This is a genomic window from Streptomyces sp. NPDC058335 (assembly GCF_042723915.1).
Lineage (GTDB): Bacteria > Actinomycetota > Actinomycetes > Streptomycetales > Streptomycetaceae > Streptomyces.
Genome location: NZ_JBHXHX010000033.1, coordinates 1 through 54,330 on the forward strand (window position 1 = coordinate 1; position 54,330 = coordinate 54,330).

Consider the following 54,330-nt stretch of genomic DNA (forward strand, 5'->3'; position numbering starts at 1 on the left):
AGCGCGGTGTGCAGCACGGCCCGGTCCTCGGTGACGTTGATCCGCTCACCGCGGAACATCGCGTCACGCAGCTCGAACACGCCGGTGGCGGCGGCCAGCTCCCGCAGCAGCCGCAGCGTCTCGTCGGTGACGAGTTGCTTGGAGTAGTCGATGTGCAGGTCACCGACCCGCAGTGTGTACCCGCTGCCACGCCCGGGGTCGTCGGCGAACAGCTCGCGCAGCTGCACCTCGCCGAGTTCTTCACGGTGCTTGGCCAGAGCGGTCCACTCGGGCGTCTGGTTGAGCCTCGTACGGCCGTCTGCGTTCATGTCGGACCCAGCCCTCTTTTCTCACCTGTCCGTGCCGCGCATCTAGTCCCGCTGCGGTCCCAACCTAATTGATCAGCGCGTGACACGAGCTGTCGTAGGACCGCCCTGCGGTGCAACAACAGGTACGTCCTCGCGGCCCAGGGGTATCAGCGCGAGGACGAGAGGGTGAAGAAGGCGGGGCGGAAAGCAGCGCGGAGCGCCGCAGGGCAGCACGGACGACCCACCCGGCGGCGGCCCGCCGCCCGTGCGCGGTACAGGTGTGGCCAAGTACCTGTGGGCACCTGGCCGATGCTCAACTCCTAGATTTCGCCCCGCAGTTTGGCGAGGGCTTCGGCGAGGATCGCCTCGCCGTCCGCGTCGCTGCGCCGCTCCCGCACATAGGCGAGGTGCGTCTTGTAGGGCTCGGTGCGCGGCGGGGCCGGGGGGTTGTCCCGGTCCTGGCCGGCCGGGAAGCCGCAGCGCGGGCAGTCCCAGGTATCGGGCACCTGCGCGTCGCTGGCGAAGCTGGGCTGCGTCTCGTGCCCGTTGGAGCACCAGAAGGAGATGCGCAGACGCGGCGCGGACTCGCCGCGCTCGGCCTCGCCCATCGGCCCCGCCCCGACCCGGCTTCCTCGGATCGCGTTGCCACTTGCCACGGTCGTAACTCCCTGCGTGATGGTGCCGCGAAGCGAGTCGGCGTTTCGCTTCGCTGCGAGCGCCTCAGTCTACGTAAGGCCCAACGCGCGTCCAGTGATTGGAGCTACATCCCCCCACACGTAGACGCAAGCCCCATGATAGGCCGCGCTCAGCTGCGCGTACCGAACATGGGGCCTTACGTACGGAATGTGTGCCTGCGAGAGGCTGATCAGCTGTTCGTCTTCATCAGGAGGCCGAGAACGATGATGCTCGCGAACCAGAGCAGACCGACCACCACGGTGATGCGGTCGAGGTTGCGCTCGGCGACCGAGGAGCCGCCGACGGAGGACTGCATGCCGCCACCGAACATGTCGGAGAGACCGCCGCCCTTTCCCTTGTGCATCAGCACCAGCAGCATCAGCAGCAGGCTGAAGACGATCAGGGCGATCGAGAACCCCAAAACCACGGCTGGACCAACTTCCTCGGATTCGGATAACGACGGGGGCACAGCTTCTGCGCTGTGCCCCCGCAAGGGTACGACGGATCGCCGCTACCGCATACTCACAGCCCGGTCACTGATCGCGGAAGCGCACGATCTTGACGAACTCCTCGTGGTCCAGCGAGGCGCCGCCGACCAGCGCGCCGTCGATGTCGGCCTGCGCCATGATCTCGGCGACGTTGCCCGACTTCACGGAGCCGCCGTACTGGATGCGGATCTTGTCGGCCACGTCCTGGGAGTACAGCTCGGCGAGCTTCCCGCGGATGGCGGCGCAGACCTCCTGGGCGTCGTCGGCGCCGCAGACCTTGCCGGTTCCGATGGCCCACACCGGCTCGTAGGCGACCACGATGGTCTCGGCCTGCTCGGCCGGGACGTCCTTCAGACCACCCTCGACCTGGGCGAGGGTGTGCGAGACGTGGTTGCCCGCCTCGCGGACGTCCAGCTCCTCGCCGACACAGAGGATCGGGGTGAGGCCGTGCTTGTAGGCGGCCTTGACCTTGGCGTTCACCTGCTCGTCGGTCTCGCCGTGGTACTGGCGGCGCTCGGAGTGGCCGATCGCGACGTAGGTGCACCGCAGCTTGGCGAGCATCGCGCCGGAGATCTCGCCGGTGTAGGCGCCGCCGTCGTGCGCGGAGATGTCCTGGGCGCCGTACTTGATCTTGAGCTTGTCGTGCTCGACCAGCGTCTGCACGGAGCGCAGGTCGGTGAAGGGCGGCAGGACGGCGACCTCGACGGCCTCGTAGTCCTTGTCGGCCAGGGCGAAGGCGAGCTTCTGGGTGTGGGCGATGGCCTCGAGATGGTTGAGGTTCATCTTCCAGTTGCCCGCCATCAGTGGCGTACGGGTGCTCATGCGGGGTCAGTCCTCCAGTGCGGCGAGGCCGGGGAGCGTCTTGCCCTCGAGGTACTCGAGGGAGGCGCCGCCGCCGGTCGAGATGTGGCCGAATGCGTTCTCGTCGAAGCCCAGCAGGCGGACGGCCGCGGCGGAGTCGCCACCGCCGACGACCGTGAAGGCCGGGGAGTCGAGGAGGGCCTGGGCGACCGCCTTGGTGCCCTCGGCGTAGTCGGGGTGCTCGAAGACGCCCATCGGGCCGTTCCAGAAGACGGTGGCGGCGTCGGCGAGCTTCGAGGCGTACAGCTTGCGGGTCTCGGGGCCGATGTCCAGGCCCAGCTGGTCGGCGGGGATGGCGTCCGCGGCGACGGTGTTGGGGTGCCCCGGCGCCTTGGTCTTCAGGTCCGGGAACGCGGTGGAGGTCACCACGTCGACGGGGAGGACCAGCTCGACGCCGTTCTTCTGCGCCCGCTCGATGTACTCCTGGACGACCGGGATCTGGTCCTCCTGGAGCAGGGATGCGCCGACCTCGTACCCCTTGGCCTTGAGGAAGGTGAACACCATGCCACCGCCGATGAGGAGGCGGTCCGCCTTGCCGAGCAGCTGGTCGATCACGGCGAGCTTGTCGGAGACCTTGGAGCCGCCGAGGGCCACGACGTAGGGCCGCTTGACGTCCTCGGTCAGCTTCTTCAGGACGCCGACCTCGGTGGCGATGAGGTGGCCGGCGGCGTGCGGCAGCCGGGCCGGGAGGTCGAAGACCGACGCGTGCTTGCGGTGCACGGCGCCGAAGCCGTCGCCCACGTACACGTCGGCGAGTTCGGCCAGCCGGTCGGCGAAGGCGCCGCGCTCGGCGTCGTCCTTGGCCGTCTCGCCCGCGTTGAAGCGCAGGTTCTCGATGACGGCGACCTGGCCGTCGGCGAGGCCCGCGACGGTGGAGCGGGCGGAGTCGCCGACCGTGTCGGTCGCGAACGCCACGTCGGCGCCGAGCAGTTCACCCATGCGGGCGGCGGCCGGGGCGAGCGAGAAGGCGGGGTCCGGGGCGCCCTTGGGGCGGCCCAGGTGCGAGGCGACGACCACCCTGGCGCCCGCGTCCGCGAGGGCCTTGACGGTCGGGAGCACGGCTCGGATACGGCCGTCGTCGGTGATGGTGCCGCCGTCCAGCGGCACGTTGAGGTCGGCGCGGACGAAGACCCGCTTGCCGGCCACGCCTTCGGTGAGGAGTTCGTCGATCGTCTTCATGTAAGGGGCTCCCGGGAGGGCTGGTGTTGCTCCGTGATCGTAGACAGGGCCGATCTGCACGTGAGTCAGGGCCCGTGCGGCGCGTCCCTGCGCCGTCCGGGCCCTGCCTTCACATCGAGGTGCCTGCTCCGTCGATCAGAGCTGGTTGCCGACGAAGACCGTCAGGTCGACGAGGCGGTTGGAGTAACCCCACTCGTTGTCGTACCAGCCGAGGATCTTCACCGAGTTGCCCTCCTGGACCATGGTCAGGGAGGAGTCGAAGGTGCAGGAGGCCGGGTCGCCGACGATGTCCGAGGAGACGATCGGGTCCTCGGTGTAGGAAAGGTAGCCCTTGAGGTCGCCGTCGTCGGCGGCCTTCTTGAACGCGGCGTTGACCTCGTCCTTGGTGACCTCGCGCTGGAGGGTCACGACCAGGTCGGTGGCGGAGCCGGTCGGGACCGGGACGCGCATCGCGATGCCGTCGAGCTTGCCCTTGAGCTGGGGCAGGACCAGGGCGGTGGCCTTGGCGGCACCCGTCGTGGTCGGGATGATGTTCTCGGCGGCGGCGCGGGCGCGGCGCAGGTCCGAGTGCGGGAAGTCCAGGATGCGCTGGTCGTTGGTGTACGCGTGGACCGTCGTCATCAGACCCTTGACGATGCCGAAGTTCTCGTCGAGGACCTTGGCCATCGGCGCCACACAGTTGGTGGTGCAGGAGGCGTTGGAGATGACGTGGTGGTTGGCCGCGTCGTACTTGTCCTGGTTGACGCCCATCACGATGGTGATGTCCTCGTCCTTGGCCGGAGCCGAGATGAGGACCTTCTTGGCGCCGCCGGCGATGTGCTTCTCGGCGTCGGCCTTCTTCGTGAAGATGCCCGTCGACTCGATCACGATGTCGACGCCGAGGTCGCCCCACGGGATGTCGGCGGGGTTGCGCTCGGACAGGACCTTGATGGTGTGGCCGTCGACGGTGATCGTGTCGGCGGTGTGCGACACCTCGGCCTTCAGGCGGCCCAGGATGGTGTCGTACTTGAGCAGGTGAGCGGTTGTCGCGGTGTCACCCAGGTCGTTGACAGCCACGATCTCGATGCCAGCACCCTGCTCCAGCAGCGCGCGGAAGTAGTTACGACCGATGCGGCCAAAGCCGTTGATGCCTACGCGGATCGTCACGAACCGATCTCCTCGTTGGTACGCCGGCCACGAGGTGCCGGCGAGCTGTATTTGGGATGTCCCCGACCACCCACGACCCTACCTCTCCGAGACCGCCGGGGTGACATCGAGTTGGCCCATACACGGCAGTGCGGCCCGTACCCACCAGTAGGGGTACGGACCGCCCCGCCACGAAGGGCCCGATCAGGGCCGTTCACCCGATTCGGTCACGCCGTGTCACAGCGGTTTGACCTCAGCGTGTCGCTCGGCGCCCGGTCGGTGTCAGTCGTCAAGTGAGTCGAGGGCCTTTCCGATGAGCGCGGCGCGGTCGGCCGCGGCGGTGACGTGCTCCAGGCCGAAGCCCAGCAGCACGGTGTCGTCGGTGGTGACCGCACCGTAGGTCTGGAACAGCGTGCCGGTGCGTGCCCAGTCCTTCAGGACGGCCGGGCTGCCCGGGGGCGGTCCGGCGACCTGCCAGGCGCCGAGAGAGGTCTCGAAGCCCTCGGTCTGGGTGGCGGTGCCGCCGACGACGAGCGAGGCGTCGTCGGCGAGGACGCCGTGACCGCCGCTGCCCGGGTCGGTGACATAGCTGAGCGAGACCTCGACGGACTTGCCGGCGTAGGCGCTCAGGTCGAAGTTGACCTGCTGCCAGCCGCTGGAGGCGCCGGTGAGGGCGTTCCACGAGCCGGTGGTGCCGGTCGCGGTGCACTCGTTCGAGGTCAGGGTCAGGTAGTGGCGGAGCTGGGGGTGCTCCCCGATGTAGTAGCCGGCTCCGCATTCGGCGGGTACGGCGGTGTCGGTGGCGCCGCCGGTCTCGGGCAGCGTCGTCCAGTCGTCGGCCCCGACCGTGTGGATCTCGACCAGCGCGTTGTCGTAGCCGGGTTCGGTGTCCCACAGGAGCTGGGTACGCAGGGCGGGCCGGTCGGCGGCGGTGACGCCGGTGAGGTCGATGGTGCGGGTGAGGCGCTTGTAGGCGTCGTCGGTGTGCACGGCGGCCGCCATGGACGTGCCCGCGTAGGGCCCGTACGGGTTGACGGTCCCGGCGAACTGTCCCGCGCCCTCGCTCGCGAACTGCGGATGCGTGGAGGCGGGCAGCTCGTCGGAGGTGACGCCGTAGGTGCCGGCCCGGTCCAGCGGGTTGCCGGGGGCGCCGGCGAGCAGGCCGGAGTACCCGTCGAGCGCTCCGGAGCCGGTGAATCCGGTGGCGCCGGGGGTGGACGTACGGGAGTAGGCGCCCAGGTAGTACTGGCTGAAGTCGTTGGACGGGGTGCCGTCGCCGAGGTCGACGTTGCCGCCGGCCAGTTCACCGGCCTCGATGAGCTTGCCGCCCTCGTTGAGGAAGGCGCGCAGTTCGAGCTGGGTCGGGTTGCCGGGGACGCCGGCGCCCGTGTAGTGGACGACCGTGCCGAAGTGGCTCAGCACGCCGAGCGCGTCGGGCGGGCCCTGCGCGGCGACGTCCCAGACGATCGCCTTCCGGCCGTTGGCCTTCAGCGCGTCGACGTAGGTCTGCGCCTGTGCGGCGGTCGCGCCCTCCTCGGCGACGACGAGGGTGTCGGCCCGCGGCCGCTCGGCGATCGTGTAGGTGAAGTGCGAGCTGGAGACCTTCTTGCCGCCGCTCGTCTCGCCGGTGAACCACACCTCGACCTCGTCGCCGGGTTCGCCGTCCTGGACCTTCGCCCGGTACTCGTCGTAGAAGAGGTTGTCCTCACCGCCGAAGGTCTCGCCGCCCTGCCAGGGCCTGAGCGCCTGGTCGTGGGTGCGGCCGCCGTTCACGCGGTACCTGAGTTCCTTGTCGCGGACCGCCTTCCGTACGACGACGGAGACCTCCTGGTCGGCGCCGCGCGAGTACGACGTGGTGAAGCCGGCCGGGGTGAAGTCCGCGGCGCTCAGGCCGACCGAGGACTTCGGCCGGTCGGGACGGGCAGCGCTCTCCGCGACGGACAGCGCGAACGGGACGTTCTTCGCGAACTCCTGCTGGATCAGCTTCTCGTCGTCCGGGAAGTTGAACACCGACTGGCAGTCGGCGGCGTTCCACTGGTCGTCCGGAGACAGGTTCGACACCGTCTGGCAGGTCGACATCTCGGGGGTGAACATCGCCGTGCCGTTGACGTTGGAGGCGTGCCCGTCGGCCTCGCCGTTGGTGGTGTACAGCTCCGAGGAGACCTGCGGGAGGTAGCCGGGGACGGCGGAGTTCTCCGGGGTTCCGGCGAGCGCCTCGTAGACGATGTCGTCGGGGGTGTCCGTGGCGACCTGCCAGCCGACGCCGTAGAGGAGGAGTTCGGCCGCGGAGTGGTAGTTGATGCCGTAGGCGAAGCCGATGCGCTTCTCGAAGGCGTCCAGCGCCTTGGTCTCGGGCTCGGAGTTCGGGCCCGCGCCGCGGTAGGTCTGGCTGGTGGGGTTGGGGGACGAACCCTCGTCGTCGTAGCCCCACTTGTAGGCGAAGTTGCGGTTGAGGTCGACGCCGTCGCCGGTGCGGATCTCACCGTCGGCGTTGACGTCCCGCAGGTTCTTGCGCCACAGGCGGTTCGCGGAGTCCTGGAAGGTGTAGTCGTAACCGTCGGGGTTGGCCGACAGGACGAACCACAGCTCGGTCGAGTCGACGAGCTTCTTGACGCGCTGGTCGGTCTTGTAGCTGTCGAGGTAATGGTGCATCAGCCGCCGCGTCATCTCCGGGGTGATCCACTCGCGCGCGTGCTGGTTGGACAGGTACAGCACCGACGGCTTGGAGCCGTCCTTTGACTTCTTCGCGTTCTTGGTGAGCTTGAGCGCGAGGATGTCCTGGCCGCGGACCGTCTTGCCGATGGAGACGACCTTCGTGAGGCCGGGGTTCTCCTGGGCGGTGCGGAGGATCTCCTCCTTGAGGCCGCCACTGCCGCTGTACGGCCGGAACACACCGTCGGCGGCGGCCTCCACACGGTTCTCGGCCTTGGCCGAGAGGGAGTGCTCGGTGAGCGGGACGCCCTGCTTCTCCAGCTTCTTCGCCTGGTCGTCGGTGAGGTACACCTCGACGGTGGCGGTGCCCTGTTCGGGCGCCCGCTCACTGAGTTCGTGGCCGTCCTGACCGGCCGCCAGCAGCAGGGGTACCTGCTGCTTGGTGACCTCGGCGCGGAAGACCTTGACCTCGTCCGCGTCGGACTTGTCCGATGAACTTCCGGACTGTGCCTGGGCGATGGGTGCGATGCTCGCTCCGCCGATCAGGAGCGCGCCGACAGCGAGGATCGATCTCGCTCTACGTCTCATGAACCCCCCTTGCGTGAGTCCGCCACAGCAGCGAACACAGTCAGGCTCATGACTCTTCATGATCGAGTCAAGGGTGCGTCAAGAAGGTGTCGCGGTAGGGAAGTTGCTCTCGGCACGGGGGTTTCAGGAGTGACAGCGCCGGTGCCGACGACCCTCGAGGGGTGTCGGCACCGGCGTGTCGGCGAACCGTCGGGCGCCGGTGGGCTGCTCAGCCCACCAGGTTGTCGGCGAGGTCCTCGCTGAGGTTGGCGTCCGTGCCGGGGATGCCGAGGTCCGAGGCCCGCTTGTCGGCCATCGCGAGCAGCCGGCGGATCCGGCCGGCGACCGCGTCCTTGGTGAGCGGCGGGTCGGCGAGCGCGCCCAGCTCCTCCAGGGAGGCCTGCTTGTGGTCCATGCGCAGCCGGCCTGCCGCCGCGAGGTGCTCGGGCACCTCTTCGCCGAGGATCTCCAGGGCCCGCTGGACGCGGGCACCGGCGGCGACGGCGGCTCGGGCGGAGCGGCGCAGGTTGGCGTCGTCGAAGTTGGCGAGCCGGTTCGCCGTGGCGCGCACCTCGCGGCGCATCCGGCGCTCCTCCCAGGCCAGCACCGACTCATGGGCACCGAGGCGGGTGAGCAGCGCGCCGATCGCGTCGCCGTCGCGGACCACGACCCGGTCGACCCCGCGGACCTCGCGGGCCTTCGCGGCGATCGACAGCCGGCGGGCGGCCCCGACCAGCGCGAGCGCGGCCTCCGGACCCGGGCAGGTGACCTCCAGGGAGGAGGACCGGCCGGGCTCGGTGAGCGAGCCGTGCGCCAGGAAGGCCCCGCGCCAGGCCGCCTCCGCGTCACAGGTGGCGCCGGACACCACCTGCGGGGGCAGTCCGCGGATGGGGCGCCCGCGGCCGTCCACCAGGCCGGTCTGGCGGGCCAGCTGGTCACCGCCCGCGACCACCCGGACGACGTAACGCGAGCCGCGGCGCAGACCGCCGGGCGCCATCACGATCAGCTCCGAGCTGTGGCCGAAGATCTCCAGGATGTCCCGCTTGAGCCGGCGGGCCGCCATCGCCGTGTCCAGCTCCGCCTCGATCACAATGCGCCCGCTCACCAGGTGGAGGCCGCCGGCGAACCGCAGGATGGCGGAGACCTCCGCCTTTCTGCAGCAGGTCCGGGTGACGGGGAGCCGGGAGATCTCGTCCTTCACCGCTGCCGTCATCGCCATGGGCCGATCCTTCCATGCATCCGAAAAATACGGTCGTACGCGGCGGCCAACAGCTCCGGGTCGTGCCTCGGGGTCCCATCGGGCCGGGCCACCGGCGCCAGCTCGACCGCGGCCCCGAACCGTTTGGCGGCATCGGTCAGGGAGTCCCGGTCGGGCACGGCGGCCTCGTCGGCCAGCACCACGTCCAGGGCGAGTTTAGGGGCGTGTCGTCCCAAAACCTCCAAATGACGCTGCGGGGAGAAGCCCTCGGTTTCTCCCGGTTGCGGCGCGAGGTTGAGGGAGAGTACCCGGCGGGCCTTCGTCTCGGTGAGCGCGTCCAGCAGTTCGGGCACCAGCAGGTGCGGGATGACCGAGGAGAACCAGGAGCCGGGGCCGAGCACCACCCAGTCCGCGTCGAGGACGGCCGCCACCGCCTCCGGGACGGCCGGCGGGTCGGGCGGCACCAGGTGCACGGACTGCACCTCGCCGGTGGTGAGCGCGACGGTCGCCTGCCCGCGCACGGTGTCGACGTCCTCGGGGCGGGCCGGATCGTGCCCCTTGACCAGCGCCTGGAGTTCCAGCGGTACGGCGGACATGGGCAGCACGCGTCCGTGCGCGCCGAGCAGCTTGCCGACCAGGTCCAGGGCCTGGACATGGTCGCCGAGCTGCTCCCAGAGGGCGACGATCAGCAGATTGCCGACCGCGTGGCCGTTGATCTCGCCCTGCGACTGGAAGCGGTGCTGGATGACCCGGGCCCAGGTCTGGCCCCAGTCGTCGTCGCCGCACAGGGCGGCCAGGGCCTTGCGCAGGTCGCCGGGCGGCAGTACGCCCAGCTCGTCGCGCAGGCGCCCGCTGGAACCGCCGTCGTCGGCCACCGTGACGACACCGGTGAGGTCGCCGGTGATCCGGCGCAGTGCGGTGAGCGAGGCGGACAGACCCATGCCGCCACCGAGGGCGACGACCTTGGGCTGGGTGCCGCGACGGCGCGGTTTGCCGCCGCGGGCCTCGACCGGCCGGCTCGTGCGCCCTTCGAGCGCCGTTCTGCGCAGCCGGCCCAGCCGCGGAGCACGTCCTGTCATTCCCGTCCCATGTCCCGGTGCACGACCACCGTCTCCACGCCCTCGGCCACGAGGCGCGCGGCGAGCTTCTCCGACATCGCGACCGAGCGGTGCTTGCCGCCCGTACAGCCGACCGCGATGGTCACGTAGCGCTTGCCCTCCCGGCGGTAGCCCGCGGCGACCAGCTGGAGGAGTTCGGCGTACCGGTCGAGGAACTCCTTCGCGCCGGGCTGGTTCAGGACGTACGCGGAGACCTCCTCGTTCAGCCCGGTGAAGGGGCGCAGCTCCGGGACCCAGTGCGGGTTGGGCAGGAAGCGCATGTCCACGACCAGGTCGGCGTCCACGGGGAGGCCGTACTTGAAGCCGAAGGACATCACGGTGGCCCGCAGTTCGGGCTCCGAGTCGCCGGCGAACTGGGCGTCCATCTTGGCACGCAGCTCGTGCACGTTGAGGCTGGAGGTGTCGATCACCAGGTCGGCGTCGCCGCGCAGCTCGCGCAGCAGCTCGCGCTCGGCGGCGATGCCGTCGACGATGCGGCCGTCGCCCTGGAGGGGGTGCGGGCGGCGCACCGACTCGAAGCGGCGCACCAGGGCGTCGTCGGAGGACTCCAGGAACACGATCCGCCGGGTGACGCCCTTGGCCTCCAGGTCGGCGAGGGACTCGCGGAGGTTGTCGAAGAAGCGGCGGCCGCGCACGTCGACGACGACCGCGATCCGCGCCACGTTGCCCTGGGAGCGGGCGCCCAGCTCCACCATGGTGGGGATCAGCGCGGGCGGGAGGTTGTCGACGACGAACCAGCCGAGGTCCTCCAGACACTTGGCGGCCGTCGAGCGGCCGGCCCCGGACATGCCGGAGATGATCACCAGCTCGGGGATGGCCGCCTCGGGGATCCCGGGCGGCGTGACGTCGGTACTCACCTGTGCTCCGTCTTCGTGACCTGCGGTGTTCGCGGCGCTGGGGGCGTCCGCGGGGTGTTCGGGCCCGGCGGGGTCGGCGCCCTGCCGGGGGGCGGCCGTGGGGGCCGCTGTGGGCTGCGCGGCGGGCGGGCCCGTGGGCGGCGCCGTGGGCGTGGGTTCTGGTTCCGGTGTGGGCTGTGCGTCGTGCTCGGTCATGTCTCCTGCCCCCGTCGGTCTTCCGGGGCGCCCGCGGCCACGGGCTCCCCGGGGGAGCCCGGCATCGTGCCGGACTCCTCCTCATCCATGATCTCTCCGGTCGCCGTGTTCACGGCGGGTGCGGTCGGAGCCGCCTGGGCGAAGGCCGCGACGATCGTCTCGGCCGTCTTGCGGCCTATGCCCGGCACCTCGCAGATCTGGTCGATCGTCGCGGAACGCAGTCTCTTCATCGAACCGAAGTGCTTGACGAGCGCCTGCTTGCGCGTCTCGCCGAGCCCCGGCACGTCGTCCAGCGGGCCGGCGCGGAACCGCTTGGCCCGCTTGGTCCGCTGGTAGGTGATCGCGAAGCGGTGGGCCTCGTCACGGACCCGCTGGAGCAGGTAGAGGCCCTCGCTGGTGCGGGGCAGGACGACCGGATCGTCGTCGTCCGGCAGCCAGACCTCCTCCAGGCGCTTGGCGAGGCCGCAGACGGCGATGTCGTCGATGCCCAGCTCGTCCAGCGCCCGCTTGGCCGCCGCCACCTGCGGCTGTCCGCCGTCGACGACGACGAGCTGCGGCGGGTAGGCGAACCGCTTGGGCCGGCCGTCGTCCTCGGTGAGGCTGCTGGCGATCGGGGCTCCGGCGGCTCCGGCGGTGATCTCGGCGGAGCCGTCCGTGGCGTCAGCGGTGTCGGCGTCGTCCGTGTCTCCGTCGACCCACTCCCCCGTCCGCTCCTTGTCGGCGAGATAGCGGCGGAAGCGGCGGGTGATCACCTCGTGCATGGAACGGACGTCGTCCTGGCCCTCGAAGCCCTTGATCTGGAAGCGGCGGTACTCGCTCTTGCGGGCCAGGCCGTCCTCGAAGACGACCATGGAGGCCACGACGTCGTCGCCCTGCAGATGCGAGATGTCGTAGCACTCGATCCTGAGCGGGGCGCTGTCCAGGTCGAGGGCCTCGGCGATCTCCTCCAGCGCACGCGAGCGCGTGGTGAGGTCGGAGGCGCGCTTGGTCTTGTGCAGGACGAGGCCGTGCTGGGCGTTGCGCTCGACGGTCTCCATCAGGGCCCGCTTGTCGCCGCGCTGCGGGATGCGCAGCGAGACGTTGGACCCGCGGCGGGCGGTGAGCCACTCCTGGACCGGCTCCAGCGGGTCGGGCAGGGCGGGGACCAGCACCTCCTTGGGCACCGCGTCGCCGGTCTCCTCGCCGTAGAGCTGCTGGAGGGCGTGCTCGACGAGGGCGCCGGTGGTGATCTCCTCGACCTTGTCGGTGACCCAGCCGCGCTGGCCGCGGACGCGTCCGCCGCGCACGTGGAAGATCTGGACGGCCGCCTCCAGCTCGTCCTCGGCGACCGCGATCAGGTCGGCGTCGGTCGCGTCGGCGAGCACGACCGCGTTCTTCTCCATGGCCTTCCTCAGGGCCTCTATGTCGTCGCGCAGGCGGGCGGCCCGCTCGTACTCCATCTCCTCGGCCGCCTCCGTCATCTGCTTCTCCAGACGGCGGAGGTAGGTGCCGGTGCGGCCGGTCATGAAGTCGCAGAACTCGTCCGCCAGCTCCCAGTGGTCGTCGGGCGAGATCCGGCCGACGCAGGGCGCGGAACACTTGCCGATGTAGCCGAGGAGACAGGGCCGGCCGGTGCGGGAGGCGTTCTTGAAGACGCCGGCCGAGCAGGTGCGGACCGGGAAGACCCGCAGGAGCAGGTCGACGGTGTCCCGGATCGCCCACGCGTGCGCGTACGGCCCGAAGTACCTGACGCCCTTCTTCTTGTGCCCGCGCATCACCTGCACGCGCGGGAACTCGTCGTTCATCGTCACCGCGAGGTACGGGTAGCTCTTGTCGTCGCGGTACTTGACGTTGAACCGGGGGTCGTACTCCTTGATCCACGAGTACTCCAGCTGGAGCGCCTCGACCTCCGTGGACACCACGGTCCACTCCACGGACGCGGCCGTGGTGACCATCGCGTGGGTGCGCGGGTGGAGGCCCGCCAGGTCCTGGAAGTAGTTCGCCAGGCGCTGGCGCAGGCTTTTCGCCTTTCCGACGTAGATCACCCGGCGGTGCTCGTCGCGGAATCGGTACACCCCGGGAGAGTCGGGGATCTGTCCCGGCTTGGGGCGGTAGCTGGAGGGGTCGGCCATGTCTCACACCCTACTGGCGCGCGGTGACAGTCCGACGGGGCCGTGGACAACGGCGCGGGGCGTCCGGGGCGGCGACGGGGACGCGGGCGAGGGCTCCGACTCGGCCACGGCTGCGCCGCGTTCCGGCGTCAACTGTTGTCGGGACTAGGTCAACACGCTTCAATGCGGGGGAACTCCGGGCGGTGAACCTCACGCTACGGATGTGAAGGCGCGGCCCCGCGTCACAGGGCGGCCCGGTCACCCGCGCGAACGGTCCGACCAGCCGTCGCGAGCATTCACAGAGAGGCCCCTGCATGCCGCACGCCCCACAGCACGCGGACGCCGACGCGCACACCGTCACGGAGGCCGACGCCGAGGCCGTCTCCGGCGTCACCGCCGCGGACCTGGACGCCGCCCTGCGGGGCGGCCCCTTCCACGTCGCCCTGCGCGCCGCGATCGCCGCCCGTGGGCTGCCGCTCCAGCGCGTCCAGCACCATCTGTCGCGGCACGGGGTCAAGGTCGGCGTCACGAGCCTGAGCTACTGGCAGCAGGGGGCCCGGCGCCCGCAGCGCCCGGAGTCGCTCCGGGCCGTACGCGCCCTGGAGGAGATCCTCCAGCTGCCGGACGAGTCCCTGATCCGGCTGCTCGCGGAGACCGACGGGAAGGCGGCCGCCGGACAGCCGACGGGCCGTACGTACCGTTCGTTGCTGGCGGCCTCGGACGTCCTGGAGAAACTCCTCGTCGAACTGGAGTGCCCTCCGGACGACGGGCTGCACACCCTCGGCCATCATGAGCGGGTCCGCATCGGGGCGTGCCACGAGCTGCTGGAGCGCGAGTCCCAGCACATCGTGCGCGCCCACCGCGACGGCGTCGACCGTTTCGTCGCCGTCCACCACGGGGACCCGGGCTGCGCCCCGGAACGGATGAGCGTGCAGGCCCTGGAGAACTGCCGGACCGGCCGCGTCCGGCGGCACCACGACACCGGCGTCCTCGTGGCCGAGTTCCTCTTCGACACCCGCCTGCGCGCGGGTGACACCTTCCTCTTCGGCTACGCGGTCGAGGACGGCACCGCCGGGGCGTCCCGCGAGTACGTCCGCGGCTTCGACGCCCCGGGCGGCCAGTACGCCCTACAGGTCCGGTTCGACGAGAACGCGGTGCCGGTGCGCTGCCACCGCTTCACCCGGCACTCCGCGGCTGCCCCGCGCAGCGGCCGTCAGGAACTCGCCGTCGGCCGGCACCGCTCGGTGCACCTCGTCGAGCCGCGGGTGCGCTCGGGCATGGTGGGCATCGGGTGGGACTGGGAGTGAGCGGGCGGCCCGCTCGCGGGTGAGTGCCGACCGGGGCGCGGGCGGCCGGCAGGTCAGGCGGCCGGCCCCGACACGATCTTGCCGTTCTCCGACCTGACCGGGAGCGCGTTCAGGGGGACGGTCGCCGGTGCCCGCAGCACCTCGCCGGTCGTGGCGTCGAACTCGCTGCCGTGGCAGGGACAGATCAGGGTCGTCCCGTCGAGCTTGTTGATGGGACACCCCGCGTGCGTGCAGATCGAGCTGTACGCCTTCAGCTCCCCGCTCTCCGACCGGCTGACCACCACGTTGTGGTCGCGGTAGAGCTTGGCGCCCCCCTTGACGACCTCGCCGTCCGCGCCCAGCTCGACCGGCGCGGTCGGCGTGGCGGGCGCGCTGGTCCCGCCGGCCGGCGAACAGGCGGCCGTACCGAGCCCGGCGGCAGGCGCGAGGGCCGCTCCCCGCAGGACGGTACGACGGGTCGCTGACGGGCGGGCGGGCATGAGGATCTCCAGGGTTCGGGTACGCGGGGAGGCCGCAGACGGGGCGGACCGCGGGGGACGGCCGCACGGCACATGGCCGACGGGTCGCCTGCCCCGCGCACGATACCGGCAGGGATCACAGCCGACGGCGGCGGGTTGCCCCGGAATGCGGCAGGTTGTGCCAGGGGTTGCGAAGGAGCGTGCGAGGTTGTGTGGACGTGAACGCTTGCGTCAGCGTGTATGTCCACCGTCCGATGGTCGAGGGGGAGACCACGCCCGAGCCGTGGACGTCATGAAAGCCATGAGACCCATGAGATCCGTCGGTCCTGTGGAACCCTTGTCACCGACACAGCCGAGCGGTGCGCTCACCGAGCCACCGGAGAGAGGAACCCCCCGTGATCGTCGTCGCCGGTGAGGCCCTGATCGACCTGGTACCGCAGGGCTCCGGCGCCCTCGCGGCTCTGCAGCCGGCCCTGGGCGGCGGCCCGTACAACACGGCCGTGGCCCTGGGCCGCCTCGGCTCCCCCACCGCCTTCTGCTCGCGCATCTCCTACGACGCCTTCGGCGAGGCGCTCCTCGACCGGCTGCGGGACTCCGGAGTGGACGTGTCGGCGGTGCAGCGCGGCGCGGAGCCGACCACCCTCGCGGTCGCCACGCTGGACGGGAACGGCTCGGCCGCCTACTCCTTCTACGTCGAGGGCACCGCCGACCGGCTGTTCACCGCCCCGGCCGGCCTGCCCGCCGGAACCCGGGCGGTGTCCTTCGGCACCTGCTCGCTCGTCCTGGAGCCGGGCGCCGGCGCGTACGAGGAGCTGATGCGGACGGCGGCCGGGCAGGGCGTGTTCACCGCTCTGGACCCGAACATCCGGCCGGGTCTGATCCCCGACGCCGACGCCTACCGGGCCCGCTTCAAGAGCTGGCTGCCGTCGGTGTCCTTGCTCAAGCTCTCCGAGGAGGACGCCCTGTGGCTGGGCGGCACCCCGCGCGAGTGGCTGGCCGCCGGGCCCGCCGCCGTCGTGATCACGCACGGTGGTGACGGGCTGACCGCCTTCACCCAGGACGGCTCCGTGTACCCGGTGCCCGGCGAGAAGGTCGACGTCGTGGACACCATCGGCGCCGGTGACACCGTGAACGCGGCGCTGCTGCACGCCCTTTCCGTCCAGGACGCCCTTTCACCGGCGGCCGTCGCGGACCTGGGCCACGACGGCTGGCAACGGCTGCTGCGCTTCGCGGCCCGCGCGGCAGCTGTCACCTGCTCCCGGGCGGGCGCGGAACCGCCGTACGCCTCCGAACTCGGCGAGCTGTGAACGGCGGGCGCCCCGCGGGGAGTTTCCCGCGGGGCGCCGTCCTGCCTGTGCGGCGTCCTACTTCTGTGCCGCCTTCTTCGCGGCAGCCGCCTTCGTCGTGGCCCCGGCGGGCTTCTTCGCCGCCGCGCTGTTGGCGGTCGCCTTGGCGGTGGCCGTCTTCCTCGCCGTCGTCCTGGCCGCGACCGCCTTCTTCGCCGCCGTCTTGCGCGGGGCCTTCACCGGCTCCGCGTCGCTGACGCGGTCGCCGAGGACCTCGCGCAGGAACTTGCCGGTGTGACTGGCCGGGATCCCGGCCACCTCCTCCGGCGTGCCCTCGGCGACGACGATGCCGCCGCCCGCGCCGCCCTCGGGACCCATGTCGACGACCCAGTCGGCGGTCTTGATCACATCGAGGTTGTGCTCGATGACGATGACCGTGTTGCCCTTCTCCACGAGGCCGGAGAGGACCTTGAGGAGCTTGCTGATGTCCTCGAAGTGCAGACCCGTGGTCGGCTCGTCCAGGACGTAGACCGTGCGGCCGGTGGAGCGGCGCTGGAGCTCGCTGGCGAGCTTGACGCGCTGTGCCTCACCGCCGGACAGGGTGGTCGCGGACTGGCCGAGACGGACGTAGCCGAGGCCGACGTCCTTGAGGGTGTTGAGGTGGCGGGCGATCGCGGGGACGGCCGCGAAGAACTCGGTCGCCTCCTCGATCGGCATGTTCAGGACCTCGGCGATGGACTTGCCCTTGTAGTGGACTTCCAGGGTCTCCCGGTTGTAGCGGGCACCGTGGCAGACCTCGCACGGGACGTAGACGTCCGGGAGGAAGTTCATCTCGATCTTGATGGTGCCGTCGCCCGCGCAGTTCTCGCAGCGGCCGCCCTTGACGTTGAAGGAGAAGCGGCCGGGCATGTAGCCGCGGACCTTCGCCTCGGTGGTCTCGGCGAACAGCTTGCGGACGTGGTCGAAGACGCCGGTGTAGGTCGCCGGGTTCGACCGCGGCGTGCGGCCGATGGGCGACTGGTCGACGTGTACGACCTTGTCGACGAGGTCGTCGCCGTCCACGCGCGTGTGGCGCCCCGGCACGTTCCTCGCGCCGTTCAGTTCCCGGGCCAGGTGGGTGTACAGGATGTCGTTGACCAGGGTCGACTTGCCGGAGCCGGACACGCCCGTGACCGCGGTGAAGACGCCCAGCGGGAAGGAGACGTCGATGTCCCGCAGGTTGTTCTCGCGGGCCCCCCGCACAGTCAGCTGCCGGGTCGGGTCGAGCGGGCGCCGGATGTCGGGCAGCGGGATGGCCTTCTTGCCGGACAGGTACTGCCCGGTCTGCGACTCGTCATTGGCGAGCAGCTCCTTGAGGGAGCCGCTGTGCACGACCTTGCCGCCGTGCTCCCCCGCGCCGGGGCCGATGTCGACGATCCAGTCGGCGACCTTGATGGTGTCCTCGTCGTGCTCGACGACGATGAGCGTGTTGCCCATGTCGCGCAGCCGGACGAGGGTCTCGATCAGCCGGTGGTTGTCGCGCTGGTGCAGGCCGATGGACGGCTCGTCGAGGACGTACAGCACGCCGACGAGGCCGGAGCCGATCTGGGTGGCCAGGCGGATGCGCTGGGCCTCACCGCCGGAGAGGGTGCCGGCGGCGCGGTTGAGCGAGAGGTAGTCCAGGCCGACGTCGACGAGGAACCGGAGTCGCTCGTTGACCTCCTTCAGGACGCGCTCGGCGATCTTCTTGTCGCGCGCGTCGAGCTTCAGCGCGCCCAGGAACTCCGCGCAGTCGCTGATCGACATCGCGGCGACCTCGGCGATGGACTTCTCCATGACCGTGACCGCGAGGACGATCGGCTTGAGCCGGGTGCCCTCACAGGTGGGACAGGGCACCTCGCGCATGTAGCCCTCGAAGCGCTCGCGGCTGGCGTCACTCTCGGCCTCGCTGTGCCGGCGCTTCACGAACGGAACGGCGCCCTCGAACGGCGTCGTGTACACGCGCTCGCGGCCGTACCGGTTGCGGTAGCGGACCTCGATCTGCGTCTTGTGGCCGTGGAGGAGGGCCTTCCTGGCGCGCTGCGGCAGTCCCGCGAACGGGATGTCGGTCCGGAAACCGAGCGCCTCGGCGAGCGCCCCGATCAGGCGGCCGAAGTAGTCCTTGGTGTGCCCGTGGGACCAGGGGTGGATGGCGCCCTCGTCGAGGGACTTGTCCTCGTCGGGGACGATCAGCTCGGGGTCGACCTCCATGCGCGTGCCGATGCCGGAGCAGTCGGGGCAGGCGCCGAAGGGCGAGTTGAAGGAGAAGGAGCGGGGCTCCAGCTCCTCGAAGGACAGGTCGTCGTAGGCGCAGTACAGGTGCTCGGAGTACATGCGCTCGCGCTCGGGGTCACCCTCGGGCAGGTCGACGAAGTCGAGCACGACCATGCCGCCGGACAGCCCGAGGGCGGTCTCGACGGAGTCGGTGAGCCGGCGCTTGGCGGACTCCTTCACCGTGAGGCGGTCGATGACCACCTCGATGGTGTGCTTCTCCTGCTTCTTCAGCGTGGGCGGGGTGGAGAGCTGGACGGTCTCGCCGTCCACCCGCGCGCGGCTGTATCCCTTGGTCTGGAGATCGGCGAACAGGTCGACGAACTCGCCCTTGCGCTCGCGGACCAGCGGAGACAGCACCTGGAAGCGGCTGCCCTCGGGCAGCTCCAGCACCTTGTCGACGATGGCCTGCGGCGACTGGCGCGAGATGGGGCGGCCGCACTCGGGACAGTGCGGCTTGCCGATGCGCGCGAAGAGCAGACGCAGGTAGTCGTAGACCTCGGTGATGGTGCCGACCGTGGAGCGCGGGTTGCGCGAGGTCGACTTCTGGTCGATGGAGACCGCCGGGGAGAGGCCCTCGATGAAGTCGACGTCCGGCTTGTCCATCTGGCCGAGGAACTGGCGGGCGTACGAGGAGAGGGACTCGACGTAGCGCCGCTGCCCCTCGGCGAAGATCGTGTCGAAGGCCAGCGAGGACTTGCCCGACCCCGACAGGCCCGTGAAGACGATGAGCGAGTCGCGCGGCAGGTCGAGCGAGACATTCTTGAGGTTGTGCTCGCGCGCGCCACGGACGATGAGACGGTCGGCCACGCCGGTCCGCACCTTTCTTGAGAGAAGTGACAGGGGCGGGGCCCCCGTCTTTCCCAGACTAGGGGGAGCCACTGACAACGCCGGTCGGATTCACGGGTTGACAACAATCCCCTGCCATCCAGCATGCCCGACGCCGTCATCGACCTTATAGCACGTACATTCGATTCACGGTGGTTGTCGGCCACCTTCACCCGAAGGTGTGGCGGGACTAGGGTCAGCACCATGATTGATCACGCTCATGACCTGGAGTCTGTACGTGACGCGACGGAGCGGCTGCTCACCGCAGTCGCCGAACTGGACAACGCGTCCGTGACGCAGTCGTCACGCCTGCCGGGCTGGAGCCGCGGCCACGTCCTCGCCCACCTCGCCCGAAACGCCGACGCTCTGGTGAACGTCCTCCAGGGCCGTCCCATGTACGTCGACGCGACCGTGCGGGACGCCGACATCGAGCGGGACGCCCCTCGCCCCCTGGACGTCCAGCTCGCGGACCTCCGGGACAGCGCCGCCCGCTTCCAGGAGGCCGGCGCCGCCCCCGCGGACTGGTCGCGCACGGTCGAGCTGCGCAACGGCGTCACCGACGCCGCGGCGAGGGTGCCGTTCCGGCGATGGGCCGAGGTGGAGCTGCACCACGTGGACCTCGGGATCGGCTACGAGCTGGAGGATCTGCCGGAGGAGTTCGTCGTACGGGAGACCGACTTCCTGGCGGAACGCTTCGGCGGCCACACCGATGTTCCGCCGACACGTCTCACTGACGGCACGCGCGCGTGGCGTACCGGCCGGGAGGCGGACGGCCCCGAGGTGACCGTCACCGGCACCGGTGCCGACCTTCTGGGCTGGCTCGCCGGGCGCCGCGACGGCTCCCCGCTGACCGTCGACGGCGGGACGCTCCCGGTCCTCCCCCCGCTATAGGCTGGCGGTCATGACGTACAGCGGAGAGGTGCGGGTCGGCGGCTCGGCGGACGTGCACGAGCTGAAGGACCTGATGATCACCAAGATCGCGGTCGGCCCGATGAACAACAACGCCTATCTGCTGCGTTGCCGGGCCACGGACGAGCAGCTCCTGATCGACGCGGCCAACGAGGCCCGGACGCTGCTCGGCATGATCGGTGACGACGGCATCGCCTCCGTCGTCACCACGCACCGGCACGGAGATCACTGGCAGGCGCTCGCCGAGGTCGTCGCGGCCACCCGCGCGCGTACGTACGCCGGCCGGGACGACGCCGAGGGCATTCCGGTGCCGACCGACGTCCCGGTCGACGACGGCGACGTGATCCGGGTGGGCGATGTGCAGCTCACCGCACGCCATCTCGTCGGACACACGCCGGGCTCGATCGCCCTCGTGTACGACGACCCGCACGGGCATCCGCACGTGTTCACGGGTGACTGTCTCTTCCCGGGGGGCCCTGGCCGGACAACACAGGCCGCAGAGTTCAACTCCCTGATGAACGGCCTGGAGACCAAGCTGTTCGACGTCCTTCCGGACGAGACCTGGATCTATCCCGGCCACGGCAACGACACCACCATCGGCACGGAGCGGCCCCACCTCGCGGAGTGGCGCGCACGAGGCTGGTAACCGTCCAACGCCGACCGCCCCTGTTTCGAAACCGAAGCGGGGGCGGTCGCGCATTCAGGCCCGTTCCGCGCTCGGGAGGGTCATGCCCCACGGACGGTGGCCTCCAGAGCACCGTCACCGACGCCGGCAGCGGTGACCGTCATGATCAGGGGGACTGTTGCATGGGCTGCGGTCTGCCGGGCCGGGTTCACCTGGCAGGCAGCGGAACCTCCCACTTCTCCGCAATCCATCCCTTCGGCTCCCAGCCGTACTACGGGCTCGAAACACCCGCACGCAGCTGGAGGCCGCGCTCAAGCGGGCTGCGACCGCCGCTGTCACCTCACGGCCCTTGGCCTCCGGGCCGCCCCGGGCTCTCCTGCGGGGCGGCCCGGAGGCCAAGGACGGTGAGGTGTTCCGGCAGAGGATCCGCGTGGCCGTGGACCGTGGACCACGCCCGCGCCCTGCGCGTCTCGCGCCGCCGGGCTCCTGCCCGACGCGCCTGGCGGGCGACCCGGCGGAGGTGGTGCCCGTCGCTCCGGCGATCCAGTGGACGCCCCGTCGGCGATCTATCGGGTGGACCCGGTGTGCTCCCGCACAGTCGCCGCCTCGCTCGCCGTCGTCCCGGCCCCCGGCTCGGCGCTCTTCCTCGCGAACCCGCGCCGGCCCGGCAGGACCGCGAGGACGATCAGTGTTCCGGCGGCCATGATGATCCCGCCGATGAGGCTGGTCTGGGCGACGCCGTGGGCGAAGGCCTGGTGGACGGCGTCCACGGCGGCCTGGGCCTGCTGGGGCCCGGCGGAGGGATCCTGCCCGACCCGCTCCGCGACGGCCAGGCCGGCGCCGACCGAGTCCTTGGCGGTCTCCATCGCCTCCGCCGGGAGCCGGTTGCCCACCAGGTCGGTCAGCTCGTCCCGGTAGGCCGTGCCCAGCAGCGAGCCCAGCACCGCGATGCCCAGCGCCCCGCCCAGCTCCAGCGCGGTGTCGTTGACACCGCCGCCGACGCCCAGCTCGGACTCGGGGAAGGAGCCCATGATCGTGTCGGTCGCCGGGGAGATGGCCAGTCCGAGCGCGAGGCCCAGCATCATCAGCGGCGCCAGGAAGTCCCCGTACGTCGACCCCTTGTCGATCTGGGTGAGCAGGAACATGCCCGCCGTGCCGATGGCCAGGCCGGTCACGGCCATCACCTTCACCCCCAGCTTCGGGGCGAGCATCCCGGTCACCGCGGACCCGAGGAACACCGCACCGCCCAGCGGCAGCAGCCGTACACCCGTGTCCAGGGCACCGTAGCCGAGGACGAACTGCAGGAACTGCGTCGAGTAGTAGATCACGGCGAACATACCGAAGAAGAAGAACATCACCGCGAGCATCGAGCCGGTGAAGGGCCGCAGCGCGAACTTTCGGACGTCCAGCATCGGGTGCGGGTGCCGCAGCTCCCAGGCGACGAAGGCGACCAGACCGGCACCGGCGACCACGGCGGCGGTGACGGGGCCGGCGCCCCAGCCGGAGTGCGGGCCCTCGATGGCGGCGTAGATCAGGGAGCCGACGGAGACGATCGACAGCAGACCACCGACGTAGTCGATCCGGCCCATGCCCTCCGCCTTGGACGGCGGTACCAGGGCGAGCGCGCCGAACACGGCGAGGACGGCGATCGGCACGTTGATCAGGAAGGTCGAGCCCCAGGCGTGGTCCTCGAGCAGCCAGCCGGAGACCAGCGGGCCGACGGCTACCGCCACCCCGGAGGTCGCGGCCCAGGCGGTGATGGCCTTGGCCCGCTCGCTCCGGGGGAAGGTCGCGACCACCAGGGACAGCGTGGCCGGCATAACGACCGCGGCACCGACACCCATGATCGCGCGGGCCACGATGACCAGCGAGGTCTCGTCGACCATGCTCCCCATCACCGAACCGCCGGCGAAGATCAGCAGACCCAGCACCAGCGCGCCGCGTCGGCTGTACTTGTCGCCGATCGCGCCCAGCACCAGCATCAGCGCCGCGTACGGAACGGTGTAGGAGTCGACGACCCACTGCAGATCACTGCTGCTCAGGCCCAGGTCGGTGGTCATGTCGGGGGCGGCGACGATCAGCGACGTGTTCGCCATCACCGTGATCAGCAGGCTCAGACACAGCACGAGCAGCGCCCACCAGCGCCGCGCGTACGGCCCGGTCATCTTCTCCACGGGGGTGTTTGCACGGAAGGGCATCAGTAGCTCCTGAGAGGGACGGGGCGGACGAGCGGAATCACTTGATTGCCCGCGAAGCGAGCGGGCGACGGGCTGAGATCTTCGGGCTTCAAGATCACCCTGTGGCCCCTTGTGGGCTTCCCCCGGCGATCCCCTGGAGGGCCGCGTCGGTGTCCGCGATGGCCAGCATCCTGTTGATGTCGGCGCCGGCCAGTGCGCCGGCCGCTGCGGAGGCCCCGACCTGGGCGACCAGATCGGTGGCGTTGCCGGCCACCCACACGCCTGGCACCTCGGTGGTGCCGGCCATACCGGAGGCGAAACCGCGGCCCGTCGGCAGGTCCCGCACCGGCAGGCCCAGACCTTCCAGACCCTGGGTGCGGGCCTGCATAGGCGCGGCGACCGCGACGACGCGGCGGGCCACGATCTGGCCGTCGGCCAGGCGCACCCCGGCGAGGGCACCGTCCTCGTCGTTGACGACCTCGGTGACCGGGGTGTCGATGACGCGGATGCCGCGGGCGGCGAAGCGGGCGCGGCTGTCCTCGTCCAGGTCAGTGCCGTGGGTGAAGTAGGTCAGGTCCTCGGTCAGCTGACGGAACAACAACGCGTGGCCGATGGAGGCCGCGCCGGTGGCGAGGATGCCGATGGGCTCATCGCGCACCTCCCAGCCGTGGCAGTACGGGCAGTGCACCACACGGTGCCCCCAGTGCTCGGCGAGCCCGGGCACCTGTGGCAGCACATCCGTGAGGCCGGTGGCCACCAGGATGCGGCGGGCGGTGATGCGGCGGCCGTCGGCCAGGGTGACGGTGAAGCGCAGGTCCCCGTCCGCCGACGGGGCGGCGGACTCGGCCGAGACCACCTCGCCGAACACGACGCGTCCGCCGTACTGGCGCACCTGCTCCCGGCCCCGTCGAAGGATCTCGGACGGCGGGGTGCCGTCCAGGGCGATGAGGCCGTGCACGGCCTCCGCGGGCGCGTTGCGCGGGGAGCCGCTGTCGATCACGACGACCGAGCGGCGGGAGCGGGCGAGGATCAGTGCACCGTTCAGCCCCGCGGCGCCCCCGCCGATCACCACCGCGTCGACGGTCTCCTCGGCCAGTGCGTCGCTCGCGTACGGAGTAGTCGCCACAGCCATGGCCTCCTGCCTTTCCTTGTCAGTCATGGTTCGGTCGACCCTTCGAGTTCTGGGTGGTGGGAGGGGTGGCAGCTGTTCAGGAAGCCCAGGATGTGGTCGGCGACCGTCTTGGGCTGTTCGAGGTGCAGGAAGTGCCCCGCGCCGAGGACAGCCCGACGTTCGTGACGTACAGATCCAGTCCGGCGATGAAACTCGCCGTCGCCAGGACCGCGAGATCAGACCGGGCCTTGCCGGCCTGGAATGCATCGCAATGCCGGGCGGCGCGGAGGAGTGCAAAGGCATGAGTTGCTCTCCATCGCGCCAGGCGTGCACGCACCCTGTCGGTGAGCTCAGGACGGTTATGTACTGAACAGTCAGAAACCTAGGCGGTTCTGTACTGAGTTGTCAACAAGGGCGGGTCGGCTTTACCTTCGGTGTATGGCGAGACCACGCAGCTTCGACCCCGACCACGTCCTCCATGCCGCCGAGCGGCAGTTCCGCACCTCTGGCTACAACGGCACGAGCGTCGACGACATCAGCGCCGCCACCGGCCTGGGCCGCGGCAGCCTCTATGCCGCGTTCGACGGCAAGCACGGCGTGCTGCTGCAGGCGATGGCCGGCTACTTCGCCCGGCTGGGGCAGTTTGCGCCGAAGGCGCTCGCCGGACCGGACGAGGGTGCCCTGGAACGACTGCACGCGTACTTGCTCCGCGCCGTCCACGGGGTGCCACTCGCCGCCGACGTACCCCCCGCCCCCGACCGGGCGGCGGCGGCCTGCTTCGCCGCCAAGATGGCCCTGGAGATCGGCGCCTCCGACTCCGAGGTGAAACGCCTGGCCAACGACTGCTTCTCCGTGCTCGCGACGGCGGTGGCCGAGTGTGTGCGAGCGGCGCAGCGCAACGGCGACATCGACCCCGACGCGGATCCCGACGACCTTGCGTACCTTCTGCTGACCATCATCCGCGGGACCGATGTCGTAGGCGCGTACGGCCACAGTCCCGCCCGCCTGACCTCGATTGCGGAGAGCGCGTTCGCCTTGCTGCCTCGCCCGCGCCACCACTGACAAGGGCACGGCCGGCCTCATTGCACAGGCATCTGATGCGGTCGGCCCACTTCGACGCCGCGGAGGCACGGCCCGTAGGTTTACGCGCCGCCGTGACCTCGTGTGTTGGCGCGTGCTGTGGTGTTCCCGGGCGGCGTGGGCAACACCCGCAAGGACCCCGAGGCGTTCGCCCGGCTGATCCACGACGTCGAGACGAAGATCTTCGACGTGCTCCCGGACGAGACCTGGGTCTATCCAGGACAAGGGAACGACACCACCCTGGGCGACGAGCGCCCGCACCTGCCGGAGTGGCACGCGCGCGGGTGGTGAATTGCGCCGCGCGCACCTGACGTCAGGGATGTACCGGCCCTCGCTGCGCGTGCGGCATCAGGGGCGCGCACAGCCGCACGCGCGCCCCGTGTGAAAGCCGTGCACGCGCCGACAGCTCGCGCGCGCTCCCCGCGGCGTCCGATGGCGCGGTCAACTGGGTGCAGCCCCGCGCGGGACGACGGCTCCGGCGCGGACGGGCCGCCGGTCTCGTTCCCCGCCCTCGACCGGCGGCCCCGGCGCGTTCTGGTCCCCCAGTGTTCACACGACCGCAACACCCGTTCCCACCATGCGGGAAGACACTCCTGTGACCTCGACAAACACGGCGTTCGCTGCCAGTCTCCCGCCATGCGCCCTGCCCCTCGTACCCTGCGCCGCGCTGTCGCCGGCATCACCGTCGCCCTCCTCGCCACCGCCGTCGGCTGTGCACCGCAGCCGGACGAGAAGGCGGCCGCCTCGCCGTCCGGTTCCAGCGGAGACACCTGCGCCAAGGGCAAGTTGGCCACCAGGACCTCCGGCACCCTGACGATCGCCACCGACGAGCCCGCGTACGAGCCGTGGTTCAAGGACGGCAAGCCCGCGAGCGGCGAGGGCTTCGAATCGGCGGTGGCGTACGCCGTGGCCGAGCAGCTCGGGTACGACAAGAGCGCCGTGGTCTGGCAGAGCGTGCCCTTCAACAAGGCGTTCGCGCCCGGTGTGAAGACCTTCGACTTCGACATCAACCAGGTCTCGATCAGCGACGAGCGCAAGAAGGCCGTGGACTTCTCGTCCGGCTACTACGACGTGCGCCAGGCCGTCATCGCGCTGAAGGGCTCCAAGGCCGCGAGCGCGAAGGGCATCGCCGACCTCAAGGGCCTCAAGCTCGGCGCCCAGGTCGGGACCACCAGCCTCGACTACATCGACGACGTGGTGAAGCCGGCCGGGGCCGCGGCCGTCTACGCCAAGAACGACCAGGCCAAGTCCGCCCTGAAGAACGGCCAGGTCGACGCCATCGTCACCGACCTGCCGACCGCCTTCTACATCACCGCGGCCGAGGTCACGGACGCCCGGATCGTCGGGCAGTTCGCGAACAAGGGCGGTACGCCGGAGCAGTTCGGGCTCGTGCTCGACAAGGGCAGCGCGCTCACCTCCTGCGTGACGGACGCCGTGGACACCCTGCGCGAGAACGGCACGCTGGCGAGGATCGAGCAACGGTGGCTCTCCGACGCCGTCGACGCCCCGGTGCTCAAGTGACGCTCGTGAAGGAGCAGTCGGAGCCCGAGGGAGCCGACGACAAGGGCGGCACGGACCCTGCGGGCGGCGGGTACGTGCCCTCACCGCGGCGGCTGGATCGCGAGCGCCACAAACGCGCGCGTACCCGCCGCGCGACGGCGATCGCCGCGGTCTCCACCCTGGTCACCGGCGTCGTCCTCTACCTGGTCGTGGTGAGCGCGCCGGGCTGGCAGCGCACCAAGGAGACGTTCTTCGACGGGCAGTACGCGCGCGAGGCGTTCCCCAAGGTCCTCGAGGGGCTCTGGCTGAACGTGCGGCTGCTGCTCGTCTGCGGAGCCGCCGTGCTGGTCCTCGGCATGCTCATCGCCGTCGCCCGCACCCTGCGCGGTCCCGTCTTCTTCCCGCTGCGGGTGCTCGCGGCCGCCTACACCGACTTCTTCCGCGGTCTGCCGCTGATCATCAACCTGATGATCGTGGTGCTGGGCGTGCCGGCCCTGCGCCTCCAGGGCGTGACCGTCGACCCGGTCCTGCTCGGCGGTACGGCCCTGACGCTGACGTACTCGGCGTACGTGGCCGAGGTGTTCCGCGCCGGCATCGAGTCCGTCCACCCCTCGCAGCGCGCCGCGGCCCGCTCCCTGGGCCTGAGCAACCGGCAGGCCCTGCGGCACGTCGTGCTCCCCCAGGCCGTGCGCCGTCAGGTGCCGCCGCTGCTGAACGACCTGGTGTCCCTCCAGAAGGACACCGGGCTGGTGTCGATCGGCGGCGCGATCGACGCCGTACGCGCGGCGGACATCATCGCGGGCCGCAGCCTCAACTACACGCCGTACGTCGTCGCGGGGCTGGTCTTCGTGGCGCTGACCATCCCGATGACCCGGTTCACGGACTGGGTGACGGCCCGGATGGACCGTCAGCGGGCCCAGGGAGGAACGACATGAGCGACGCGTCCGCCTCCCCCGGCGGCTCCCCCGTGCTGCGGATGGAGGCCGTCCGCAAGACCTTCGGCGACTCCTTGGTCCTGCGGGACGTCGACCTGGAGGTCGCCCCGCACACGGTGACCGCGTTGATCGGCGCCTCCGGCTCCGGCAAGTCCACGCTGCTGCGCTGCGCCAACCTGCTGGAGGACATCGACGACGGCGCGATCTGGCTGGACGGCGAGGAGATCACCGACCCGCGTGCCGACCCGGACGCGGTACGGCGCCGTATCGGCGTGGTCTTCCAGGCGTACAACCTGTTCCCGCACATGACGGTGCTGGAGAACATCACGCTCGCTCCTCGCCGGGTGCACGGCGTCGCCCGTGCGGAAGCCGAGAGGCACGCCGGGGAACTGCTGGAGCGGCTCGGGCTGGGTGGGAAGGCGGGCGAGTACCCGGACCGGCTCAGCGGCGGCCAGCAACAGCGTGTCGCCATCGTGCGCGCGCTGGCCGTACGTCCCCGGCTGCTGCTGCTGGACGAGATCACCGCGGCCCTGGACCCGGAGCTGGTGGGCGAGGTCCTGAACGTGGTGCGGGACTTGAAGGGCGACGGCATGACCATGGTGCTGGCCACCCACGAGATGGGCTTCGCCCGCGAGGTCGCCGACCAGGTCTGCTTTCTGGACGGAGGCGTGGTGCTGGAGCACGGCACCCCCGAGCAGGTCTTCGGCGACCCCCGGCAGGAGCGCACGAGGCGCTTCCTGCGGCGGATCGTGGAGGCCGGGCGCCTGTGAGAGTTGCGGTAAGGGGCGCCCGCCCGGAGCCCGGTGCTTACGCGTGGCCGGTGCTCACGTGCTCGCCTGCCCCACCCCCGCCAGCGCGGCGACGCGCTCGACGGCGAACACGTAGCCCTGCACTCCGCAGCCCGCGATGACGCCGTCGGCGCGCAGGGAGACGTACGAGTGATGCCGGAAGGTCTCGCGCTGGTGGATGTTGGAGATGTGGACCTCCAGCACCGGCAGGCCGTCGCAGGTGTTGAGCGCGTCGAGAATCGCGATCGACGTGTGCGAGTAGGCGCCGGGATTGATCACGACGCCGCAGTGGTTCTGCCGCGCCTCGTGGATCCAGTCCACCAGCTCGCCCTCGTGGTTGGACTGCCGGAAGTCCACCGTGCCACCGTGCGCCGCCGCGGCCTTCGCGCAGAGCGCCTCGACGTCGGCGAGCGTGTCGGAGCCGTAGATCTCCGGCTGGCGCTGCCCCAGAAGGTTCAGGTTGGGGCCGTTGAGAATCATGATGGGGGCGTTGGCCAGGGTGCGGGGCAAGGTTTCCTCCGGTCCGTTCGGCGTGGGGCGGCCCGTCGGACCGCTGCTCGGACCCGGTTTATCACGGTGAAACAGCAGGACCGGAAGCCATAGCCTCTTGGCATGACCACACCGTCGTATCCTCCCAAGCCCTCGCCCGGTGACCGCATAGCCGTCCTCTCGCCGGGCGCGGGCCTGCCGGGACTCTTCCCGGTCCCCCACGAACTGGGCCTGGAACGGCTGCGCAAGGAGTTCGGCCTCGAGCCGGTCGAGTACCCGACGACCCGCAGGATGGGCGCGACGCCGCGGGAGCGGGCCGACGACGTCCACGCGGCCTTCGCCGACCCCGAGATCAAGGCGGTCATCGCGTCGATCGGCGGTGACGACCAGATCACCGTCCTGCCGCTGCTGGACCGCGAGTTGATCCGGGCCAACCCGAAGCCGTTCTTCGGGACGAGCGACAACACCAACCTGCTCGCCTTCCTGTACAACACCGGAATCGTCGGCTACCACGGCGCGACCGTGATGGTCCAGCTCGGGCGGCCGGTGGCCATGGACCCGCTGACCGCGGAATCCCTGCGGGCGGCCCTGTTCACCTCGGGCCGGTACGAACTGCGGCCCGCCGAGCGCTGGAACGACGTCAACCGCGACTGGGCCGACCCGGCGACCTTCGAGTCGGAACCGGAGACCCGGCCTGGCACCGGCTGGATCTGGCGCAACGCCGACCGGGTGGTCGAGGGCCGCGGCTGGGGCGGCTGCCTGGAGATCCTCTCCTGGCTCCTGATGGCCGACCGCGAGATCTCCCACGACCTGTCGGTGTACGACGGCGGCGTGCTGTTCCTGGAGACCTCGGAGGAACTGCCCAGCGGCACGGAGGTCTTCCGGATCCTTCGCAACATGGGCGAGCGCGGTCTCCTCCAGCGGTTCTCCGCGTTCCTGATGGCCCGCGCCAAGACCTGGTCCTTCGAACAGCCCAACAGCCCGGCCGACGCCGCCCGGTACGCCGTGGAGCAGCGCGAGGCCGTACTGAGCGCACTCGAGATCTACGCGCCCGACACCCTCGCCGTCTTCGACGTGGACTTCGGCCACACGGAGCCGCAGCTCGTTCTCCCCTACGGCGGCACGATCCGCGTCGACGGCCCGGAACGGCGCATCACCGTCACCTACTGAGCCCCGCGACACGCGTCGCGACACCGTGCGCCCCCGTAACTCCCCGTCACGGTGGGTAGTTGACGCGGCATGCACGACGTACGCACCGTAAGCACCACAAAGGCGCCCTCCATGCCGCGGCTCGCGGCCGCCTCGCTCGCCGGGACGGCCATCGAGTTCTACGACTTCTTCGTCTACGGGACGGCCGCGGCGCTCGTCCTGGGGCCGCTGTTCTTTCCGACGTTCTCGCCGCTGGCGGGAACACTGGCGGCCTTCGCGACGTTCGGCGTGGGCTTCGTGGCCCGGCCGCTGGGGTCGGTGCTCTTCGGTCATGTCGGGGACCGGCGCGGACGCCGGCCGGTCCTCGTCGTCTCCCTGCTGCTGACGGGCGCCTCGACGGTCGCGGTCGGGTGCGTGCCGACGTACGGCTCGATCGGGGTGGCGGCTCCCGTGCTGCTGCTCGTGCTGCGGTTCCTGCAGGGGCTGGGGCTCGGCGGGGAATGGGGCGGCGCGGTGCTGCTCACAGCGGAACACGCGCCCGCCGAGCGTCGCGGGCTGTGGTCGAGCTTCCCGCAGGTCGGGCCGGCGGTGGGTTTCCTGCTCGCCAACGGGGTGGTGCTGGCGCTGTCCGCGACACTGACCGAGGCACAGTTCACGCAGTGGGGCTGGCGGGTGCCCTTCTGGGCGGCGGGGGTGCTGGCGGTGCTCGGGCTGTGGCTGAGGTCGTCGCTGCCCGAGAGCCCGCGGTTCCTGGAGATCGAGGCCCCCGCGCGCGTGCCGCTCGTCGAGGTGGTCCGCTCCCACTGGCGGCTCGTCCTGCTGACCGCCGGCGGACTCGCCGTCGGGTACGCGATCTTCTACGCCGTGACGACCTGGTCGCTGGCCTACGCGACGGACCGGCTCGGGGTGAGCCGTACCGTCATGCTGATCTGCATCATGGCCGCGGTGGTGGTGAAGGGGGCGCTGACGCCCGTGGCGGCGCTGCTCGGCGACCGTTACGGGCGGCGGCCGTTGTGCCTCGCCGGCTGCGCCGCCGCCGCGCTGTGGATGTTCCCCCTGGTCGCGCTCCTGGGCACGGGCGAGCCGCTGCCGATGTTCCTGGGCTTCCTCGGTGCCATGCTCGCGTTCGTCACCATGTTCGCCGTCATCGCCGCCTACCTGCCGGAGCTGTACGAGCCGAGGATCCGCTGCACGGGCGCGGCGGTCGGCTACAACCTCGGCGGGGTCCTCGGCGGCGCGCTCACCCCCCTCGCGGCGACGGCACTCGCCGAGCACTCGGGGCGCGTCCCCTGGGGTGTGGGCGCGTATCTGACGGGCATCGCGCTGCTCAGCCTCGGCTGCTTCGCCCTGCTGCCGGAGACACGACCGGCGCCGGCGGCGCGGACGGCTCCGGAAGCCGCCCCCGGCCCGGGTCCGGGGGCCGGTGGCCTGGCCGCTACGGATTGATCGCCAGCTCCAGATACGCCGCGAACAACACCAGATGCACGCCGCCCTGGAGCGGTGTGGCCCTCCCCGGTACGACGGTCAGGGAACTGACGACGACGGTGAGCGCGAGCAGCACCATGTGGGTGGGGCCCAGGCCGAGGACGAGCGGGCCGGAGAGCCAGAGGGAGGCCAGGGCGACGGCGGGGATGGTCAGGCCGATACTGGCCATCGCGGAGCCGAGCGCGAGGTTGAGGCTGGTCTGCACCCGGTCGCGGCGGGCGGAACGCAGCGCGGCGATGGTCTCGGGGAGCAGCACGAGCAGTGCGATGACCACCCCGACCACGGCGTGGTGGAGCCCGGCGGCCGCCACGCCGTCCTCGATCGTGGGCGAGACCCCTTTGGCCAGCCCCACCACGCCGATCAGGGCCAGTCCGAGCAGGCTCAGACTGATCACCGCGGTCCGCGACGACGGCACGGCGGCGTGGTCGTCCCCGGTGATCACGTCTCCCTGCCGGGTGATCGGCAGGAAGTAGTCGCGGTGCCGGACGGTCTGGGTCGCCACGAACAGGCCGTAGAGGACCAGTGAGGACAGGGCGGCGAAGGTGAGCTGGACGCTGGAGAACTCCGGTCCCGGTTTGCTGGTGGTGAAGGTCGGCAGGACCAGGCTGAGGGTGGCCAGGGTCGCGACGGTCGCCAGGGCGGCGCCGGTGCCCTCGGGGTTGAAGATCGCCGTGCCGTGGCGCAGGGAGGCGACCAGGAGGCACAGGCCGACGATGCCGTTGCAGGTGATCATCACGGCCGCGAAGACCGTGTCCCTGGCGAGGGTCGAGCCCTTGTCGCCGCCGTCCGCCATCAGCGTGACGATCAGCGCGACCTCGATGATCGTCACGGCCACCGCGAGCACCAGGGAGCCGAAGGGTTCGCCGACGCGGTGGGCGACGACCTCGGCATGGTGCACGGCCGCCAGGACGGCTCCGGCGAGGACGACCGTGACCACGGCGACGACCACCGGGGCGAGGTCACGGCCCCAGGTCAGGATCAGCAGGACGACGGCGAGCGCGGGCACGAGGGACGTCCAGCGGGTCGTGAGCGACCTGAGCCGAGCGATCATGCAGCGATCGTCGCAGAGCGGTACGGCCCGCGCATTTTGGTCTGCGCAGGCCACCGGGAGCGGTGCCCGGCGAATCGCCGCGCACCGCTCCCGGGTGGTCGTCCCTACGTCGTCCGTGGTCAGACGTCGATGCTGTCCTTCGGGGAGTCCTCGCTTCCGGTCCCCGCCTTCTCGGCCCCCGCCTGCTCGGCCGCCGCCTGCTTCTTCGAGGCCCACAGGCTGGTGATCGTGGTGACGATCAGGACGGAGCAGATGACGCCGAGCGAGACCGGGATGCTGATCTCGGGGACGTGGACCCCGGACTCGTGCAGCGCGTGCAGTACCAGCTTCACGCCGATGAAGCCGAGGATGATCGACAGGCCGTAGCTGAGGTGGACCAGCTTCCGCAGCAGGCCGCCGATGAGGAAGTACAGCTGCCTGAGGCCCATCAGTGCGAACGCGTTGGCCGTGAACACGATGTACGGGTCCTGCGTCAGGCCGAAGATCGCGGGGATCGAGTCGAGGGCGAAGAGCACGTCGGTGGAGCCGATCGCGAGCATCACGACCAGCATCGGGGTCATGACCCGCTTGCCGTTCTGCTCGATCCACAACTTGGTGCCGTGGTAGCGGTCGGCGACACCGAACCTGCGCTCGGCGGCCTTGAGCAGCTTGTTCTCCTCGAACTCCTCGTCCTCCTGGTCGGCCCGTGCCTCCTGGATGAGCTTCCAGGCGGTCCAGATCAGGAAGGCGCCGAACAGGTAGAACACCCAGGAGAAGCTGGCGAGGATCGCGGCGCCCGCGGCGATGAAGATCGCCCGCAGGACCAGGGCTATGAGTACGCCGACGAGCAGGACCCGCTGCTGGTACTGCGAGGGGACGGCGAACTTCGCCATGATCAGGACGAAGACGAAGAGGTTGTCGACACTGAGCGACTTCTCGGTGATGAAGCCCGCGAAGAACTCTCCGGCGGGCTCGCCCCCGCTGAAGAGGAACAGGCCGAGCCCGAACAGGCCGGCCAGGGCGATCCAGACGACGGTCCAGATTCCGGCTTCCTTGATCGACACGTCATGCGGCTTGCGGCCGATGAAGAAGTCGATCGCGATGAGGGCACTCAGGCCCACGATGGTCAGGACCCACAGGGTCAGGGAAACATCCACTGCTGCGCCTCCGGCAGTACGTAACGGCAGGTGATCAGCGTCGTCGCGCTGCCGGAGGTCTCTTCCACCCCGGGTCCCGGCGCACAGCATGCGCACGGGGCCGCACGGGCCGACGCCCCGGGATCAGGCCTGATCCGTATTGACGGGTACGCCGCAGCAGACAGGGAGTACTCCCCTCCGTGGGGAAAACAGTACCCAATTACCAAGGAAAGGTAAAGTGATCGACAAAAGAAACATCAAGTTGCCTGGTCAGAGGCCCTTTACGGTTACTTGGCGAACGCGGGAAGCGGATCAGTCCCGTCACAGGCGGCGGGCCTCGGCGACCTGCGCGAGGACCTGCTGGAGCACCTGGCTGCCGGGCGGCAGGAGGGCCGGTTCGTACGTCCAGGCATGCCCGACCCAGGGATCGGCGAGGTGGTCGTCCGGCACCGGAGTGAGACGCATCAGCCCGCGCCACAGCGGGTCCAGCAACGGACCGTAACCGGCGGCGTCCTCGCGGTCGGCGACCATCATCAGGTGGACACCGACGGACGGCCCCTCGTCCGCGAGGTAGCGGAGCCGGGTCACGGCACGGTCGTCGAAGCCGTGCGGGAAGTCGTTGACGACCAGGAGCTGCTGGGCCGTGTCGAAGTCGGGCGGGAGCGAGTCGGCGGCACCGCCGCGCACCGCCATCTGCACCAGGTCGACGTGCTCGGTGAGCCGGGTCAGGATGTCGGCCACACCGGCCGCGCCCACGGCGGGCGGCGCCGCGAGCACGCCGCTCTGCACCAGCGGGGCGAACGCCCGCGCACCCGAACCGGCGGGGTCGACGACATGCACCGTGAACTCGTCGGCCGGATGGATCGCCAGCAGCCGGGCCGTGTGTGCCACGGCCGAGTCCAGCGCGAGTCGGCGCAGCTCGTGCGAGTCGAGGAACGAGCCGTCGGGCGCCCCGGTCCGCCCGCTGTCGATCCACAGACCGCGCTCCAGTGGGAGGCGGATGAGCATGGGGACGCGCAGCCGGTCGCTCTCGGGCAGATGGAGGTCGCCCAGGCGCAGGGCCATGGGCATCTCCATGGGGACGCGGTAGGCGTGCCAGGCCGGGTTGTCCCAGCGCGCGTAGGCCGGGGGCAGCGCCGGCTCGACGACCTCGGCCTCGGCGGCGAGCTGGGCGAGGTCCCGGTCCAGGACCTGTCGGGCCTGGTCGACGAGCTGGGCGTGCTTGGCGCGAGCGGACTCGCGGGCTGCGTCACCCTGGCCGCCGATCCGGCTGCGCGGGTCGGAGAGGACCTCGTCGAGCTCCCTCTCCATCCGTGTGTCGGCGAAGTCGACGGCGCTGCGGTAGGCGGCCGTGCTGCGGGCCAGGTCCTCGAACATGCCCCAGACCTGGTTGTACAGCCGCTCCTCCATGGACCAGCCGGTGGCGTCGCCGGCGACCGGCTGAGCCGGCCGGCCTGGCTCGGCCGGGGGCGCGGCGGGCGGGGGCGGCGGGGCGGTGTTCCGCCGGCGCGGGTGGCTGTAGTCGACGGGGCCGCCGGTACCGGACGCTGCGGGGGTCCCCGGCTGGGTGGTGGCCGAGGGGTCCGCAGGCCCCGTCGGGTAGCTCGCCATGGCGTCGGCCGCACTCTGCGGGGCCTGGTTGCCCTGGGGGCCCGAGTACGGGTCGGGGGCGCCCTGGGTGCCCTGTCCGCCGTACGGGGACGCGCCCTGGTCGGGGCCGAGAGCGGAGGCGGCCGCCTGCCGGGACCGGTCGCCGTCGGCTGTACGCGACGGTGGCGCCGGCACGGAGCGGGCCAGTCCCCGGGCCACGGCCTCGTTGATACCGGACGCGAGCTGATGGGCCTGCGCCAGGCCCTGGTCGGTGAGGAGGTCGGCGAGGCCGCCCGCGTACCCCTGGCCGACCGCGCGGACCTTCCAGGCGCCCTGGCGCCGGTACAGCTCCAGGGCGACGACGGCCGACTCGGGGCCGAGGCCGGTGAGGGTGAAGCCGGCCACCTCGGAGCCGTCGAGGCCGGTGACGGCGACGACGGGGGCCGCGAGGGAGCCGAAGTCGGCCGGTCCGCCCACACCGGTGGGCAGGGCCAGCAGGACACTGACGCGGTGCACGGTCTCCGCGACCGCGTCCAGGTCCACCGCGAGGCGGTGGTCGGCGGCCGCCTGCCGCGAGACCTCGACACCGGGCAGGGTGGGTGCGCCCGGGTGGGCGACCCACTCCACGCCGTGGATCCTGCCGCTCTCGTCGCTGAGGGTGGCGGCCGCCACGACCGGGGCGCCTGCCGAGACCCTGATCTCTAGGCGGGCTTCGGAGAGCGGGTGGTTCTGGCCCCGCACCAGCTCGGCCGTCATCGCCTGTGGTCCCCCTGCGTCGCGTGTCGTGTTGTCGTGTGCCGCCCGCCCGGCCCGGTTACAGCGCGGGCAGGATCGCCGGCATCAGGTCCTGGAAGGTGCGGCCGTTGGCCGGGGCGCCGAGGGCGGTCATGTTCCAGCCGGTGCCCACCCGGTGCACCTTGGCCATGATCTGTGCCGTGTAGGCGCCGCCGCCCGCGAGCGTGTAGCGCGCCAGCTCCTGGCCGTTGGTCTCGTCGACCAGGCGGCAGAACGCGTTCTGCACCTCCTGGAAGGTCTGGCCGGTGAAGGAGTTCACCGTGAAGACGATCTGGTCGATGTGGACCGGGACGCGGGACAGGTCGACGAGGATCGCCTCGTCGTCGCCGCCCTGGCCGACGCCGCCGACCAGGTTGTCGCCGGTGTGACGGACGGAGCCGTCGTCGCTCACCAGGTGGCGGAAGAAGACGACGTCGACCGGCTGCTTGTCCGCGAAGAGAACCGCGGAGGCGTCGAGGTCGATCTCCCGGGTGCGGGAGCCGAACAGGCCGCGCCGGGGGGCAGCCTGCCAGCCGAGACCCATGCGCACCGCGGTCAGGCTGCCTCCGTCGGCCTTCTGCAGACTGATGGCCTGACCCTTGGTCATGTTGACGGTCACGCGCTGATTCCCCTCTCGGACTGTCCCCTGTTGCCGCGGTCCCCGCGGTTGACGAAAACCCTACGCAACGGCACTGACAGTGCCGTACCCAGGACCGCACTTTGTGTCGTTCTTGCAACACAGGGCGTACGGCAGCCCGGCCCGCCCGGTCCGTCAGGCCAGGCCCGCCTCCTTCATCTGACGCAGTTCCTTCTTCATCTCGGAGACCTCGTCGCGCAGTCGGGCCGCGACCTCGAACTGAAGGTCCGCGGCGGCCGCCCGCATCCGCGCCGTCATCTCCTCGATCTGCTCGGCGAGTTCGGCCGCGGGACGGTCGGTCGGAACCGTCTCCTTGGCCTTCCCCTTCGCGGCTCTGGCCGCTGTCCCACCCTTGGCCGCCTTGCCGCCGAGGGAGGGCACCGGCGCCTTGGTGCCACCGCCGTCCTTCTTCGCGCGGTAGCCGGACCCCAGCAGCTGCTCGGTGTCGACCTCCTCGCGCGCGATCTGCGCGACGATGTCGTTGATCTTCTTGCGGAGCGGCTGCGGGTCGATGCCGTGCGCCGTGTTGTAGGCGATCTGCTTCTCGCGGCGGCGGTTCGTCTCCTCGATGGCCCGCTCCATGCCCGGGGTGATCTTGTCGGCGTACATGTGGACCTGACCGGAGACGTTGCGCGCGGCACGGCCGATGGTCTGGATCAGCGAGGTACCCGAGCGCAGGAAGCCCTCCTTGTCGGCGTCGAGGATCGCCACCAGGGACACCTCGGGCAGGTCGAGACCCTCTCGCAGGAGGTTGATGCCGACCAGTACGTCGAACTCGCCGGCCCGCAGTTCGCGCAGCAGCTCGATGCGGCGCAGTGTGTCGACGTCGCTGTGCAGATAGCGCACCTGGATGCCGAGTTCCAGGAAGTAGTCGGTGAGGTCCTCGGACATCTTCTTGGTGAGCGTGGTGACCAGGACGCGCTCGTCCTTCTCGACGCGCGTGCGGATCTCGTGCACCAGGTCGTCGATCTGGCCCTCGGTGGGCTTGACGACGATCTCGGGGTCGATGAGGCCGGTGGGGCGGATGATCTGCTCGACGACGCCGTCCCCGCGGGAGAGTTCGTACTTGCCTGGCGTCGCCGACAGGTAGACGGTCTGCCCGATGCGCTTCTGGAACTCCTCCCACTTCAGCGGGCGGTTGTCGAGGGCGGACGGCAGCCGGAAGCCGTGGTCGACGAGGGTGCGTTTGCGGGAGGCGTCACCCTCGTACATGGCACCGATCTGCGGAACCGTGACGTGGGACTCGTCGATGACGAGCAGGAAGTCGTCGGGGAAGTAGTCGATCAGGGTGTTCGGCGGGGAGCCGGGCAGGCGGCCGTCGAAGTGCATCGAGTAGTTCTCCACGCCCGAGCAGCTGCCGATCTGGCGGAGCATCTCGAGGTCGTACGTGGTGCGCATGCGCAGGCGCTGGGCCTCGAGGAGCTTGCCCTGCTTCTCGAGTTCGGCGAGGCGCTCGCCCAGCTCCTTCTCGATGTCGTTGACGGCGCGCTCCAGGCGCTCCGGGCCGGCCACGTAGTGGGTGGCGGGGAAGACGTACAGGTGCTCGTCGTCGCTGATGATCTCGCCGGTGAGCGGATGGAGGGTGGACAGGGCCTCGATCTCGTCGCCGAACATCTCGATGCGGACGGCCAGCTCCTCGTAGACCGGGAAGATCTCGATGGTGTCGCCGCGGACCCGGAAGGTGCCGCGGGTGAAGGCCGTGTCGTTGCGCGTGTACTGGATGTCCACGAAGCGGCGCAGCAGCTGGTCGCGGTCGATCTCCTCGCCGACCTTGAGGGTGACCATCCGGTCCACGTACTCCTGCGGCGTACCGAGGCCGTAGATGCAGGAGACCGAGGCGACCACGATGACGTCGCGGCGGGTGAGCAGCGAGTTGGTCGCCGAGTGGCGCAGGCGCTCGACCTCCTCGTTGATCGAGGAGTCCTTCTCGATGTAGGTGTCCGACTGCGGGACGTACGCCTCGGGCTGGTAGTAGTCGTAGTACGAGACGAAGTACTCCACCGCGTTGTTCGGCAGGAGCTCGCGGAACTCGTTCGCCAGCTGGGCGGCCAGCGTCTTGTTCGGCGCCATCACGAGCGTGGGGCGCTGGAGCTTCTCGATCATCCACGCGGTCGTGGCGGACTTGCCGGTGCCGGTCGCGCCCAGGAGGACGACGTCCTTCTCACCGGCCTCGACGCGCTTGGCCAGCTCGGCGATGGCCGCCGGCTGGTCACCGCTGGGCTGGTAGGGGCTGACGACCTCGAAGGGCGCCACCGTGCGTTCGATGTGGGAAACGGGCCGCATGCCATCCACCGTACGACCCACCACTGACAATGCGGTCCGATCAGCGGTTCTGCGGGGTCCGGCTCTCGTGGTGGGCCACCTTGCGGCGGGTGCGGAGCCGGGCCCGGTCGGCGGGGTGCGGGGTGTGCGGGTGGGCCGGGACGCCGGGCTTGTGCTCGGCGGGGATCCAGTCGGGCTTGCCCATGACCATGAGCGGGTCGAACATCACCACGACCCCGGCGATGCAGAGGAAGGCGAGCGGGCCGATCAGCATGGGCGCGAGGAGACCGGCGGGCGAGTCGCCCGCGGACGGCGTGCCCGTCGTGTGCAGATCGACGCTGAGGGCGGCCATGCCCGTGTAGTGCATGCCGGTGACGGCCAGGCCCATGACGAGGCTCGCGCCCACGCTCCACAGGAAGCCCCTGACCTGCCCGGCGGCCCACAGGGCGGCGGTGGCGGCGGCCATCGCTATGGCCACGGAGACGCCCACGGTGAGGGTGTTGTACTCGAACTTGCCGTCGAAGCGCATGCCGGCCATGCCCAGGTAGTGCATCGACGCGATCCCGAGGCCGGTGATGGTGCCTCCGGTGAACAGCGCGGTGCCGGCCGCGCCCCTGTAGCCGACGATGAAGATCCCGACGCCCACCATGACGACGGCGACGCCGAGGCTGGCATAGGTCATGGGCTTGTCGTAGTGGATCGGGGCGCCCGCGACCGAGAAGCCCATCATGGCGACGAAGTGCATGGTCCAGATGCCGGAGCCGATCGCGGCCGCGCCCAGGGCGAGCCATCCGGGGCGCCAGGAGTGGGCGACGAGCAGCGCTCTGGTCGTGCAGCGCAGGCCGAGGGCACCGCCGAGGCAGGCCATGAGGTAGGCCACCAGCGGTGTGACGAGTCCGTAGCTGAATCCGTCGACCGTGCCGTGCATGCGCGGTTGCCCTTCCGCCCTGTTGCTGGAATGCCTGGAACGCGCCCCCACCCAGGACCGCGCGAGCGGTCAGGGGTGACGCAGAGTAGTATGACTCGCACCGGAATGGTCGAACGATTTTCCGGCAAAGAAACACGGCCTTGCCCCAATGTGCGGCACCCGTGAAGCGGCCACGGCCGTCAGCCTTCGTCCCGTGGTCCTCCCGCGCGCACTCGATGTCGACACTCTGCTGTCACAGTTGAGCTGTAGGTGATCGGCCGACGCGAGGAGTACGCATGCACGCGCGCACAGTTGCCGCGACGACGACCGCACTGGTGGGCGTCGTCGCCCTCCTGCTCCCCGTCCATGACGCCAGGGCGGGCATTGTGGGGCAGCCCTCCGTGATCGCCCACCGGGGCGCTTCCGCCCAGGCTCCCGAGAACACCCTGGCGGCCGTCGACGCGGCCGCCGACCTGGGCGTTCGCTGGGTGGAGAACGACGTCCAGCGCACCAAGGACGGCACCCTCGTGGTGATCCACGACGACACCCTCAGCCGGACCACGGACGTCGAGGAGGTCTTTCCGGGGCGAGCCCCGTGGAAGGTGAGGGACTTCACCGCGGCCGAGGTGGCACTGCTCGACGCGGGCAGTTGGTTCGGCCCCGCGTACGCGGGCGCGCGCGTGCCGACGCTTGAGGAGTACGTCCGCCGTGTCGAGCATCACGGCCGGAAGCTGCTCCTCGAACTGAAGAATCCCGAGCTGTACCCGGGGATCGAACAGGACACCTTCAAGGTGCTCGCCGACGAGGGGTGGCTGGACGGGGAGCATCTCGCCGGCCGGCTGATCGTGCAGAGCTTCAGCGCCGACAGTCTGCGGGCCGTCCACGCCCTGGAGCCGTCGGTGACGACCGGTCTGCTGGGCAAGCCGGCGGTGCGGGACCTGCCCGGGTACGCCGCCTTCGCCGACCTGATCAATCCCTCGTACGTGTCCCTCTCCCCCGGGTACGTCTCCGCCGTGCACGCGGTCGGGGGACCGCACGGCAGTCCGCTGAGGATCTTCGTCTGGACCGTCGACGACGCCTCCGCGGCCCGGACGATGGCCGGGTACGGCGTCGACGGCATCATCACCAACAAACCCGACGTGGTGGCGCGGGCCCTGTACTGGGACTGACGCCGCGGCCGGGCCCGGGGCGTTGTCAGTGGCGGGTCGTACCGTGGGCGCATGGACAGCCATGGGCAGTACGAGCTGCAGGTCGTGTGGACCGTCGTCGGCACCGGCATCGGTCCGCTGCTGCTGGCCGCGACCCGCGAGGGCCTGGTCAACGTCGTGTTCCACGCCGACGAGGCCGTGCGCGTGAAGGCGCTCGGCCGCCTCACGGACCGGCTGGGCACGGAACCCGTCGAGTCGCCCGACTCCCCCCTGCTGTCCGAGGCGATAGGCCAGGTCCGCGCCTACTTCGCCGGTGAGCGGCGCGACTTCGAGCTGCCCCTGGACTGGTCGCTGATCTCCGGCTTCAACCGTCAGGTCCTGCGCGAGCTGGCCTCCGGCGTCCCGTACGGCGCGGTCGTGGGCTACGGCGATCTCGCCAAGCGCGTGGGCCAGCCCGGTGCCGCGCAGGCGGTGGGCACGGCGATGGGCGCCAATCCGCTGCCGGTCGTCGTGCCCTGCCACCGGGTCGTGGAGAGCGACGGCGGGATCGGCGGCTTCGGTGGCGGCCTGGAGGCCAAGCGCAGGCTGCTCGCCCTGGAGGGGGTCCTGCCCGAGCCGCTGTTCTGAGCGGCCGGGCGGGCATCTGGGCAGGCGGCACGACAGGGGGGAGACTGCGCCGGTGACCACCCACCACCCGCCTCGGCACGACGTGGCCCCCGTCACGCACGCCTACGGCCGCGGCCCGGCCCGGTGTGCGCGGTGACCGCCGTCGAGCGTGCCCCCGTCGCGCCCGTCACCGCCGCAGGGCTTACCGCCCTGCGGCGCCGTACGACCGCCGTGCTGGTCGCGAGCCAGATCCTCGGCGGGCTCGGTGTCACGACGGGCCTCGCGCTGGGCACCGTACTGGCCCAGCGGGTCGGCGGCACCGCGGCGCTGGCCGGTCTCGCGCCCACCGCGACCGTCGCCGGTACGGCCGTGCTGTCGATGCCGATGGCGGCGCTGATGACCGCGCGGGGGCGCCGGCCGGGGCTGGTACTGGGCTACCTGGTGGGGGCGCTGGGGGCCGTCGTCGTGGTGGTGGCCGCGCGGATCGGCAGCTTTCCGCTGCTGCTGGGCGGCATGGCGGCGTTCGGCGCCGCTTCGTCGGCGAACCTTCAGGCACGGTTCGCGGCGGCCGACCTGGCCGAGCCGCAGCGGCGGGCCCAGGCCATCTCGCTCGTCGTGTGGGCGACCACCGTAGGCGCGGTCCTGGGGCCGAACATCGCGGCTCCCGCCGGCCGCAGTGTGTCCGGGCTGGGGATACCGGAGGCGGCGGGACCGTTCCTGTGGGCGGCCGGGACGTTTCTGATATCGGCGGCGGTGGTGGCCGTACTGCTGCGACCCGACCCGCTGCTGACGGCTCGGGCGCTCGCGCCGGAGGACGAGCGGTCCGCCGAGGCGCGTTCGCTGCGCGCCGGGCTGGCCGCCGTCACCGCCTCGCCCCGCGCGCGGCTCGCGCTCGTGACGGTGGCCGTGTCGCACACGGCGATGGTCTCGGTGATGTCGATGACCCCGGTCGACCTCGCTCGTCACGGGGCGGGCATCGATCTGATCGGGCTGGTCATCAGTGGGCACATCGCGGGCATGTACGCGTTCTCGCCGTTGATGGGGCGGCTGGCGGACCGGGTGGGACGGCTGTCCGTGACGGGGCTCGGGGCGGGGCTGCTGGCCTGCGGGCTGTTCCTGGCCGGGACGGCGGGTGGCAGCCACGGGCGCACCGCCGCCGGGCTCTTCGTGCTGGGCCTCGGCTGGTCAGCCGGGCTGGTGGCCGGTTCGGCACTGCTCACGGACGCCGTGCCGCAGTCCGCGCGGGCCGCCGCGCAGGGCCTGTCCGATCTGACGATGAACACGTCGGCGGGCGTCGGCGGTGCGGTCGCCGGGCTGGTCGTCGCCCAGGCGGGCTACGCGTGGCTGAACGCCGCCGCGGCATGCCTGCTCCTCCCCTTGGCCGCGCTGGTCCTGTTCACACGGGGCAGGGCCGAGGCGGGTGCGGACGACGGGATCCGAGCGGAAGGGCCATGACGGGGTGCGGACGACGGGAGCCGAGCGGGGCGGCGCCGGCGTACCGGTGCCCGCCTCAGTCGTAGTGCCGGATCTCGACGACGTTGCCGTCCGGGTCGCGGAAGTAGAGGCTGCGGGTGGCCTCGCCGCGGGCGCCGAAGGAACCGTACGAGACGTCCGAGACGGGGACGGCGTGCTCGGTCAGGCGGGTGTGGAGCGCGTCGAAGGCGGTCCGGGGCAGGGCGAGGCAGATGTGGTTCACGGGATGTCCGGCGCTGTCGGCCGCCCCGGGGAGCATCGTCATGCCCTCCGCCATGGTCAGCGGCATGAGGTCCAGGAGGGTCCCGTCTTCGACCCGGACCGAGGGGAAGGGCTCCTCGCCCGCGGCGAACGCGTCGAGCCGGACGGGTGCGAGGCCGACGATGTTCTCGTAGAAGTCGGCCGCGGCGAGCGGGTCGCGCACCCACAGGACGACGTGGTCCAGGCGAGGCAGGTTGTCGGTCATGCCTTCCAGGCTGGTGTCGTCCCCCACAGGCCGCAAGGGTTTGACCGGGCGTGCCGCCCGCCAGGGATGAGGGAAGACCGACGGACAGGAGGCGGGCACGTGGTGCTGGTGGTGTCGGAAGAGGTACGGGAGGCGGTCGACGCGCGTCGCCCCGTGGTGGCGCTGGAGTCCACGATCATCGCCCACGGGCTGCCGCGCCCGCGCAACCTTCAGGTGGCGCGGGAGCTGGAGACGGTGGTGCGCGAGGAGGGTGCCGTACCGGCGACGATCGCCGTGCTGGACGGGCGTCCCCATGTCGGCCTCGACAACGAGCAGCTGGAACGGATCGCCAACGAGGACGGGATCCGCAAGCTGGGCCACCGCGACCTGCCGCTCGCGGTCGCCTCGGGGGCGAGCGGGGCGACCACGGTGTCGGCGACCGCCCTGCTGGCCGCGCTGGCCGGGGTGCGGGTGTTCGCGACGGGCGGGCTCGGCGGGGTGCACCGGGAGTGGACGGTCACCCAGGACGAGTCGGCCGATCTGGGCCTGCTGGCGCGTACCCGGATCACAGTGGTGTGCGCGGGGGTGAAGTCGATCCTGGACGTGCCTGCGACGCTTCAGCGGCTGGAGACGCTGGGGGTCGCCGTCGCCGGGTACGGCACGGACCGCTTCCCCGGCTTCTACCTGTCCGACTCGGGGCATCCGGTGGACTGGACGCTGGAGAGTCCCGGTCAGGTGGCGGATGTGATGCGGGCTCAGGACACGCTCGGCGTGCCGGAGTCGGCGCTGATCGTCGCCAATCCGGTGCCGGAGGACGAGCAGTTGGATCCCGCGCTGCACGCGCGCGTGCTCGCGGACGCGCTGGAGGCGTGTGCGGCGGAGGGAGTCACGGGCCAGGCCGTCACGCCGTTCCTGCTCGACCACCTTGTCCGCCTCACCGACGGCGCGTCCCTGAGCGCCAACCTGGCGGCGGTGCGCGGCAACGTACGGCTGGCGGGGCGGATCGCCTCGGCGTGGGCCGGGGCGTGACCGGGAGTCCGGACGGGCCGGATCACGGCTCCGACGGCTCGGGGCCGGGTCCGCGCGCCGCAGGCGGGCGGCGACGGGGCGGGGCGCTGCTGGTCGTAGGGGATGTCGTCACGGATGTCGTCGCGCGTCACCGGGGGCCGTTGGCCTCGGGGACGGACACGGCCGCAGTGATCCGGACCCTGCCGGGCGGCGCGGGCGCCAACGTGGCGTGCTGGGCGGCCCACCGGGGGTGTGCGGACGTACGGCTGCTGGGCCGGGTGGGTGCGGAGGCGGCGGCCTGGCACGAACGGGAGCTGGTCGCCGGCGGGGTACGGCCCCTGCTCGTCGTCGATTCCGAGGCGCCGACCGGGACGGTGATCTGTCTGGTCGACACGGGGGCCGCGGCCGAGCGGACGTTCCTCACCGACAGCGGCGCCTCCCTGCGGCTCGGTCCTGACGACTGGTCGGACATGTTGCTCGACGGGGTCGCCCGGCTGCATCTTTCGGGCTATCTGCTGTTCTCCGCGTCGGGGCGCGCGCTGGTGCGGACGGCGTTGGCATCGGCACGCGCGCGTGGGGTGCCGGTGAGCCTGGATCCGGCGTCGGCGGGGTTTCTGGGGGAACTGGGGGCCGACCGGTTCCTTGCCGTGGTGCGGGGCGTGGACGTGCTGCTGCCCAGCCGGGACGAGGCGTGTCTGCTGACCGGGGCCGCCGACGGGGCGGACGCGGCCGCCGAACTCAGCCGCCGCGTGCCGCTGGTGGTGGCGAAACAGGGGGCGGACGGAGCCGTGGTGGCCCAAGGGGGCTCTGTCGTCGCCCGTGTCCCCGCCGTCCCGGCGACACCCCGGGACACCACGGGTGCGGGCGACGCCTTCACGGGCGCGTTCCTCGCCGCCCTGCTCGTGGGCGCCGAGCCCGCGAAGGCCGCGGTCGAGGGGTGCGCGGCGGGCGCACGGGCGGTGGAGCGGGTGGGCGGCAGACCGCCGACGCCCATAGCGGCGGTGGAGACGACTCGCGCTCGGTGACGGCATGGCGGCGTCGGTCGTACGGCGAAGGGGGCCGGGAGGCGGCTGCGGGGTGTCGGCGACGACGGGTGAGGCGAGGAGACGGCCGAAGCCAAGTCGGTGACTGATGCTCGCCGGGAGTGGTGTGGGGCTTCGGTGGCCTGCCCCTATCCCTTTCTCCCCCACGCCGAGATCATCGGTGCCGTCGCGAGGTCCTGCCCGGTTCGGGCCTCTCTCAGGTTTTCCACAGGCGGGAACAAAGCGGAACGTCCCCTTCCCACAGGCTTGCCCCGGGTCTGCGCGAGCCTGGCAGACTGACACGCCAGGGCGTGAGTACACGCACGGGGGGATCCACAGGAGGAGGTCCGGATGACCATGGCGGGGAATCTGCGGAAGGTCACTGGCCTGGGCGGGGTCGGCGGCCTGCGCAGGGTGGCGCGCCTGGCCCGTCGGCGTACGCGGGTCGACCTGAGCCACCCCGCGCGGTCTCCGCTGGGCTCCTCGGTGGTGAACTGCGTGACGTACCGCGAGGGAGCCCGCGCCCCCGTCGGCGGCGATCTGGTCGACACCGTGGAGCTGGTGCGCAAGAGCGGCCACGGTTTCGTCTGGCTCGGTCTCCACGAGCCGACGAACGCGGAGTTCGCGGGCATCGCCGATCTCTTCGACCTGCATCCGCTGGCCGTCGAGGACGCGGTCGAGGCCCATCAGCGCCCGAAGGTGGAGCGGTACGGCGAGACGCTGTTCGCGGTGTTCAAGACCGTCTGTTACGTCGAGCACGAGCAGCTCACGTCGACGAGCGAGGTGGTCGACACCGGCGAGATCATGGTGTTCGTCGGCCAGGACTTCGTCATCACCGTGCGCCATGGGCGGCACGGCTCGCTGGGCCCGCTGCGCGAGGAACTGGAGTCCGACCCCGGCCAGCTCGCCAAGGGACCGTCGTCGGTGCTGCACGCGGTCGCGGACCACGTGGTCGACGAGTACCTCAACGTCATCGACGCCGTCCATGGAGACATCGACCAGGTGGAGACGGACGTCTTCGCGGAGAACGGCGCGCGGGCCGACCCCGGCCGCATCTACCAGCTCAAGCGGGAACTCCTGGAGCTGAAGCGGGCGGTGGTGCCGCTGAGCCGGCCGCTCCAGGATCTCGCGGCCCGGCCGATGCGGGTCGTGGACCCCGAGATACAGGCCTACTTCCGGGACGTCTCCGACCATCTGCTGCGCGCCACGGAACAGATCGCGGCCTTCGACGAACTCCTCAACTCGATCCTCCAGGCGCACCTCGCCCAGGTCACGGTCGCGCAGAACGAGGACATGCGGAAGATCACGGCGTGGGCCGCGATCGTCGCCGTGCCGACGATGATCTGCGGTGTCTACGGCATGAACTTCGACCACATGCCGGAGCTGCACTGGAAGTACGGCTACGGCATGGCCATCGGGCTGATAACCGTCGCCTGCCTGTCCTTGTACCGCGGCTTCCGGCGCAACGGCTGGCTCTGAGGGGGCGGCTGTCGGCGGCCGGTGTCAGGCACGGGCGGTGCCGGTCCGGGCGTAGACACTCTCGGCCCAGGAGGCCATCTGATCGTCGGTCAGGTGCTGGGCGAGGTCGGCCTCGCTGATCATGCCCACCAGGCGCTTGTTCTCGATCACCGGCAGCCGCTTGATCTGGTGGCCCTGCATCTCCTGGAGCACCTCGCTGACATCGGCGTCGGCGTCGACCCAGCGCGGGGTTCCCTTGGCCATCTGACCGGCGGTGACCTTGGCGGGGTCGTGTCCCATGGCCACACAGCCCACGACGATGTCGCGGTCGGTGAGGATGCCGCAGAGCCGTTCGTTCTCGTCACTGATGGGCAGGGCTCCGACGTTGAGCTCGCGCATCAACTGGGCGGCGCGGTCGAGGGTCTCGTGGGCGGGGATCCACTGGGCGCCCCGGTGCATGATCTGTCCGGCGGTGGTCATCGTGTACCTCCCGGTGCGGGACGGTCGGCGCGACGCGGTGTACGCCACTGTCCCGGCGCCCTGCACTCTCGTGTCCCGGCGTCCCATTCTCGCCGGGCCGGTCGCCGACCGCACGTCCGGCAGGCGGCAGGCGGCAGGCGGCAGGCGGCAGCGCACTGTGCACCGGCAGGGTTCAGGGTTCAGGCCGAGAACCCGACGACCTTCCGCGGCACGACGCGGATGATCAGGCGTACCTCGTCGTCCTTCTCGGCCGGCGGGTCGATGCCGAGGTACTTGTGGGACAGCTCGTGCGGGAGGCGCTTGTCGTCGTCGGGGAGGATCTCGGCGGTGCCGCGGATCTCGACGGAGGTGTAGGGGTTGGCGAGGTCGAAGACCGAGAGGCTGATGCGGGGGTCGCGGCGGAGGTTGCGCACCTTCTGCCGTCCGTCGGTGGAGGAGAACAGGACGGTGTCGCCCTCGCGTTTGATCCAGACCACCGAGTTCTGGGGAGCCCCGTCGGGGCCGAGGGTGGCGACGGAGGCGAAGTTCCTGCCGTCGAGGAGGGTGCGGACCGAGGCGTCGAAGGAGACGGGGGCGCTGGAGGAGATCGTCATGGCAGCACCCTAATTGCATGCACGTGCATTGAATAGTGGTTTACGGCAACACCGGCTCGCGGACGGTCGTGGATCAGCGGCACCTCACCCGTTCCACGCCGGATGCCGGGGATCGTCCGCGCGGACCAGGACGTCGGCCGCGGCCGCCGGATCGGTCTCCTGGTCGTAGCGCTCGAAGGCGGGCAGGGTCCACCGGTCGGCCTCGGGGGTGCGGCGGCGCAGGGCGGGCGGTGAGAGGAGGACGTGGACGGTCAGGTCGAAGGGGAACCAGTGACGCAGCAGGAGGGGTCCGTGCAGCAACAGGAGGCCACGGGGCGGGAGTTGGACGTAAGGGCTGCGGGTGGCGCGGTCGGTCGCCGGGTCCCACAGGTCGGGCAGGATGCGTCCGTCGCCACCGGGTTCGAGGGGGCCGAACACCTCCCGCCACAGGGCACCGGTGTCGAACCAGCCGTCGTAGTAGGCCTCGACGTCGTGGCGGCCGTACTCCAGGCGGACGGAGGCGGGGCGCAGGAAGCCCTGGGTGTCGACGACGCGGGAGGGGCGGCCGCGTATCCGCAGCGCCTCGCCGACGCGTTCGGCGAGGTCTCCCGGGCGGGCCGCCGGGGCGCCGTCGAAGGCGATGCGCGGCCAGGGGCTGCCGTCCTCCGGCTTCAGGTCGAGCAGGCGGTCGGCGAGGAGGTCGCCGAGCCGTTCCCAGGTGATCGCTTCGAGTCGCACACGGCCCATGATGCGACAGATACCGGTCCGGACGCGTCGCGCTCGAGGGCGGCGGGCAGGGCGGGCGGCGCGCAGCTGCGGGAGGCCTGGCGAGGCCCGCCGTGTGCGCCGACACGTGCCGGAGGTGCGACCCGCGTTGTCGTACGCCGAGCTGGGAGGGGGAATGCAGCCGGTATGCAGGTCGTCTCAACTCCGCCGGCTCGTATCGGGCTTGTCGCGATCCAGCCGTCGCGGCGACGGCACTGCGCCGGGTGCCGGCGGGGACCGCTGCCGATGCTCGTCGTCGAGGACCGGGCGCCGTACTGCCTCCGCTGCGCGGACCTGGGGCATCTGGTGTTCCTGCCGCGCGGTGACACGGCGCTCACCCGCCGGGCGCGCGAGGAGAGCACGCTCTCCGTGGTCGTCGTCCGGTTCGACCGGCGCAAAGGACGCTACGAACGGCAGGGTGTCCTCGTCGAGGAGGCGGGGCTGGCGCGGGCGGAGGCGCGCTGCCTGGCGGACGCCGAGGCGCGCCGACGGCGCCGGGTGCGGGACGCCCGGCGGCGGACGGCACAGGACGCTCGGTTCGCGGAGGCGTTCGCGGCGGAGATCCTCAGGCTGTTTCCCGGCTGCCCGCGGGACCGGGCCGACGAGATCGCCGCTCACGCGTCGGCGCGGGGCAGCGGGCGGGTGGGGCGCAGTGCCGCCGGGCGGGCGTTGTCCGAGGGGGCGGTCGTCTCGGCGGTCGTGGCGTCCGTACGGCATCTGGACACCTCGTACGACGGGTTGCTGATGGGCGGAGTGCCGCGACGGCAGGCGCGGCAGCGGATCGCGGCGGGCGTGGAGACGGTGCTGCGGGAGTGGGGGTGGGAGGCGGGCATCGGCGCCGGTCGCTGAGGTGGGGAGGCTGGGCGGTCCCCCGTCCCTGGACGTTCGCGTATGCGTCCGAGGCTTTCGGCGATGGTGGCCGTTCCCGCAGGCGACTTGACTGGTGGGGACGGACGGACAGAAGGCGGGCGGATGCCCGGCCGGGTGTGGGAGGACGACATGATCGAGGGACCGTACTTCGTGCTGACGGTGCTCGGGGCGCTCGGGACCGGGCTGGTGGCGGGGGTCTTCTGCGGGTTCTCGACCTTCGTGATGAGGGGGCTGTCCTCGCTGCCGCCCGCGCAGGGTGTCGCCGCGATGAGGGCGATCAACGTGGCGGCGGTGACGCCGGCGTTCATGCTCCTGTTCGTCGGCTCGGCGGTGCTGTGTGCGGTGATCGCGGTGGTGACGTTCGTGCGATGGCCTGACGAAGGGGCGGTCGAGTTGCTGCTGGGCAGCGCGCTGTATCTGTTCGGTTCGTTCGGGGTGACCATGTTCGCGAACGTGCCCCGCAACGACGCGCTGCTCGAGCACGCCCCGGGCACCGCGGAAGCGGCCGCCCACTGGCCGGCGTACGTGCGCGAGTGGACGGCCTGGAACCACGTCCGCACGGTCGCCTCGACCGCCGCCGCGCTCTCCTATCTGCTGGCTCTGACGTGACGGCCGGGCATGCGCACAGCAAGCGCCGTCCGGCGCTCTGCGCTGGGCGTGGAGGGGACGTATCGTGGCCGGAAGAGTGCCGCCCGATGACGCACGGCCCCGTCGCACGCGCACGCAAGGAAGACGGCCATGGCCGATCCCAAGGGATTCATGACCACGCCCCGCCAGGACTGGCCGCGTCGGCCGTCCGGGGAGCGGGCCCGCGACTGGGACGAGGTGTACGTCCCCGGCGCGCTGCTCCCCATCATCAGTGAACAGGCCGACCGCTGCATGGACTGCGGTGTGCCGTTCTGCCACGACGCCTGCCCGCTCGGCAATCTGATCCCCGAGTGGAACGACCTGGTCTCCCGTGCGGACTGGCGGGCGGCGAGCGACCGGCTGCATGCGACGAACAACTTCCCGGAGTTCACCGGTCTGTTGTGTCCCGCGCCGTGCGAGGCGGGGTGCGTGCTCGCCATCAACCAGCCCGCCGTCACCATCAAGAACGTCGAGGCCGCCATCGCCGACCGGGCCTGGGCGGACGGGCTCACCCCGCCCCGGCCGCCGGACCGGCTGTCCGGGCGGACGGTGGCGGTGATCGGCTCCGGACCCACCGGGCTGGCCGCCGCCCAGCAGTTGACGCGGGCCGGGCACACGGTGGCCGTCTACGAGAAGGACGACCGGATCGGCGGGCTGATGCGGTACGGCATCCCCGCGTTCAAGATGGAGAAGCGCCATCTGGAGCGCCGGATCGAGCAGATGCGGGCGGAGGGCACGAAGTTCCGTACGTCGACCACCATCGGGCGGGACGTCATGGCCGACGATCTGCGGACGCGCTACGACGCCGTGGTGATCGCCACCGGAGCGACCGAGTGGCGTGAACTGCACGTCCCTGGAAGGGAGTTGACCGGCATCCAGCAGGCGATGGAGTATCTGCCGCTGGCCAACCGGGTGTGCGAGGGAGACTTGGAGCGGTCCCCGATGTCCGCCGCCGGCAAGCACGTCGTCATCGTCGGCGGCGGCGACACGGGCGCCGACTGTCTGGGCACGGCGATCCGGGAGGGCGCCGCGTCCGTGACCCAGCTGGACATCTACGCCCAGCCGGGCGTGGAGCGGGACGAGGACACCGATCCCTGGCCGACGTACCCGAAGATCTACCGGTTGTCCGCTGCGCACGAGGAGGCGCGCGACCTCGGCATCGCGCTGGCCGCCGACGCGGACGCGCGCCTGTTCGCGGCGTCCACGCTCCGCTTCACCGGCGACGAGAGCGGGCACGTCCGTGCCATGCACCTCGTCGAGGTCGACGAGAGGCGGCGGCCCGTGGAAGGCACCGCGCGGGCGCTCCCGGCCGACCTCGTGCTGCTCGCCCTCGGCTTCTCCGGGCCCGACCGCGACGACGGGCTCATCGAACAGCTGGGGCTGGCGCTGGAGCCGCGCGGCACCATCGCGCGGGACGCGGGCTTCGCGACGAACGTTCCCGGCGTGTTCGCCGCCGGGGACGCCGCGCGTGGACAGTCGCTGATCGTGTGGGCGATCGCGGAGGGACGGGCGGTCGCCGCGGCCGTCGACCGCCATCTGACGGGAAGCTCACGGCTGCCGGCGCCGATCGGACCGTACGACCGGCCGATGAGCGTGTAGAAGACGCGTAGCCGATGACCGTGTCGCGAGTCGGCGGCCCGGTCGCTTCAGCCACGCTCCTGCGCGCCCGCCCCCTTCAGCGCCGCTCGTCCGTGCCCGCCACCTTCGCCGTGGCCAGGGCGACGCGGTTCCAGGTGTTGATCGCGCAGATGAGGGCCAGCACCTGGGCGAGTTCCCTGTCGTCGAAACGGGCCGCGGCCTCGGCGTAGACGTCGTCCGGAACACCTCCGTCGGCCACCAGCGTGACCGCTTCCGTCAGGGCCAGGGCGGCCTGCTCCTTCTCCGTGTAGAAGTGCCGGGCCTCCCGCCAGACGGCCACCAGGTGCAGGCGGTCCTCGTTCTCGCCGGCCTTGCGCGCGTCGTTGGTGTGCATGTGGAGGCAGTACGCGCAGTGGTTGAGGTGGGAGGCGCGGATCTGGATCAGTTCGACGAGGGCGGGGTCGAGCCCCTCGCGCGCGGCGGCGTCGAAGCCGACGAGCGCGCGGAACGCCTTGGGGGCGGACTTGGCGAAGTCCGCGCGGCTCCTGGCGGCCTCGGCGGCGGCGATCGCGGCGGTGGGCAGGTGAGCGCTCTCGGCCGTCCGGGTGTCGATCATGTTCGTCGTCATGCAGATCAATCTATGAGCCGGAAAGACCCTCTGTATGGTGCATTTCCATGGAGGAATCATGGGTCAATTCGGCTGAGCGGATCGGTGCCGACCTGCATCTGGAGCTGTCGGGGCCGGGCGGGCGGCGGGCCGCGCTGATCGGGGCGCTGCGCGACGCCGTGCGCGGCGGGCGACTGGCTCCGGGCACCCGGCTGCCGCCGTACCGCTCGCTCGCGGCCGATCTCGGAGTCGCGCGCAACACCGTGGCCGACGCCTACGCGGAGTTGGTGGCGGAGGGCTGGCTGACCGCTCGCCAGGGGTCCGGGACGCGGGTCGCCGACCGCATGGAACCCCTGCGACACGCCGTGCGAAGGCCCGTTGAGGCACCTCCACGCGCGCGTGGTCCCCGGCACGACCTCCGGCAGGGCAGCCCGGACGCGTCGTCGTTCCCGCGCGCGGCCTGGCTGGCCTGCTACCGGCGGGCGCTCCAGCAGGCGCCCAACGAGGTGTTCGGGCCCGGCGACCCCGCCGGGCGCCGCGAGTTGCGCGAGGCGCTCACCGAGTACCTGGCACGCGCGCGTGGCGTGCGCACAGAGCCCGACCGCATCGTGATCTGCTCCGGCTTCGCGCACGCGCTGCGGCTGCTGTTCGGCCAGGGCGGGGGCGGGGTGTTGCGCGGCCCGCTGGCGGTGGAGGCGTACGGGCTGGGATTCCACCGGGAGTTGCTGGCCGAGGCGGGCGTACGGACGGTTCCGCTGCCGCTCGACGAGGACGGGCCGCGCGTCGACCTGCTGGGGCGCGAGCGGGGGGTGCTGCTCACGCCCGCGCACCAGTTCCCGACCGGCGGGCCGCTGCACGCGAGCCGCCGGGCCGCCGTGATCGACTGGGCACGCGCGCGGGGCACGGTGGTGCTGGAGGACGACTACGACGGCGAGTTCCGCTACGACCGCAGGCCCGTGGGCGCGCTCCAGGGCCTGGACCCCGAGCGCGTGATCCACCTCGGCTCGGTCAGCAAGAGCCTGTCGCCGGCGCTGCGGCTGGGCTGGATGGTCCTGCCGCAGCGGTACGTCGGCGACGTCCTCGCGGCCAAGGGCGATCGGGAGGCCTGGGCGAGCGTCCCGGACCAGCTGGGCCTGGCCGACTTCATCGTCTCCGGGGCCTACGACCGTCATGTGCGGCGCATGCGGCAGCGCTACCGGGGCCGCCGGGACCGTCTGGTCGCGGCGCTCGCCGAGCACGCGCCGCGGGTCGCGGTCACCGGGGTCGCGGCCGGACTGCACGCGCTGCTGCGGGTGCCGCCGGGCACCGAGCGGGCCACGGTCGAGGCGGCCGTCCGGCAGGGCATCGCGCTGGACGGCCTGGCCGGCTTCCGGCACCCCGAGACGGACATGGAGGCAGGGGACGGTCTCGTCGTGGGGTACGCGACGCCGGCCGAGCACGCGTACGGGGCGGCCCTGGACGCGCTGTGCGGCGTGCTGCCGTAGCCCGCTGGGGACGCCCCGCGCCGCATGTGGTCCCGGTCCTGACCGGCGGCCGCTGGTGTGCCCCCCCGCCCGAGACCCGGACGAGAACCGCCACCCGCCCCCCCACACCCACGACCCGTTGAGGGTCGCCCCCCGGCACCCCC

General features: G+C 71.2%; 46 protein-coding genes and 2 pseudogenes. 21 read left to right on the plus strand and 27 right to left on the minus strand.

All coding sequences use genetic code 11. The features are described 5' to 3' along the window. The 11 genes and pseudogenes from ACFWJX_RS38740 to uvrC form a co-directional block, all read right to left on the minus strand. Positions 1-308, minus strand: a pseudogene (locus tag ACFWJX_RS38740) (glucose-6-phosphate isomerase); the annotation flags it as partial. 299 nt (positions 309-607) lie between these two features. Beyond that, positions 608-943, minus strand: coding sequence for an RNA polymerase-binding protein RbpA (locus ACFWJX_RS38745; RefSeq protein ID WP_010352468.1), 336 nt, complete (start codon positions 941-943; stop codon positions 608-610). Positions 944-1,152: 209 nt separating this feature from the next. Next, a complete protein-coding gene (gene secG, locus ACFWJX_RS38750) occupies positions 1,153-1,389 on the minus strand; it encodes a preprotein translocase subunit SecG (protein WP_383251512.1) in 237 nt (78 codons plus the stop codon). A 106-nt stretch (positions 1,390-1,495) separates the two neighbouring features. After that, positions 1,496-2,272 (minus strand): triose-phosphate isomerase, encoded by a 777-nt coding sequence (tpiA, locus tag ACFWJX_RS38755; protein WP_383251515.1) that lies wholly within the window; start codon positions 2,270-2,272, stop codon positions 1,496-1,498. A gap of 6 nt (positions 2,273-2,278) precedes the next feature. After that, positions 2,279-3,490, minus strand: a complete 1,212-nt coding sequence (locus ACFWJX_RS38760; protein WP_383251516.1) for a phosphoglycerate kinase — start codon at positions 3,488-3,490, stop codon at positions 2,279-2,281. Positions 3,491-3,625: 135 nt separating this feature from the next. Then, a complete protein-coding gene (gap, locus tag ACFWJX_RS38765; RefSeq protein ID WP_383251519.1) occupies positions 3,626-4,636 on the minus strand; it encodes a type I glyceraldehyde-3-phosphate dehydrogenase in 1,011 nt (336 codons plus the stop codon). A 261-nt stretch (positions 4,637-4,897) separates the two neighbouring features. Beyond that, entirely contained in the window at positions 4,898-7,855 is a 2,958-nt protein-coding gene (locus tag ACFWJX_RS38770; protein WP_383251521.1) for a M14 family zinc carboxypeptidase, read from the minus strand. Positions 7,856-8,063: 208 nt separating this feature from the next. Further along, positions 8,064-9,053, minus strand: coding sequence for a DNA-binding protein WhiA (gene whiA, locus ACFWJX_RS38775; RefSeq protein ID WP_383251523.1), 990 nt, complete (start codon positions 9,051-9,053; stop codon positions 8,064-8,066). Next, entirely contained in the window at positions 9,044-10,111 is a 1,068-nt protein-coding gene (gene yvcK / locus ACFWJX_RS38780; RefSeq protein WP_383251525.1) for a uridine diphosphate-N-acetylglucosamine-binding protein YvcK, read from the minus strand. Before yvcK ends, whiA begins: the two co-directional genes overlap by 10 nt. Further along, on the minus strand, positions 10,108-11,202 hold the full coding sequence (gene rapZ / locus ACFWJX_RS38785; RefSeq protein WP_383251527.1) for an RNase adapter RapZ: 1,095 nt from the start codon (positions 11,200-11,202) through the stop codon (positions 10,108-10,110). Before rapZ ends, yvcK begins: the two co-directional genes overlap by 4 nt. Next, a complete protein-coding gene (gene uvrC, locus ACFWJX_RS38790; RefSeq protein WP_383251529.1) occupies positions 11,199-13,313 on the minus strand; it encodes an excinuclease ABC subunit UvrC in 2,115 nt (704 codons plus the stop codon). Before uvrC ends, rapZ begins: the two co-directional genes overlap by 4 nt. Before the next feature lie 293 nt (positions 13,314-13,606). Here uvrC and ACFWJX_RS38795 point away from each other — a divergent pair, with 293 nt between their 5' ends. Then, positions 13,607-14,599, plus strand: coding sequence for a hypothetical protein (locus ACFWJX_RS38795; RefSeq protein ID WP_383251532.1), 993 nt, complete (start codon positions 13,607-13,609; stop codon positions 14,597-14,599). 53 nt (positions 14,600-14,652) lie between these two features. Here the strand turns inward: ACFWJX_RS38795 and ACFWJX_RS38800 are convergent, their stop codons facing one another. Beyond that, positions 14,653-15,078 (minus strand): Rieske (2Fe-2S) protein, encoded by a 426-nt coding sequence (locus ACFWJX_RS38800; protein WP_383251533.1) that lies wholly within the window; start codon positions 15,076-15,078, stop codon positions 14,653-14,655. A gap of 374 nt (positions 15,079-15,452) precedes the next feature. Here ACFWJX_RS38800 and ACFWJX_RS38805 point away from each other — a divergent pair, with 374 nt between their 5' ends. Continuing rightward, complete coding sequence (locus tag ACFWJX_RS38805) at positions 15,453-16,364, plus strand: carbohydrate kinase (protein ID WP_383251535.1); 912 nt, start codon at positions 15,453-15,455, stop codon at positions 16,362-16,364. 57 nt (positions 16,365-16,421) lie between these two features. On the opposite strand, the gene uvrA is transcribed toward ACFWJX_RS38805, so the two are convergent. Beyond that, entirely contained in the window at positions 16,422-19,442 is a 3,021-nt protein-coding gene (gene uvrA / locus ACFWJX_RS38810; protein WP_383251537.1) for an excinuclease ABC subunit UvrA, read from the minus strand. 222 nt (positions 19,443-19,664) lie between these two features. Between uvrA and ACFWJX_RS38815 the strand changes: the two genes are divergently transcribed. Further along, positions 19,665-20,351 (plus strand): maleylpyruvate isomerase family mycothiol-dependent enzyme, encoded by a 687-nt coding sequence (locus ACFWJX_RS38815; protein ID WP_383251539.1) that lies wholly within the window; start codon positions 19,665-19,667, stop codon positions 20,349-20,351. Positions 20,352-20,361: 10 nt separating this feature from the next. Continuing rightward, positions 20,362-21,015 carry an MBL fold metallo-hydrolase gene (locus ACFWJX_RS38820; protein ID WP_383251540.1) on the plus strand — a complete coding sequence of 218 codons (654 nt, stop codon included), beginning with the start codon at positions 20,362-20,364 and terminating at the stop codon, positions 21,013-21,015. 545 nt (positions 21,016-21,560) lie between these two features. On the opposite strand, the gene ACFWJX_RS38825 is transcribed toward ACFWJX_RS38820, so the two are convergent. Both ACFWJX_RS38825 and ACFWJX_RS38830 read right to left on the minus strand, forming a co-directional pair. Then, positions 21,561-23,192 (minus strand): MFS transporter, encoded by a 1,632-nt coding sequence (locus tag ACFWJX_RS38825; protein WP_383251543.1) that lies wholly within the window; start codon positions 23,190-23,192, stop codon positions 21,561-21,563. 94 nt (positions 23,193-23,286) lie between these two features. Beyond that, on the minus strand, positions 23,287-24,303 hold the full coding sequence (locus tag ACFWJX_RS38830; protein ID WP_383251594.1) for an NAD(P)/FAD-dependent oxidoreductase: 1,017 nt from the start codon (positions 24,301-24,303) through the stop codon (positions 23,287-23,289). Positions 24,304-24,720: 417 nt separating this feature from the next. On the opposite strand from ACFWJX_RS38830, the gene ACFWJX_RS38835 reads away from it, so the two are divergent. The 5 genes and pseudogenes from ACFWJX_RS38835 to ACFWJX_RS38855 all read left to right on the plus strand — a co-directional run bounded on the left by ACFWJX_RS38835 (position 24,721) and on the right by ACFWJX_RS38855 (position 28,567). Then, positions 24,721-25,344, plus strand: coding sequence for a TetR/AcrR family transcriptional regulator (locus tag ACFWJX_RS38835; protein WP_383251545.1), 624 nt, complete (start codon positions 24,721-24,723; stop codon positions 25,342-25,344). Positions 25,345-25,464: 120 nt separating this feature from the next. Beyond that, positions 25,465-25,653 (plus strand): annotated as a pseudogene (locus ACFWJX_RS38840) (MBL fold metallo-hydrolase); the annotation flags it as partial. 345 nt (positions 25,654-25,998) lie between these two features. Beyond that, complete coding sequence (locus ACFWJX_RS38845; protein WP_383251547.1) at positions 25,999-26,883, plus strand: ABC transporter substrate-binding protein; 885 nt, start codon at positions 25,999-26,001, stop codon at positions 26,881-26,883. Continuing rightward, positions 26,880-27,797: an amino acid ABC transporter permease gene (locus ACFWJX_RS38850; RefSeq protein WP_383251549.1), complete on the plus strand. Its 918-nt coding sequence runs from the start codon at positions 26,880-26,882 to the stop codon at positions 27,795-27,797. Before ACFWJX_RS38845 ends, ACFWJX_RS38850 begins: the two co-directional genes overlap by 4 nt. Beyond that, entirely contained in the window at positions 27,794-28,567 is a 774-nt protein-coding gene (locus ACFWJX_RS38855; protein WP_383251551.1) for an amino acid ABC transporter ATP-binding protein, read from the plus strand. The genes ACFWJX_RS38850 and ACFWJX_RS38855 overlap by 4 nt, the downstream gene beginning before the upstream one ends. 54 nt (positions 28,568-28,621) lie before the next feature. Here ACFWJX_RS38855 and aroQ read toward each other — a convergent pair whose 3' ends face one another. Beyond that, positions 28,622-29,095, minus strand: coding sequence for a type II 3-dehydroquinate dehydratase (gene aroQ, locus ACFWJX_RS38860; protein WP_383251553.1), 474 nt, complete (start codon positions 29,093-29,095; stop codon positions 28,622-28,624). Positions 29,096-29,197: 102 nt separating this feature from the next. On the opposite strand from aroQ, the gene ACFWJX_RS38865 reads away from it, so the two are divergent. Together ACFWJX_RS38865 and ACFWJX_RS38870 are read left to right on the plus strand one after the other, a co-directional pair. After that, the gene (locus ACFWJX_RS38865; protein WP_383251555.1) at positions 29,198-30,244 is read left to right on the plus strand and encodes a S66 peptidase family protein; all 1,047 of its coding nucleotides are present in this window, start codon (positions 29,198-29,200) and stop codon (positions 30,242-30,244) included. A 69-nt stretch (positions 30,245-30,313) separates the two neighbouring features. Further along, on the plus strand, positions 30,314-31,669 hold the full coding sequence (locus ACFWJX_RS38870) for an MFS transporter (protein WP_383251557.1): 1,356 nt from the start codon (positions 30,314-30,316) through the stop codon (positions 31,667-31,669). Here the strand turns inward: ACFWJX_RS38870 and ACFWJX_RS38875 are convergent. From ACFWJX_RS38875 to ACFWJX_RS38900, 6 genes are all read right to left on the minus strand, one after another. Continuing rightward, the gene (locus ACFWJX_RS38875) at positions 31,659-32,759 is read right to left on the minus strand and encodes a calcium:proton antiporter (protein ID WP_383251560.1); all 1,101 of its coding nucleotides are present in this window, start codon (positions 32,757-32,759) and stop codon (positions 31,659-31,661) included. The genes ACFWJX_RS38870 and ACFWJX_RS38875 overlap by 11 nt on opposite strands. A gap of 119 nt (positions 32,760-32,878) precedes the next feature. Continuing rightward, entirely contained in the window at positions 32,879-33,895 is a 1,017-nt protein-coding gene (locus ACFWJX_RS38880; protein WP_383251562.1) for a TerC family protein, read from the minus strand. A 300-nt stretch (positions 33,896-34,195) separates the two neighbouring features. Further along, entirely contained in the window at positions 34,196-36,220 is a 2,025-nt protein-coding gene (locus ACFWJX_RS38885; RefSeq protein ID WP_383251564.1) for a TerD family protein, read from the minus strand. Positions 36,221-36,278: 58 nt separating this feature from the next. Then, positions 36,279-36,857, minus strand: coding sequence for a TerD family protein (locus ACFWJX_RS38890; protein ID WP_383251566.1), 579 nt, complete (start codon positions 36,855-36,857; stop codon positions 36,279-36,281). A 153-nt stretch (positions 36,858-37,010) separates the two neighbouring features. After that, positions 37,011-39,158, minus strand: a complete 2,148-nt coding sequence (uvrB, locus tag ACFWJX_RS38895; protein WP_383251567.1) for an excinuclease ABC subunit UvrB — start codon at positions 39,156-39,158, stop codon at positions 37,011-37,013. 40 nt (positions 39,159-39,198) lie between these two features. After that, entirely contained in the window at positions 39,199-40,065 is an 867-nt protein-coding gene (locus ACFWJX_RS38900) for an MHYT domain-containing protein (RefSeq protein ID WP_383251569.1), read from the minus strand. 275 nt (positions 40,066-40,340) lie between these two features. Between ACFWJX_RS38900 and ACFWJX_RS38905 the strand changes: the two genes are divergently transcribed. The 3 genes from ACFWJX_RS38905 (at position 40,341) to ACFWJX_RS38915 (ending at position 43,253) form a co-directional block, all read left to right on the plus strand. After that, entirely contained in the window at positions 40,341-41,213 is an 873-nt protein-coding gene (locus tag ACFWJX_RS38905) for a glycerophosphodiester phosphodiesterase (protein WP_383251571.1), read from the plus strand. 51 nt (positions 41,214-41,264) lie between these two features. Beyond that, a complete protein-coding gene (locus ACFWJX_RS38910) occupies positions 41,265-41,819 on the plus strand; it encodes a methylated-DNA--[protein]-cysteine S-methyltransferase (RefSeq protein ID WP_383251573.1) in 555 nt (184 codons plus the stop codon). Between the two features lie 132 nt (positions 41,820-41,951). Next, on the plus strand, positions 41,952-43,253 hold the full coding sequence (locus ACFWJX_RS38915; RefSeq protein WP_383251575.1) for an MFS transporter: 1,302 nt from the start codon (positions 41,952-41,954) through the stop codon (positions 43,251-43,253). Between the two features lie 55 nt (positions 43,254-43,308). Here ACFWJX_RS38915 and ACFWJX_RS38920 read toward each other — a convergent pair whose 3' ends face one another. Further along, a complete protein-coding gene (locus tag ACFWJX_RS38920; protein ID WP_383251577.1) occupies positions 43,309-43,737 on the minus strand; it encodes a VOC family protein in 429 nt (142 codons plus the stop codon). 102 nt (positions 43,738-43,839) lie between these two features. On the opposite strand from ACFWJX_RS38920, the gene ACFWJX_RS38925 reads away from it, so the two are divergent. From ACFWJX_RS38925 to ACFWJX_RS38935, 3 genes are all read left to right on the plus strand, one after another. Next, a complete protein-coding gene (locus tag ACFWJX_RS38925) occupies positions 43,840-44,745 on the plus strand; it encodes a pseudouridine-5'-phosphate glycosidase (RefSeq protein ID WP_383251596.1) in 906 nt (301 codons plus the stop codon). A gap of 86 nt (positions 44,746-44,831) precedes the next feature. Next, positions 44,832-45,749 (plus strand): carbohydrate kinase family protein, encoded by a 918-nt coding sequence (locus tag ACFWJX_RS38930; protein WP_383251598.1) that lies wholly within the window; start codon positions 44,832-44,834, stop codon positions 45,747-45,749. Between the two features lie 348 nt (positions 45,750-46,097). Continuing rightward, a complete protein-coding gene (locus ACFWJX_RS38935) occupies positions 46,098-47,225 on the plus strand; it encodes a magnesium and cobalt transport protein CorA (protein ID WP_383251579.1) in 1,128 nt (375 codons plus the stop codon). Between the two features lie 24 nt (positions 47,226-47,249). Here ACFWJX_RS38935 and ACFWJX_RS38940 read toward each other — a convergent pair whose 3' ends face one another. The 3 genes from ACFWJX_RS38940 to ACFWJX_RS38950 all read right to left on the minus strand — a co-directional run bounded on the left by ACFWJX_RS38940 (position 47,250) and on the right by ACFWJX_RS38950 (position 49,003). Next, positions 47,250-47,684 (minus strand): CBS domain-containing protein, encoded by a 435-nt coding sequence (locus ACFWJX_RS38940; protein WP_383251581.1) that lies wholly within the window; start codon positions 47,682-47,684, stop codon positions 47,250-47,252. A gap of 179 nt (positions 47,685-47,863) precedes the next feature. Beyond that, positions 47,864-48,277 (minus strand): PPOX class F420-dependent oxidoreductase, encoded by a 414-nt coding sequence (locus tag ACFWJX_RS38945; RefSeq protein ID WP_383251583.1) that lies wholly within the window; start codon positions 48,275-48,277, stop codon positions 47,864-47,866. An 84-nt stretch (positions 48,278-48,361) separates the two neighbouring features. Further along, complete coding sequence (locus tag ACFWJX_RS38950; protein WP_383251585.1) at positions 48,362-49,003, minus strand: uridine kinase; 642 nt, start codon at positions 49,001-49,003, stop codon at positions 48,362-48,364. Positions 49,004-49,168: 165 nt separating this feature from the next. Between ACFWJX_RS38950 and ACFWJX_RS38955 the strand changes: the two genes are divergently transcribed. From ACFWJX_RS38955 to ACFWJX_RS38965, 3 genes are all read left to right on the plus strand, one after another. Further along, entirely contained in the window at positions 49,169-49,870 is a 702-nt protein-coding gene (locus ACFWJX_RS38955) for a DUF2293 domain-containing protein (protein WP_383251587.1), read from the plus strand. A 150-nt stretch (positions 49,871-50,020) separates the two neighbouring features. Beyond that, complete coding sequence (locus ACFWJX_RS38960) at positions 50,021-50,500, plus strand: DUF1772 domain-containing protein (RefSeq protein WP_383251589.1); 480 nt, start codon at positions 50,021-50,023, stop codon at positions 50,498-50,500. A gap of 129 nt (positions 50,501-50,629) precedes the next feature. Continuing rightward, positions 50,630-52,117 (plus strand): glutamate synthase subunit beta, encoded by a 1,488-nt coding sequence (locus ACFWJX_RS38965; protein ID WP_383251590.1) that lies wholly within the window; start codon positions 50,630-50,632, stop codon positions 52,115-52,117. Positions 52,118-52,193: 76 nt separating this feature from the next. On the opposite strand, the gene ACFWJX_RS38970 is transcribed toward ACFWJX_RS38965, so the two are convergent. Further along, positions 52,194-52,724 (minus strand): carboxymuconolactone decarboxylase family protein, encoded by a 531-nt coding sequence (locus ACFWJX_RS38970; RefSeq protein ID WP_383251591.1) that lies wholly within the window; start codon positions 52,722-52,724, stop codon positions 52,194-52,196. Between the two features lie 47 nt (positions 52,725-52,771). On the opposite strand from ACFWJX_RS38970, the gene ACFWJX_RS38975 reads away from it, so the two are divergent. Then, a complete protein-coding gene (locus ACFWJX_RS38975) occupies positions 52,772-54,187 on the plus strand; it encodes a PLP-dependent aminotransferase family protein (RefSeq protein WP_383251592.1) in 1,416 nt (471 codons plus the stop codon). Positions 54,188-54,330: the final 143 nt, after the last annotated feature.

Coding starts and splice junctions, on each gene's coding strand:
- ACFWJX_RS38870 (WP_383251557.1), top strand. CDS start 30,314: ATGCACGACGTACGCACCGTAAGCACCACAAAGGCGCCCTCCATGCCG.
- uvrC (WP_383251529.1), bottom strand. CDS start 13,313: ATGGCCGACCCCTCCAGCTACCGCCCCAAGCCGGGACAGATCCCCGAC.
- ACFWJX_RS38960 (WP_383251589.1), top strand. CDS start 50,021: ATGATCGAGGGACCGTACTTCGTGCTGACGGTGCTCGGGGCGCTCGGG.
- ACFWJX_RS38975 (WP_383251592.1), top strand. CDS start 52,772: ATGGAGGAATCATGGGTCAATTCGGCTGAGCGGATCGGTGCCGACCTG.
- ACFWJX_RS38910 (WP_383251573.1), top strand. CDS start 41,265: ATGGACAGCCATGGGCAGTACGAGCTGCAGGTCGTGTGGACCGTCGTC.
- tpiA (WP_383251515.1), bottom strand. CDS start 2,272: ATGAGCACCCGTACGCCACTGATGGCGGGCAACTGGAAGATGAACCTC.
- ACFWJX_RS38800 (WP_383251533.1), bottom strand. CDS start 15,078: ATGCCCGCCCGCCCGTCAGCGACCCGTCGTACCGTCCTGCGGGGAGCG.
- yvcK (WP_383251525.1), bottom strand. CDS start 10,111: ATGACAGGACGTGCTCCGCGGCTGGGCCGGCTGCGCAGAACGGCGCTC.
- ACFWJX_RS38905 (WP_383251571.1), top strand. CDS start 40,341: ATGCACGCGCGCACAGTTGCCGCGACGACGACCGCACTGGTGGGCGTC.
- ACFWJX_RS38830 (WP_383251594.1), bottom strand. CDS start 24,303: ATGGCTGTGGCGACTACTCCGTACGCGAGCGACGCACTGGCCGAGGAG.
- ACFWJX_RS38760 (WP_383251516.1), bottom strand. CDS start 3,490: ATGAAGACGATCGACGAACTCCTCACCGAAGGCGTGGCCGGCAAGCGG.
- ACFWJX_RS38845 (WP_383251547.1), top strand. CDS start 25,999: ATGCGCCCTGCCCCTCGTACCCTGCGCCGCGCTGTCGCCGGCATCACC.
- ACFWJX_RS38945 (WP_383251583.1), bottom strand. CDS start 48,277: ATGACGATCTCCTCCAGCGCCCCCGTCTCCTTCGACGCCTCGGTCCGC.
- ACFWJX_RS38900 (WP_383251569.1), bottom strand. CDS start 40,065: ATGCACGGCACGGTCGACGGATTCAGCTACGGACTCGTCACACCGCTG.
- ACFWJX_RS38950 (WP_383251585.1), bottom strand. CDS start 49,003: ATGGGCCGTGTGCGACTCGAAGCGATCACCTGGGAACGGCTCGGCGAC.
- ACFWJX_RS38965 (WP_383251590.1), top strand. CDS start 50,630: ATGGCCGATCCCAAGGGATTCATGACCACGCCCCGCCAGGACTGGCCG.
- ACFWJX_RS38770 (WP_383251521.1), bottom strand. CDS start 7,855: ATGAGACGTAGAGCGAGATCGATCCTCGCTGTCGGCGCGCTCCTGATC.
- ACFWJX_RS38920 (WP_383251577.1), bottom strand. CDS start 43,737: ATGACCGACAACCTGCCTCGCCTGGACCACGTCGTCCTGTGGGTGCGC.
- ACFWJX_RS38835 (WP_383251545.1), top strand. CDS start 24,721: ATGGCGAGACCACGCAGCTTCGACCCCGACCACGTCCTCCATGCCGCC.
- ACFWJX_RS38875 (WP_383251560.1), bottom strand. CDS start 32,759: ATGATCGCTCGGCTCAGGTCGCTCACGACCCGCTGGACGTCCCTCGTG.
- ACFWJX_RS38935 (WP_383251579.1), top strand. CDS start 46,098: ATGACCATGGCGGGGAATCTGCGGAAGGTCACTGGCCTGGGCGGGGTC.
- uvrB (WP_383251567.1), bottom strand. CDS start 39,158: ATGCGGCCCGTTTCCCACATCGAACGCACGGTGGCGCCCTTCGAGGTC.
- ACFWJX_RS38970 (WP_383251591.1), bottom strand. CDS start 52,724: ATGACGACGAACATGATCGACACCCGGACGGCCGAGAGCGCTCACCTG.
- ACFWJX_RS38825 (WP_383251543.1), bottom strand. CDS start 23,192: ATGCCCTTCCGTGCAAACACCCCCGTGGAGAAGATGACCGGGCCGTAC.
- ACFWJX_RS38955 (WP_383251587.1), top strand. CDS start 49,169: ATGCAGGTCGTCTCAACTCCGCCGGCTCGTATCGGGCTTGTCGCGATC.
- whiA (WP_383251523.1), bottom strand. CDS start 9,053: ATGGCGATGACGGCAGCGGTGAAGGACGAGATCTCCCGGCTCCCCGTC.
- ACFWJX_RS38820 (WP_383251540.1), top strand. CDS start 20,362: ATGACGTACAGCGGAGAGGTGCGGGTCGGCGGCTCGGCGGACGTGCAC.
- ACFWJX_RS38855 (WP_383251551.1), top strand. CDS start 27,794: ATGAGCGACGCGTCCGCCTCCCCCGGCGGCTCCCCCGTGCTGCGGATG.
- ACFWJX_RS38815 (WP_383251539.1), top strand. CDS start 19,665: ATGATTGATCACGCTCATGACCTGGAGTCTGTACGTGACGCGACGGAG.
- ACFWJX_RS38865 (WP_383251555.1), top strand. CDS start 29,198: ATGACCACACCGTCGTATCCTCCCAAGCCCTCGCCCGGTGACCGCATA.
- ACFWJX_RS38885 (WP_383251564.1), bottom strand. CDS start 36,220: ATGACGGCCGAGCTGGTGCGGGGCCAGAACCACCCGCTCTCCGAAGCC.
- rapZ (WP_383251527.1), bottom strand. CDS start 11,202: ATGACCGAGCACGACGCACAGCCCACACCGGAACCAGAACCCACGCCC.
- ACFWJX_RS38940 (WP_383251581.1), bottom strand. CDS start 47,684: ATGACCACCGCCGGACAGATCATGCACCGGGGCGCCCAGTGGATCCCC.
- ACFWJX_RS38795 (WP_383251532.1), top strand. CDS start 13,607: ATGCCGCACGCCCCACAGCACGCGGACGCCGACGCGCACACCGTCACG.